The organism is Methylobacterium sp. CCH7-A2 (genome assembly GCF_001557075.1).
GTDB lineage: Bacteria > Pseudomonadota > Alphaproteobacteria > Rhizobiales > Beijerinckiaceae > Allobosea > Allobosea massiliensis.
Window position 1 is genome coordinate 1 of record NZ_LSKN01000088.1, and the last position, 55,021, is coordinate 55,021.

The 55,021-nt window shown below is 68.1% G+C and carries 56 protein-coding genes, 1 tRNA gene and 1 other annotated feature (1 of these 58 cut by a window edge); of the genes, 24 read left to right on the plus strand and 33 right to left on the minus strand.

What is annotated here, in order from left to right; translation table 11 throughout:
- The coding region (locus AX750_RS06650; protein WP_156446659.1) for a radical SAM protein at positions 1-709 on the minus strand (709 nt) is incomplete at its 3' end.
- Positions 710-843: 134 nt separating this feature from the next.
- Here AX750_RS06650 and AX750_RS06655 point away from each other — a divergent pair.
- On the plus strand, positions 844-1,212 hold the full coding sequence (locus AX750_RS06655; protein WP_066725062.1) for a DUF971 domain-containing protein: 369 nt from the start codon (positions 844-846) through the stop codon (positions 1,210-1,212).
- A 21-nt stretch (positions 1,213-1,233) separates the two neighbouring features.
- Here AX750_RS06655 and hpxZ read toward each other — a convergent pair whose 3' ends face one another.
- The 4 genes from hpxZ to AX750_RS06675 form a co-directional block, all read right to left on the minus strand.
- Positions 1,234-1,638, minus strand: coding sequence for an oxalurate catabolism protein HpxZ (gene hpxZ, locus AX750_RS06660; RefSeq protein WP_066725063.1), 405 nt, complete (start codon positions 1,636-1,638; stop codon positions 1,234-1,236).
- Positions 1,635-2,807 carry an amidase gene (locus tag AX750_RS06665; protein WP_066725066.1) on the minus strand — a complete coding sequence of 391 codons (1,173 nt, stop codon included), beginning with the start codon at positions 2,805-2,807 and terminating at the stop codon, positions 1,635-1,637. The genes hpxZ and AX750_RS06665 overlap by 4 nt, the downstream gene beginning before the upstream one ends.
- A 117-nt stretch (positions 2,808-2,924) precedes the next feature.
- Positions 2,925-3,503: a L,D-transpeptidase gene (locus AX750_RS06670; RefSeq protein ID WP_066725069.1), complete on the minus strand. Its 579-nt coding sequence runs from the start codon at positions 3,501-3,503 to the stop codon at positions 2,925-2,927.
- A gap of 182 nt (positions 3,504-3,685) precedes the next feature.
- The gene (locus AX750_RS06675) at positions 3,686-3,937 is read right to left on the minus strand and encodes a hypothetical protein (protein ID WP_066725071.1); all 252 of its coding nucleotides are present in this window, start codon (positions 3,935-3,937) and stop codon (positions 3,686-3,688) included.
- A gap of 188 nt (positions 3,938-4,125) precedes the next feature.
- Here AX750_RS06675 and AX750_RS06680 point away from each other — a divergent pair, with 188 nt between their 5' ends.
- On the plus strand, positions 4,126-5,136 hold the full coding sequence (locus AX750_RS06680; protein WP_066725073.1) for an ornithine cyclodeaminase family protein: 1,011 nt from the start codon (positions 4,126-4,128) through the stop codon (positions 5,134-5,136).
- The gene (locus AX750_RS06685; protein WP_066725074.1) at positions 5,133-5,936 is read left to right on the plus strand and encodes a PhnD/SsuA/transferrin family substrate-binding protein; all 804 of its coding nucleotides are present in this window, start codon (positions 5,133-5,135) and stop codon (positions 5,934-5,936) included. Before AX750_RS06680 ends, AX750_RS06685 begins: the two co-directional genes overlap by 4 nt.
- A 147-nt stretch (positions 5,937-6,083) precedes the next feature.
- Here AX750_RS06685 and AX750_RS06690 read toward each other — a convergent pair whose 3' ends face one another.
- The 14 genes from AX750_RS06690 to cyoA form a co-directional block, all read right to left on the minus strand.
- Positions 6,084-7,037: an ABC transporter ATP-binding protein gene (locus AX750_RS06690; protein ID WP_066725076.1), complete on the minus strand. Its 954-nt coding sequence runs from the start codon at positions 7,035-7,037 to the stop codon at positions 6,084-6,086.
- Positions 7,034-7,669, minus strand: a complete 636-nt coding sequence (locus AX750_RS06695; protein WP_066725078.1) for an ABC transporter permease — start codon at positions 7,667-7,669, stop codon at positions 7,034-7,036. The genes AX750_RS06690 and AX750_RS06695 overlap by 4 nt, the downstream gene beginning before the upstream one ends.
- Positions 7,669-8,298, minus strand: a complete 630-nt coding sequence (locus AX750_RS06700) for an ABC transporter permease (protein WP_066725081.1) — start codon at positions 8,296-8,298, stop codon at positions 7,669-7,671. Before AX750_RS06700 ends, AX750_RS06695 begins: the two co-directional genes overlap by 1 nt.
- A complete protein-coding gene (locus AX750_RS06705) occupies positions 8,295-9,773 on the minus strand; it encodes an aromatic amino acid lyase (RefSeq protein ID WP_197426709.1) in 1,479 nt (492 codons plus the stop codon). Before AX750_RS06705 ends, AX750_RS06700 begins: the two co-directional genes overlap by 4 nt.
- A gap of 80 nt (positions 9,774-9,853) precedes the next feature.
- The gene (locus AX750_RS06710; RefSeq protein ID WP_066725087.1) at positions 9,854-10,738 is read right to left on the minus strand and encodes a glycine betaine ABC transporter substrate-binding protein; all 885 of its coding nucleotides are present in this window, start codon (positions 10,736-10,738) and stop codon (positions 9,854-9,856) included.
- Positions 10,739-10,868: 130 nt separating this feature from the next.
- Positions 10,869-11,531, minus strand: a complete 663-nt coding sequence (locus AX750_RS06715) for a DUF1684 domain-containing protein (RefSeq protein ID WP_082735210.1) — start codon at positions 11,529-11,531, stop codon at positions 10,869-10,871.
- Positions 11,532-11,675: 144 nt separating this feature from the next.
- Complete coding sequence (locus AX750_RS06720) at positions 11,676-12,788, minus strand: endonuclease/exonuclease/phosphatase family protein (RefSeq protein WP_066725090.1); 1,113 nt, start codon at positions 12,786-12,788, stop codon at positions 11,676-11,678.
- 142 nt (positions 12,789-12,930) lie between these two features.
- Positions 12,931-13,464 carry a response regulator transcription factor gene (locus AX750_RS06725; RefSeq protein WP_066725093.1) on the minus strand — a complete coding sequence of 178 codons (534 nt, stop codon included), beginning with the start codon at positions 13,462-13,464 and terminating at the stop codon, positions 12,931-12,933.
- Entirely contained in the window at positions 13,461-14,708 is a 1,248-nt protein-coding gene (locus AX750_RS06730; protein WP_245282330.1) for an ATP-binding protein, read from the minus strand. The genes AX750_RS06725 and AX750_RS06730 overlap by 4 nt, the downstream gene beginning before the upstream one ends.
- 40 nt (positions 14,709-14,748) lie before the next feature.
- Positions 14,749-15,447 (minus strand): SURF1 family protein, encoded by a 699-nt coding sequence (locus AX750_RS06735; RefSeq protein ID WP_245282334.1) that lies wholly within the window; start codon positions 15,445-15,447, stop codon positions 14,749-14,751.
- 56 nt (positions 15,448-15,503) lie between these two features.
- Positions 15,504-15,887, minus strand: coding sequence for a cytochrome o ubiquinol oxidase subunit IV (gene cyoD / locus AX750_RS06740; RefSeq protein ID WP_066725100.1), 384 nt, complete (start codon positions 15,885-15,887; stop codon positions 15,504-15,506).
- Positions 15,884-16,516, minus strand: coding sequence for a cytochrome o ubiquinol oxidase subunit III (cyoC, locus tag AX750_RS06745; protein ID WP_066725316.1), 633 nt, complete (start codon positions 16,514-16,516; stop codon positions 15,884-15,886). Before cyoC ends, cyoD begins: the two co-directional genes overlap by 4 nt.
- 4 nt (positions 16,517-16,520) lie before the next feature.
- Positions 16,521-18,530, minus strand: a complete 2,010-nt coding sequence (gene cyoB / locus AX750_RS06750) for a cytochrome o ubiquinol oxidase subunit I (RefSeq protein WP_066725103.1) — start codon at positions 18,528-18,530, stop codon at positions 16,521-16,523.
- A 13-nt stretch (positions 18,531-18,543) separates the two neighbouring features.
- Entirely contained in the window at positions 18,544-19,740 is a 1,197-nt protein-coding gene (cyoA, locus tag AX750_RS06755; RefSeq protein WP_066725105.1) for a ubiquinol oxidase subunit II, read from the minus strand.
- A 183-nt stretch (positions 19,741-19,923) separates the two neighbouring features.
- Between cyoA and AX750_RS06760 the strand changes: the two genes are divergently transcribed.
- Entirely contained in the window at positions 19,924-21,246 is a 1,323-nt protein-coding gene (locus AX750_RS06760) for an MFS transporter (RefSeq protein ID WP_156446662.1), read from the plus strand.
- On the opposite strand, the gene AX750_RS06765 is transcribed toward AX750_RS06760, so the two are convergent.
- Entirely contained in the window at positions 21,200-21,682 is a 483-nt protein-coding gene (locus tag AX750_RS06765) for a DUF1810 domain-containing protein (protein ID WP_066725111.1), read from the minus strand. The genes AX750_RS06760 and AX750_RS06765 overlap by 47 nt on opposite strands.
- Before the next feature lie 80 nt (positions 21,683-21,762).
- On the opposite strand from AX750_RS06765, the gene AX750_RS06770 reads away from it, so the two are divergent.
- The gene (locus tag AX750_RS06770; protein ID WP_066725119.1) at positions 21,763-22,029 is read left to right on the plus strand and encodes a hypothetical protein; all 267 of its coding nucleotides are present in this window, start codon (positions 21,763-21,765) and stop codon (positions 22,027-22,029) included.
- Positions 22,030-22,085: 56 nt separating this feature from the next.
- Here AX750_RS06770 and AX750_RS06775 read toward each other — a convergent pair.
- Both AX750_RS06775 and gph read right to left on the minus strand, forming a co-directional pair.
- A tRNA-Val gene (locus tag AX750_RS06775) sits at positions 22,086-22,160 on the minus strand.
- A gap of 37 nt (positions 22,161-22,197) precedes the next feature.
- Entirely contained in the window at positions 22,198-22,911 is a 714-nt protein-coding gene (gph, locus tag AX750_RS06780; protein ID WP_066725122.1) for a phosphoglycolate phosphatase, read from the minus strand.
- A 190-nt stretch (positions 22,912-23,101) separates the two neighbouring features.
- Between gph and AX750_RS06785 the strand changes: the two genes are divergently transcribed.
- From AX750_RS06785 to AX750_RS06805, 5 genes are all read left to right on the plus strand, one after another.
- On the plus strand, positions 23,102-23,443 hold the full coding sequence (locus AX750_RS06785) for a hypothetical protein (RefSeq protein ID WP_245282335.1): 342 nt from the start codon (positions 23,102-23,104) through the stop codon (positions 23,441-23,443).
- A 142-nt stretch (positions 23,444-23,585) separates the two neighbouring features.
- On the plus strand, positions 23,586-25,037 hold the full coding sequence (locus AX750_RS06790) for an NAD-dependent succinate-semialdehyde dehydrogenase (protein ID WP_066725124.1): 1,452 nt from the start codon (positions 23,586-23,588) through the stop codon (positions 25,035-25,037).
- A 121-nt stretch (positions 25,038-25,158) separates the two neighbouring features.
- A complete protein-coding gene (rpiA, locus tag AX750_RS06795; protein ID WP_066725126.1) occupies positions 25,159-25,860 on the plus strand; it encodes a ribose-5-phosphate isomerase RpiA in 702 nt (233 codons plus the stop codon).
- A 234-nt stretch (positions 25,861-26,094) separates the two neighbouring features.
- Positions 26,095-26,613 (plus strand): DUF2059 domain-containing protein, encoded by a 519-nt coding sequence (locus tag AX750_RS06800; RefSeq protein WP_066725128.1) that lies wholly within the window; start codon positions 26,095-26,097, stop codon positions 26,611-26,613.
- A gap of 102 nt (positions 26,614-26,715) precedes the next feature.
- Complete coding sequence (locus AX750_RS06805; RefSeq protein WP_066725130.1) at positions 26,716-27,756, plus strand: aldehyde reductase; 1,041 nt, start codon at positions 26,716-26,718, stop codon at positions 27,754-27,756.
- Positions 27,757-27,763: 7 nt separating this feature from the next.
- Here the strand turns inward: AX750_RS06805 and AX750_RS06810 are convergent, their stop codons facing one another.
- The 3 genes from AX750_RS06810 to AX750_RS06820 all read right to left on the minus strand — a co-directional run bounded on the left by AX750_RS06810 (position 27,764) and on the right by AX750_RS06820 (position 30,826).
- Entirely contained in the window at positions 27,764-29,263 is a 1,500-nt protein-coding gene (locus AX750_RS06810) for a tripartite tricarboxylate transporter permease (protein ID WP_066725132.1), read from the minus strand.
- Positions 29,264-29,275: 12 nt separating this feature from the next.
- Positions 29,276-29,755, minus strand: a complete 480-nt coding sequence (locus tag AX750_RS06815; RefSeq protein WP_066725133.1) for a tripartite tricarboxylate transporter TctB family protein — start codon at positions 29,753-29,755, stop codon at positions 29,276-29,278.
- Between the two features lie 108 nt (positions 29,756-29,863).
- Positions 29,864-30,826, minus strand: a complete 963-nt coding sequence (locus AX750_RS06820) for a tripartite tricarboxylate transporter substrate binding protein (RefSeq protein WP_066725134.1) — start codon at positions 30,824-30,826, stop codon at positions 29,864-29,866.
- Positions 30,827-30,996: 170 nt separating this feature from the next.
- Here AX750_RS06820 and AX750_RS06825 point away from each other — a divergent pair, with 170 nt between their 5' ends.
- From AX750_RS06825 to AX750_RS06835, 3 genes are all read left to right on the plus strand, one after another.
- On the plus strand, positions 30,997-32,262 hold the full coding sequence (locus AX750_RS06825) for an O-antigen ligase family protein (protein ID WP_067253817.1): 1,266 nt from the start codon (positions 30,997-30,999) through the stop codon (positions 32,260-32,262).
- A 9-nt stretch (positions 32,263-32,271) separates the two neighbouring features.
- Positions 32,272-33,639: a glutathione-disulfide reductase gene (gene gor, locus AX750_RS06830; protein ID WP_066725143.1), complete on the plus strand. Its 1,368-nt coding sequence runs from the start codon at positions 32,272-32,274 to the stop codon at positions 33,637-33,639.
- Between the two features lie 383 nt (positions 33,640-34,022).
- Positions 34,023-35,408: a 3-deoxy-7-phosphoheptulonate synthase class II gene (locus AX750_RS06835; RefSeq protein WP_066725146.1), complete on the plus strand. Its 1,386-nt coding sequence runs from the start codon at positions 34,023-34,025 to the stop codon at positions 35,406-35,408.
- Between the two features lie 80 nt (positions 35,409-35,488).
- Here the strand turns inward: AX750_RS06835 and AX750_RS06840 are convergent, their stop codons facing one another.
- Positions 35,489-36,376 (minus strand): outer membrane beta-barrel protein, encoded by an 888-nt coding sequence (locus tag AX750_RS06840; protein WP_066725149.1) that lies wholly within the window; start codon positions 36,374-36,376, stop codon positions 35,489-35,491.
- A gap of 152 nt (positions 36,377-36,528) precedes the next feature.
- On the opposite strand from AX750_RS06840, the gene AX750_RS06845 reads away from it, so the two are divergent.
- On the plus strand, positions 36,529-38,154 hold the full coding sequence (locus AX750_RS06845; protein WP_066725152.1) for a nitrilase-related carbon-nitrogen hydrolase: 1,626 nt from the start codon (positions 36,529-36,531) through the stop codon (positions 38,152-38,154).
- Positions 38,155-38,172: 18 nt separating this feature from the next.
- Here the strand turns inward: AX750_RS06845 and AX750_RS06850 are convergent, their stop codons facing one another.
- Positions 38,173-39,654 carry a SulP family inorganic anion transporter gene (locus AX750_RS06850; RefSeq protein ID WP_066725155.1) on the minus strand — a complete coding sequence of 494 codons (1,482 nt, stop codon included), beginning with the start codon at positions 39,652-39,654 and terminating at the stop codon, positions 38,173-38,175.
- A 61-nt stretch (positions 39,655-39,715) separates the two neighbouring features.
- Positions 39,716-39,771: a sequence feature (sul1 is cis-regulatory element that is thought to sense ions involved in sulfur or methionine metabolism; They are found in Alphaproteobacteria), on the minus strand.
- A 126-nt stretch (positions 39,772-39,897) separates the two neighbouring features.
- On the opposite strand from AX750_RS06850, the gene gltX reads away from it, so the two are divergent.
- Entirely contained in the window at positions 39,898-41,256 is a 1,359-nt protein-coding gene (gltX, locus tag AX750_RS06855; RefSeq protein WP_066725328.1) for a glutamate--tRNA ligase, read from the plus strand.
- A 140-nt stretch (positions 41,257-41,396) separates the two neighbouring features.
- Here gltX and AX750_RS06860 read toward each other — a convergent pair whose 3' ends face one another.
- Both AX750_RS06860 and AX750_RS06865 read right to left on the minus strand, forming a co-directional pair.
- The gene (locus AX750_RS06860) at positions 41,397-42,725 is read right to left on the minus strand and encodes an MFS transporter (protein WP_066725158.1); all 1,329 of its coding nucleotides are present in this window, start codon (positions 42,723-42,725) and stop codon (positions 41,397-41,399) included.
- Between the two features lie 190 nt (positions 42,726-42,915).
- Positions 42,916-44,091: a DUF2865 domain-containing protein gene (locus AX750_RS06865; protein ID WP_066725161.1), complete on the minus strand. Its 1,176-nt coding sequence runs from the start codon at positions 44,089-44,091 to the stop codon at positions 42,916-42,918.
- 282 nt (positions 44,092-44,373) lie between these two features.
- Here AX750_RS06865 and AX750_RS06870 point away from each other — a divergent pair, with 282 nt between their 5' ends.
- On the plus strand, positions 44,374-45,324 hold the full coding sequence (locus AX750_RS06870; protein ID WP_066725164.1) for a phosphoribosylaminoimidazolesuccinocarboxamide synthase: 951 nt from the start codon (positions 44,374-44,376) through the stop codon (positions 45,322-45,324).
- A 3-nt stretch (positions 45,325-45,327) separates the two neighbouring features.
- Here AX750_RS06870 and AX750_RS06875 read toward each other — a convergent pair whose 3' ends face one another.
- Entirely contained in the window at positions 45,328-45,822 is a 495-nt protein-coding gene (locus AX750_RS06875; protein WP_066725168.1) for a MarR family winged helix-turn-helix transcriptional regulator, read from the minus strand.
- A gap of 31 nt (positions 45,823-45,853) precedes the next feature.
- A complete protein-coding gene (gene dctP, locus AX750_RS06880) occupies positions 45,854-46,939 on the minus strand; it encodes a TRAP transporter substrate-binding protein DctP (protein WP_066725171.1) in 1,086 nt (361 codons plus the stop codon).
- Between the two features lie 63 nt (positions 46,940-47,002).
- On the opposite strand from dctP, the gene AX750_RS06885 reads away from it, so the two are divergent.
- From AX750_RS06885 to AX750_RS06895, 3 genes are all read left to right on the plus strand, one after another.
- A complete protein-coding gene (locus tag AX750_RS06885; RefSeq protein ID WP_066725174.1) occupies positions 47,003-47,821 on the plus strand; it encodes a fumarylacetoacetate hydrolase family protein in 819 nt (272 codons plus the stop codon).
- A gap of 115 nt (positions 47,822-47,936) precedes the next feature.
- Complete coding sequence (locus AX750_RS06890; protein ID WP_066725177.1) at positions 47,937-48,470, plus strand: hypothetical protein; 534 nt, start codon at positions 47,937-47,939, stop codon at positions 48,468-48,470.
- Between the two features lie 82 nt (positions 48,471-48,552).
- Complete coding sequence (locus tag AX750_RS06895) at positions 48,553-49,065, plus strand: CreA family protein (protein ID WP_082735212.1); 513 nt, start codon at positions 48,553-48,555, stop codon at positions 49,063-49,065.
- A 9-nt stretch (positions 49,066-49,074) separates the two neighbouring features.
- On the opposite strand, the gene AX750_RS06900 is transcribed toward AX750_RS06895, so the two are convergent.
- Positions 49,075-49,407, minus strand: coding sequence for a hypothetical protein (locus AX750_RS06900; protein WP_066725184.1), 333 nt, complete (start codon positions 49,405-49,407; stop codon positions 49,075-49,077).
- 321 nt (positions 49,408-49,728) lie between these two features.
- Between AX750_RS06900 and cysS the strand changes: the two genes are divergently transcribed.
- The 4 genes from cysS (at position 49,729) to cimA (ending at position 53,756) form a co-directional block, all read left to right on the plus strand.
- Positions 49,729-51,288, plus strand: a complete 1,560-nt coding sequence (gene cysS / locus AX750_RS06905) for a cysteine--tRNA ligase (RefSeq protein ID WP_066725333.1) — start codon at positions 49,729-49,731, stop codon at positions 51,286-51,288.
- A complete protein-coding gene (locus AX750_RS06910) occupies positions 51,285-51,668 on the plus strand; it encodes a nucleotidyltransferase domain-containing protein (RefSeq protein ID WP_066725187.1) in 384 nt (127 codons plus the stop codon). Before cysS ends, AX750_RS06910 begins: the two co-directional genes overlap by 4 nt.
- Complete coding sequence (locus AX750_RS06915) at positions 51,665-52,054, plus strand: HEPN domain-containing protein (RefSeq protein WP_082735208.1); 390 nt, start codon at positions 51,665-51,667, stop codon at positions 52,052-52,054. Before AX750_RS06910 ends, AX750_RS06915 begins: the two co-directional genes overlap by 4 nt.
- A gap of 103 nt (positions 52,055-52,157) precedes the next feature.
- Entirely contained in the window at positions 52,158-53,756 is a 1,599-nt protein-coding gene (gene cimA, locus AX750_RS06920; protein ID WP_066725193.1) for a citramalate synthase, read from the plus strand.
- Between the two features lie 150 nt (positions 53,757-53,906).
- Here the strand turns inward: cimA and AX750_RS06925 are convergent, their stop codons facing one another.
- Positions 53,907-54,254, minus strand: a complete 348-nt coding sequence (locus tag AX750_RS06925; RefSeq protein ID WP_066725196.1) for a hypothetical protein — start codon at positions 54,252-54,254, stop codon at positions 53,907-53,909.
- A gap of 157 nt (positions 54,255-54,411) precedes the next feature.
- Between AX750_RS06925 and AX750_RS06930 the strand changes: the two genes are divergently transcribed.
- Positions 54,412-55,021, plus strand: partial view of an ABC transporter ATP-binding protein/permease gene (locus AX750_RS06930; protein ID WP_082735207.1) — the 5' end (the start) only. The gene runs 1,304 nt beyond the window's last position; 610 of the gene's 1,914 nt are visible here — the first part of the coding sequence; its start codon is at positions 54,412-54,414; the stop codon falls past the right edge of the window.

Here is a 55,021-nt window from a genome sequence, read left to right on the forward strand (position 1 = left end):
CCCGCACCACCGAGAGCGGCAGGAACTGGTCGATGCGGCCCGGCTCGATCTCGCCGAGCGGCATCACCTCGATCAGGGTCAGGTCCATGCCGAGACCATGAGCCCAAATCATCAGGCTCTCGATCTCGTCCTCGTTGACGCCCTTGAGTGCGACCGCGTTGATCTTGACCCGCATCCCGGCCTTGCGCGCCGCCTCGATGCCGCCCAGCACCTTGTCGAGATCGCCCCAGCGCGTGATCTGGCGGAACTTGTCGGGCTCGAGCGTGTCGAGCGAGACATTGATCCGCCGCACGCCGTAATCGGCCAGTTCCTGCGCATAACGGTCGAGCAGCGAGCCGTTCGTGGTCAGGGTCAGTTCCTCGAGCGCGCCCGAGGTCAGGTGGCGCGAGAGCGAGCGGAACAGGCTCATTACGTCGCGCCGCACCAGCGGTTCGCCGCCGGTCAGGCGGAGTTTCCGCGTGCCGCGCGCGATGAAGGCGGTGGCGAGGCGGTCGATCTCCTCCAGCGTCAGCAGGTCGCGCTTCGGCAGGAAGGTCATGTCCTCGGACATGCAATAGACGCAGCGGAAATCGCAGCGATCCGTCACCGAGATCCGCAGATAGGAGATGTCGCGTCCGAACGGATCGGTCAGCACCGGCCGCGCCAGCGGCGCGATCCCGGACTTGGTGGCGTTATCAGGCAGAGGGCTGTCGAGAAGCACGATCGGCATCTGTCCGTTCAGTGGCGGGGTCTGAGGCGGGGCGTCGCCCACCCTGCCATTGCGTTAAGCCGGAGACATTGGCATTGCAGCCGCCGAGGTCAAGCGGGTGCGATCGTCGCGGACCGTCAGCGGAGAGCCCCATCATGTCGTCCTGGCCGACCGAAATCCGTCTCTCGAAGGACCGCCGCACCCTGCACGTCACCTTCGACGACGGGGCGAGCCATGCGCTGGCCGCGGAACTGCTGCGGGTCGAGAGCCCCTCGGCCGAGGTGCAGGGCCATGGCCCGACCCAGAAGAAGACCATCCCCGGCAAGCGCGAGGTCGAGATCCTCAAGGTCGAGCCGGTCGGTCACTATGCCGTGAAGCTGACCTTCGACGACATGCACGACACCGGCATCTTCGGCTGGGACTATCTGCGCGAGCTCGGCGAGACGGGCGAGGCGAAGTTCCAGGCTTACCTCGACGCGCTGGAGGCGCAGGGCCTCTCGCGCGAGCCGCTGCGCCGCCGCTAAGGCCTCCCTCGGGCCTGCGGCTCAGTAGAGCTTCAGCCCGTCCATTGTCGAGACATGGGCCGAGATCACCTTCCAACCCAGCTCCGGAAAGCGCACCCAGCTCTGGCTCTGCCGGCCGATCAGGTCGCGCCCGCGCACCTTGAACTCGAGGTTCACGGTGGCGATGTCGCGGCCCAGCGTCAGGATCTCCAGACGGATTCGCTTTTCCTTGATGCCCGGTCCGGGCGGGCGCGCGACGCGGTGGGCATGGATCTCGTCGAAGCCGTAGCCGTTCTCGTGCAGCGCGTAGCGGATCGTGTGCGGGCTGTTCCAGAAGGTCGCGTCGAGGACATCGACGTTCTTGTCGATCAGCGCCTGCTCATAGGCCTCGAACAGCGCCGAGACCTCGGCGACGACTTCCGGCAGGTTGGGGGTGAGATCGGTCATGCGGCTTCTCCCATGGCGCGTGCGACGGCGATCAGCGTGGCATCCGTGCCGCGTCCGCCGATGATGGAGAGGCCAACGGGGGCCCCGTTCACGGTCGCGCCGGGCAGGCTGACCTGCGGCGAGCCGGTGAGTCCGCCTTGCGCGCACAGGCAGCTGATCCGGTCCTTGAGCGGCTGAAGCACGGGCTGAGAAAGCCCACGCAGCGGCGCCGGGAAGGCCGTCGTGGGCAGGCACAGGATGGTGCCCGGCGGCAGTAGATGGCGCAGCCGTGCGCGTGCCTCGAGCCGCATCATCTCCGCCCATTGCCGCTCGCCTTCGGGCATCCTCGCGCCGTTGAGGAGGCCGGCGACGACGCTGAAGGCCATGCGCGGATTGGCCGTCTCGACCCATTGACGGAAGGTATTCCAGGCCTCGACCGGTTGCAGCGTCCGCTGCGCCCGCGCCCAGACGGACAGGCCCTGCGGCGCCATGATATCCTCGCGCACCTCGCCGACGATCCGGCTCAGACGCGTGACCATGGGCTGCAGCGCCTCCGCCACCTCGGGGTCGGCGAAGGCGAAGGCATCCGTCGCGATCAGCAGCCGCGTCGGCAGCGCGCCCGGCGCCTCGCCGAGCAGGACGGTCGAGACGCGGGCGAAGGTCTCGCCATCGCGCGCGAACCAGCCCGTGGTGTCGGAACTCGGCGCCTGCGGCAGCATACCGGTCGTGTCCAGCCGGCCATGGGTCGGGCGGATGCCATAAAGCCCGCAGAAGCTCGCCGGCACGCGCACCGAGCCGCCCGTATCGGTGCCGAGCGCGGTGTCGCAGAGCCCCGCGGCGACGGCAGCCGCCGAGCCGGAGGAGGAGCCGCCCGGGACCCGCTCGGGCGCCGCGCTGTTGATCGGTGTGCCGTCGAAGGCGTTCTCGCCGAGGATGCCGAGCGAAACCTCGTCGGTGATCGTCTTGCCGACGAAGCTGGCACCGGCATCGAGCAGGGTCTGGACGGCCCAGGCGTGGCGCTGGGGGACCGGATGGGCCAGCGCCCAGTCATGGTTGCCGCCGCCGGTCGGCAGTCCGGCGACGTCGAACAGGTCCTTGACCGCGAAGCTCAAGCCGTCGAGCGGCCCGCCGGCTTGACCGGCGATCGGCACCATCGTGCCGGATACGAAAGCGTTGACGGTGTCGTCCATGATCAATCCTGCCGAGGTTCGGGCTTGCCTGCTCGCAAGCAGGATGCCAGCCGGGGGCGCCAAAACGAAAGGGCCGCCCCGGAGGACGGCCCTTGCATGGGATGCAGAGGTTTCGGTTCAGCGCGCGACGACGACGCGGGTGCCGACCTTCACGCGCTCGTAGAGGTCGATCACGTCCTCGTTCAGCATGCGGATGCAGCCGGAGGAGACCGCCTGGCCGATCGTCTCCGGCTCGTTCGAGCCGTGGATGCGGTAGAGGGTCGAGCCGAGATAGAGCGCGCGGGCGCCCATCGGGTTCTCCGGACCGCCGGGCATGAAGCGCGGCAGATCGGGGCGGCGCTTCAGCATCTGGGCCGGGGGCGTCCAGGTCGGCCATTCCTGCTTGCGGGTGATGGTCTGGGCGCCGGCCCAGTCGAAGCCAGGGCGGCCGACGCCGACGCCGTAGCGCATCGCCTTGCCATCGGGCATCACGAGATAGAGGCGACGCTCGCTGGTGTTGATCACGATGGTGCCCGGGCGATGCTTGCCGTCATAGGACACGATCTCACGCGGGATGGCGGTGGCCTGCGCCTTGGCCGGATCCTCGAACACGAACAGCGGCTGGCGCGTCAGCGGGTCGATCTCGGCACGGGCGGTGGTCGCGAGGGCGAGCAGGCCAAGACCACTCAGTGTGGCCATACGGAAGAAGCGGTTCATCGGGACCTCGGGCAGCGGCGGGCGGGGACGGCAAAAAGCTGACGCGAAAACGTCAACATCTCCTCAATTTCCTGTCAGAGTCCGGCCACAGGTGCAATCCGGCGGGCATCACATCGGTGCGATCCCGGCGGCCTTTGCGGGGCCTCGTTGCGCGTCTGCAACATGACGCCGGGAGCGCGCCGTCAGGTGTCGAGATCGGCGATGCCGAAGGTCTGCAGCAGCTGCTTCCGGTCCATGCAGCTGACGTCGTAGGTGACCTCGCGGCCCTTGAATTCCGGCCGCTGGCCGAGCTTGCGGGTCATCTCCGTGGCGATCGCGTCGATCCGCGCCTCGCAGGCCTCGATGCTGGTGAACTGCGTCTCCGCGACGCGGGCGGAGGTGCATTTCGGCTCGCCGGCGACGCAGGCGAGAATGATCATGGTGAAGGCGTCCACGCGCTATCCTCTCGGATCGTGATGTTCCCCCGTCGGGACGGCAGCAAGTTCCTTGCCAGCGGCGCCCGAGCCTGAAGGCGATGCGCCTGCTGCGCATGCGCCGTCCTCGCGAAAGGCCGGAGCAGGGGCGCGAAGCCGTGTATGCTCGGCCTTCACCCGCCCCCGACCCCCTTGCCGAGGTTCGCCGCGTGTCCCACCCGCCGCTTTACATCGACTTCCTCAACGCGCTCGACGTCGAGGCGCTGAAGCTCACCGATGCGGAAATCATTGCCGCCGTCGAGGCAGGTCTTGCCGCCCAGGGCCGCGGCCAGACCGAGATCGAGCCGCGCGTCCATCTGATGCCGAAGGCCGGCGCCAGCGGTCACTTCAACGTGCTGCGCGGCGCCTTCCGCGCCCCGATCGCCCGCGCCGGGGTCAAGGTGATCGGGGACTTCGTCGACAACTACAAGCAGGGCCTGCCCTCAGAGATGGGCCTGCTGCTGTTGATGGATCCGCTGACCGGTGTCCCCACCGCGATCGTCGACGGCAGCCATCTGACTGATATGCGCACCGGCGCCATCACCGCGATCGGCGCCAGATATCTCGCCCGCAAGGGCTCGAAGGTGCTGGGCCATGTCGGCGCGCGCGGCACGGCTTACTGGAACGTCCGGCTGCTCGACTCCCTGTTCGATTTCGACGAGATCCGCGTCCATTCCCGTCGCCCGGAAAGCCGCGACGCCTTCGGGGCCCGCCTCTCGGCCGATCTCGGCAAGCGCGTGGTCGTGACGCAGGACTGGCGGAGCTGCGTCGAGGGCGCCGACATCGTCGTCGAGGCCTCCCGGCTGACTGCGCCCGAGCCGATGCTGAAGACGGACTGGATCAAGCCCGGCGCCTTCGTCGTGCCCTACGGCACGATGAGCGCGGTCGAGTTGTCGCTGACCGACATCATGGACAAGCTCGTCGTCGACGATTGGGGCCAGTGCAAGGGCGGCCCCTTCGGCAGCCTGCGCGCCCATGTCGAGGCCGGCAAGCTCTCGGAGCAGACCCTCCATGCCGAGATGGGCCAGATCGTCGCCGGGTTGAAACCCGGCCGCGAGAGCGAGGACGAGACCATCCTGTTCTGGCATCGCGGCCTCTCGCTCTCGGACATCGCGCTCGGCCATTTCATGCTGCAGAAGGCGAAGACCATGGGGCTCGGCCAGAGGCTGCGCTACGCGTGAGCCTCATCGCCAACGCCCGCATGTATGCCGTCGATGCCGCGACGGCGGCCAACTGGACGGCGCTCTTCGCCCGGATCGCGGAGACGGCCGGCGTTCCGCTTACCGTCATCCCGCATGCCGCGCCGGCGCCGCTGGAGGACCTCTGGCGGCGCGACGATCTCGGCCTCGCCTTCATCTGTGGCTACCCCTTCGCGCGCGGTGGTTTCCCCGTAAGGCTTGTCGCCGCGCCCGTTCCCGCCTCGGGCGATGGGCGCCCGCTCTACGCGAGCCATCTCGTTGTGCGGGCCGACAGCGACATCGCCACGCTCGTGGACAGTTTCGGCCGCCGCCTCGGCTGGACGGTCGCGCATTCGCAATCGGGCTTCAACGCGCTGCGGACCCACCTCCTGCCGCACTGGCAGGCGAGGGGACGGCTCTATGCGAAGAGCATCGGGCCCTTGCTGACACCGCGGCGGGTGATCGACGCGCTGCTGGCCGAGGAGATCGATCTCGGCCCGCTCGATTCCTATTTCCACGACCTGCTGCTGGCGGCCGAGCCGGACACCGCCTCGCGCTTGCGCATCGTCGAAACGACCGCTCCCCGGCCGATGCCGCTGCTGGTGGCGTCGGACGGGCTCGGGGAGGCGCTCGTCGCGCGGTTGCAGGCGGCGCTGCTGGCCGCGCATCAGGACGAAGAGGGACGCGCGATCCTCGCCCGGCTCGGGCTATCGGGCTTTGCTGCCGTCGAGCCGCAAGGCTACCGCGTGCTGGTCGAAGAGGCGGATGCAGCGGATAGCGCGGGTTATCGCCAACCGGGCTAACGCCAATACGGTGGCTACTGAACCTCTCCGTCATCCCGGACAAGCGGCGAAGCCGCGCAGATCCGGGATCCATCGGAGAGCGCGGCGCCCTTCGATGGATCCCGGCGCTCCGCTTCGCTTCGGCCGGGATGACGGCGAGGGTGGAATTCAGGACAGTGTCGTCTCCGCGCTCCGCGCCCGGATGCCCGCCAGCGTGATCTGCCCCAGCGTCGCGCCGTCCTCGCTGCGGATCGTCGCGGCATCGCGGCCCTCGGCCAGCAGCGCCGACAGCACCTCGCGCACCGAGAGCGTGCCCGGCAGCGCAAAGCCGTCCGCCGCCTCGCCGGGCTCGACGGCTTCCGTCGCGCGCACCAGCGAGAGCCGGCGCAGGGCCCGGTCGGCGCCGACGAAATCGGCGACGAAGTCGTTGGCGGGCGCCGCCAGCAGCCGGTCGGGCGTGTCGTACTGGACGAGCCGCCCGTCCTTCAGGATGGCGACGACGTCGCCCATGCGGATCGCCTCGTCGATGTCATGGGTGACGAGGATCACCGTCTTGTTCAGCCGCTTCAGGATGGCGAGGAATTCCTCCTGCAGCCGCCCGCGCACGATCGGGTCGACGGCGCCGAAGGGCTCGTCCATCAGCATCACCGGCGGATCGGCGGCGAGCGCACGCGCCACGCCGACGCGCTGGCGCTGCCCGCCCGAGAGATGGCGCGGATAGCGGTCGAGGAACTGCCCGGGATCGAGCCCGACGAGGTCCAGCATCTCCGCGATGCGCGCCTTGATGCGCGCCGGCTCCCAGCCCAGCAGCTTGGGCACGGTCGCCACGTTCTGCGCGATCGTCATGTGCGGGAACAGGCCGATCTGCTGGATGACGTAGCCGATATGGCGGCGCAGCGCGACCGGATCGGCCTGGGTGACGTCGCGGTCGCCGACGAAGATGCGCCCCGAAGTCGGCTCGATCAGCCGATTGACCATCCGCATGGTCGTGGTCTTGCCGCAGCCGGACGGGCCGATCAGCACGCAGACCTGTCCGCTCTCGATCGTCAGGTCGAGCGCGTCCACCGCCGGCCTGGCGACGCCGGGGAACAGCTTGGTGACCTTTTCCAGCCGGATCGTCATGAGGCTCCCATCCGCAGCTGGCGTGTCATCAGGCGCTCGATCCCCGCAAAGCCGATCTCGACCGTGAGCGCGAGCAGGGCGACCGCGACGGCGCCGGCGATCAGCTGCGGAAAGTTGAAATTCGCCATGCCGGCCGTGATCAGCTCGCCGAGCCCCCCGCCGCCGATGAAGGCGGCGAGCGTCGCAGCCGAGACGATCTGCACCGCCGCGGTGCGGATGCCGGCGAAGATCACCGGCAGCGCCAGCGGAATCTCGATGCGCGTCATTACTTGGGCGTCAGAGAAGCCCTGTCCGCGCGCGGCGTCGACGATGTCGGCATCGACCTCGGTCAGGCCGGTATAGGTGTTGAGCAGCAGCGCCGGCAGCCCGTAGAGCGTCAGCGCCACCACCGAGGGCAGGAAGCCGGTGCCCAGCAGCGGCAGCATGATCACCAGCAGGGCGAGCGACGGCACCGTCCGCAGGATGTTGACGATCGCCATAGCGGCGTTGGCGAAGCGGCGCTGGCGCGTCAGCAGCAGGCCGAGCGGCAGCGCGATCAGCAGCACGGCGGACAGCGCCACGCCGGTCAGCCAGAGATGGTTCTGGAGCGCGACGATGAAGATTTTGGGGTTGGCGGCGATCCACTGGGCCATCAGGCGGCCTCCGCCTGGCTGGCGCGCAGCCGCAGCTCGACCCGGCGCAGGCTCTCGTCGCAGAACACCGCCAGCGCCGAGGTCACGACCGCGCCGACCACAACCTTCTCGCCGAAATCCTGGGTGATGCCCTGGAAGATGATGTCGCCGAGTCCGCCGGCATTGATGAAGGCGGCCACCGTCGCGACCGACACCTGCGTGACGACGGTGATGCGGATGCCGGCGATGATGACGGGGAGCGCCAGCGGCAGCTCGATCGCGAAGAGCCGGCGCCACTTGCCATAGCCCATGCCGTCGGCGGCATCGAGGATGTCGGGCGCGATCTCCTGCAGGCCGGTCGCGACATTGCGGATGATGATCAGGAGCGCATAGGCGACGAGCGCCACGATCGCCGGCCAGAAGCCCAAGCCCAGATAGGGGATCAGCAGCGCGAAGATCGCCAGAGCCGGCACGGTGTAGAGCGCGCCCGAAACCAGCAGCACGACAAGCGCGAAGCCCGGCCGCCGCGCCGAAAGCACGCCGAGCGGCAGGCCGATGGCGAGCGCGATCGCCAGCCCGACGCCGACGAGCTGGATATGGTCCCACAGCGCGATCAGCAGCCGGTCCCAGTTCTCGATCGTCCAGCTCATAGCTCGATCCCGGTCGGCGCGGCGCTGTCGGCCAGCATCAGCCCGCCGGCCTCTATGGCGAGCGCCAGCGCCTCGTAGTCCCGCCCCATCGGCCGGTCGTCGTCGAGGCGGGCGACATGAGCGCGCACGAAAGCATGCGCAACGGCGGTTCCACGCCCGAGCCTGATGTCGCCGCGCAGATCGACGGCCTCCGCGGCCACCACGAGTTCGACCGCCGCGAGCCGGGTCAGGCGCCGGGCAATGGCCTGCGTCTTCTCGACGATGGCCGGCGTCATCGGCGCATAATCCTCGACGCCGTCGGCCACGGGCAAGGTCATGGCGCCGAGCGGCGAGGCGAGATGGCGGATCTCGGCCTCCAGCGCGGCTGCGGTCTTCTGCGTCGTCGCGAAGCCGGAATGCGAGCCGCCATGCCGCGTCAGGAAGCGCGGCAGATCGCTCATGCCGGCGTTCATCAGCTTGACGATCCTTGCGGCCGAGGTCGCCGCCAGATGGGAGAGCGCAAGACCGGCCGCCTCGAAGGTCAGGGCGAGTTCGGTGGTGTCGAAATTGACGCTGGAGAGCAGGATATCGCGCTCCACCAGCACGGCCGGGCTGTCGGGCGCGCTGGCGAGTTCGTTATCGACGGCGAGGCTCGCGGAGGCGACGGCGTTAATCGCGTGTCCTGCCACGGGAGCAAGGCAGCGGAACGAGATCGGATCCTGTAGCCGCCGTGCGCGGCCCGGCTCGAACAGATCGCTTCCGACCAGAAGATTGCGAAGGAACCTGACGCCGACCTTGTGGCCCGCCATGCCACGCAACGCGTCGAGATCGCGATCGAGCGGCGAGAGATTGGCGCGAAAGCCTTCCAGCGACAGCGCACCCGCGACGAGGGCGGCATCGAGCGCGCTGGCCATCGTCTCGACGGCCAATGCGGCCAGGCCGACGCTCTGGGCATTGGCGTTGAGCAGAGCGAGCCCGTCCTTGGGGCCGAGCACAGGCAACGCGATCCCGGCCGCTGCCATCGCCTCGCCGCCGGGCAGGAGCACGCCCCGGAATTCGCACTCGCCCTCGCCGATCAGCGGCAGGAAGGCCTGCGCCAGCGGGCTGAGATCGGCCTCGCCGAGCGAGCCGATCCGACGCACGATCGGGTGGACGCCGGCATTCAGCATGGCGGCGATCGTCTCGGCCAGTTCAGGCGAGAGGCCCGACGCGCCATGACAGATGGCGACGAGCCGCGCCGCCAGCAGGGCGCGCACCTCGACCGTCGAGAGCGGCTCACCCACGCCGACGGCGCGCGCCCGGATGGCGCGGGCCTGGAAAGCGGGAATGGCGTCCGCGTCGAGCCGGGTATCGACAGCCGCACCGAGCCCTGTCGTCAGGCCGTAGACGCTGTCCCCCCGTGCGAGTGCCCGCAGCACGACCGCGCGTGCGGCTTCGAGCCGTGGCGCGACGCTGTCGTGCAGACGCACCGGCGCGCCGTCGCGCGCAACGGCCACGACCGCCCCGCTCCCGACAGGCGCGCCTCCGAGGATGACGGCGGCGGGCGATGCCTCGGCGCCGGCCGCAGGCACCGCGCTCAGTTCACCAGCCCCTTGGCCTTGAGGAAGGCCGCCGCCACCGTGCGCGGCTCCTTCTTGTCGACCTCGACCTGCCGGTTGAGTTCCTGCATCGTCGGGTTGTCGAGCGCGGCGCCGACCTTTTCGAGGATGCCGACGATCTTTTCGTTGGCGGCGATCTCGGGGCGCACCACGGGGGCGAGGAAATAGGGCGGGAACAGCGCCTTGTCGTCATCGAGCGCGACGAACTTGTCGGCCGCGATCTGCCAGTCGGTCGAGAAGCCGTTGGCGACCTCGATCTGCTTCTGGTTCAGCGCCTCGTAGCGCAGGCGCAGCGCCGCAAACTGCTTGAACTCGGCGAATTCGGCACCATAGACCTCCTTCAGCCCCTTGATGCCGTCGCGACGGTCGACGAATTCCGTGCCCGCGCCGAGCCGGAGCTTGGACGAGGCCTTGCCGAGATCGCTCAGCGTCTTGAGGTTGAACTCCTTGGCGGTCTCCGGCCGGACCACGATCGCATAGCCGTTGTTGATGTTTGACGGCTTCAGCCAGGTCAGGTTGAACTCCTTCTCGTAGAAGGCCTTGACCATGCCGCGGACCTTCTCGGGGTCGGTCTCGGTCACCCCTTGCGCCTTCATCACGGCGTTGAGGCCGGTGCCGGTGTATTCAGGATAGAGGTCGATCGCGCCGCTCTTCAGCGCCTCATGCGCCACCAGCGTGCCGCCGAGATTGATCTTGCGCTCGACCTTGAAGCCGGCGGCTTCCAGTGCGGCGCCGTAGAGCTCGGCGACGATGAACTGCTCGGTGAAGTTCTTCGATCCGATCTTGATCGTCTGCGCGGAGGCTGCGGTCAGGCCGGTCGCGAGGAGGGCTGCAGCCCCGAGAAGCGTTCTGAGAAAGCGCATGGCTGGTTCCTTCGAAGGGCTCATGAGGTCAAGGCTAGCAAGCAGGGGGCGTGATGCAAGGATCGGGCGGGACAAAGACGCGTGATGCTGTCGCACGCTTCCGGAAGAGAAAGATCGCCGTCGGCTGGCGTCAGCCGGCGGCGTTTCGTTCTCCGCCATGGATCGCGACCGTCAGGCGATTCTCGGGCGGCGAGAGCGGGCAGACCCAGGCTTCCGAATAGGCACAGGAGGGGTAATAGGCGAAATTGAAATCGAGGATCAGCCGGCCCGCGCCGTCGCTGCCGAGATCGGCGCTCTTGATCGTGTCGAGCAGGTAGCGCCCGCCGGCGAAACTGTCCCGGCCATTGGTCGCGTCGCCGAAGGGCAGGAAGACTCCGCCGCCATAGCTCTCGATCCAGTACAGCGTGAGTTCCTTGCCGAGCGGCTCCAAAAGCCCATCCGTCAGGGCGAAGGGCAGCAGCGTCATCGTGCCGTCCTTGCCGGCCTCGACGCGGATCACCTCGCGGCCCTGCGCCGGCACGGTCGTCACGGTGAAGCGCAGAGCGGGATCGTAGGCGAAGCAGTCGATGCCGCGGAACTGGGCCCGGCGGGCGGCGGACAGCGGCGATTGCGGATGCTCGCGGAAGAGGCGGTCGCGCACGCTGCGCCAGTGCCGCCAGCCTTCCTCACCATTCATGGCTCGTACCGCCGCGTAAAGGTCGGCAACCTGGCGGCGCCAGTCATGCAACGTGTCGTAGCGCTCGTGCAGCGCCTTGGCCGCATCACTTTCCCGCGGTCCGGCCAGTTCCACCATGCGTCTATTCCCCCCTGCCGTGCCCGCGCGTGACGCATCGTCTCGGGGCGCAACGCATGAAACTGTATCTTGTTGCGGGCAGGATGGGAGGCTTACGAGTCAGCCCCTGTCAGGGGCGGCAGGATCGCATGGCCTGGCGCCGGTTCACAGATCGATGTCGACCCACAAGGCCGCATGGTCGGAGGCCGCATCTTCGGGGCGCTTCAGCTCGGCATAGGCCTCCCATTTCTTCGGCCGCACGCCCGGCCACATCCCCTTCCGGAAGATGCCGCCGCTCCGCACCTTCGCGAACAGCGCCGGCGAGAGGAGGATGTAGTCGATCTTGTTGCCGGCTGAGCTTGCGCCATAGGTGCCCGGAAACCCGCCATCGTCGAAGCTGGGGTGGGCGGAGATATCCTTCAGCGATGTCCCCGCGACCAGCGGCTGCAGCGGCGCGCTGCCGGGCGTGTCGTTGAGATCACCCATCACCGCCACATGCTCGGCCCCGCTTGCGACCAGCCCCTCATAGATCGCCGCGACCCGCTCGGCCTGGGCGCGGCGTCGCGCATTGGAACTCGCCTGGCTGCCGAAGCCCTTGCTCTTGAAGTGGTTGACCATCACCACGAGGCGCGCCCCGCCCGGCGTCGTCAGTTCGAATTCCGGGCAATCCCGCGAGAACACCGGCACGCCCGCCGGCGTCAGATCGTCGACATGGCTGCGCATCGGGCCGATCGGGTAGCCGGCCCGGCTCATCAGCCCGACATCGATGCCGCGCTCGTCATTGCCGTCGATCAGCATGACATGCCGGAAGGGCTGTCCGCCGACCGCCGGCAGAATCTCCTGGTTGAAGGCAGACAGGACCGGGCGGCTTTCGGCCTCGACCACGCCCAGCACATCCGCCTTGAGATCGACCATGACGCGGGCGGTGTTGCGCATCGCGTGCTCGTTGATCGGCTCGTCGCGCAATTCGAGCGAGCCCACCCAGTCCGCGCGGCCATCGGCGACGATCTCGACACCGCCCGCCTGCGGGCGCTTCAGCAGCCCGCCGCGGTTGCGGCGAAGCAGCACGAAGGGGCCGGTGTCTGACTTTTCCATGCCCAGTTCGACGATGAGCGCGGCCATGCGCGTCTTGTCGGTGGCGCTGTAGGAGATCTGGCCGAGCAGCGCGTTAAGCGCTGCGAACCGCTCGAGCACGGGGCGGCCCTCGTCCCAGCTTTCCAGGTTCATCGCCTTGGCGCGGTCGAACAGGTTTTCGACATTGTAGACGGCAAGCCGCATCGCATCCTCCCCCCGGGGTCGAGACGTCGTTCTGGGCAGTGTCCGTGAGCGATGTGACAATCGAGGGAAGAAGGCAGCCAAACAAGGCCGTAACGGCCTGATTCAGCCGCTTCGCCGTCATATATTTGCGGACGACCCCGTCTCAGGTCAGCCGCCGCTTCTCCAGCTTCCGCGCCAGCGTGCGGCGGTGCATCCCCAGCCGCCGGGCGGTCTCGGAGATATTGAAGTCGCTCTCCACCAGCGTCTCGTGGATGCGCTCCCATTCGAGGTTTTTCAGCGACGTCTGGCGCTGGGTCAGCGGCACCTCGGCATCACCCTCGACGCGCTCGAAGGCCGCCTCGATGTCGTCGGTGTTGGCTGGCTTGGCGAGATAGTGGCAGGCCCCGAGCTTGATCGCCTCCACCGCGGTGGCGATGCTGGCGAAGCCGGTCAGCACCACGATTTTCGTCTCGGGGTCGCGCTCGTGCAGCAGCCTGACGCATTCCAGCCCCGAGCCGCCGACCACCTTGAGATCGACCACGGCATAGCCGGGCCTCGCCGTCTCCAGCAGTGCCTGCAGGCTCTCGATGCCGTCGCAATGCTGCACCACATAGCCCCGGCGCTCGAAGGAGCGGCGCAGCACCGGCGCGAAGGCCGGATCGTCCTCCACGATCAGCAGCGTCTTGTCGTCGCTCATCGGGCGTCCTCCTCGGAGACCTGTACGGGCGAGAGGGCGGCGAGGGGCAGGGTCACGGTGACGCAGGCACCCCCTTGGCTGCGGTTGCGCGCGTCGAGCGTGCCGCCGAACTTGCGCATGACATTGCTGACGAGGAACAGGCCCAGCCCGCCGCCGGGCCGGCCCTTGGTCGAGCGGTAGGGCTTGCCGATGCCGGCCAGGATCTCGGGCGGGAAGCCGGGGCCCTCGTCGGCGACAATGATGACGAGGTCCTGACCGCGCCGCTCGACCCGCACCGCCATCGCCTCGGGCGAGGCCTCCTGCGCGTTGTCGAGCAGGTTGCCCAGCACCTGTTTAAGGGCAGGGTCCGAAACGATCTCTGCATCGGGCGCGAAGGCGTTCTCGTAATCGAGCCGGATTGGCGGCCGGTGCGTGCGCCATTGCTCGATCAGCTCGTCGACGAAGTCTCGTACCGTCGTCCAGCCGGGGTTTTCGGCGCGGGTCTCGCCCGAGGACATCAGGATGCCGGAGACGATGGTCTTGCAGCGGTCGAGCTGGGCCTGCATCTCGCCGATCTCGGCGATCAGCTCGGGCTCGGCCTTGAACACCGGCATCCGGCGCCAGTCGTTGAGAATGACGGAGAGTGTCGAGAGCGGTGTGCCAAGCTCATGGGCCGCGCCCGAGGCGAGCAGGCCCATGCGGACGATATGGTCCTCCTCCACGGCGCGCTGGCGCAGATCGGCGAGCTTCTCGTCGCGGATGCGCAGGTTCCGGCTGATCCGCTGCAGGAACAGCACCAGCAGCCCGGCCGCGATCAGAAAGCAGACAAAGACGCCCTGCAGGTAAAGCCGCGGCACGCCGTCATCGAGCTGGACGGGCAGAGCGAGAGGCTGATGCGCGCCCATCAGCAGGACGAAGCCAAGCCCCGCCAGCGCGACCAGCACCCAGGTCGACCACCACTCCAGCAGCACGGCGGCAAGGCCGATCTGGAGCAGATAGAGGAAGATGAACGGGTTGCTCGCGCCGCCGCTGAGATAGAGCTGTGTCGTGAGCGCGCCGAGATCGAACAGCAGAGCGCCGAACAGTTCGCCATTGCGCACATCGGCCGCGACGCGGTGATGGCGGACCAGGCTCGCCAGATTGAGCACGACCAGCAGCAGCAGAACCAGCATCATCTCGCCGAGCGGCAGGGCGATGCCGAGGATGCGGTCGACGAACAGGATCGTCACCACCTGCCCGCCGACGGCGAGCCAGCGCAGCTGCACCAGCAGCAGCAGGTTCTTCTGGTTGGTGGTGTCCTGGAACCTAATCGGCCTGCTCCCGCGCCCGCCGCAGCCTCGCCTCGTGGCGTAGCACGAAGGCGAGAGCGCCCGCGAGCATGGCGGCGAGGGCGAACCAGGTCACGGCATAGACGAGGTGATTGTCCGAAAAGCGGACGACGGTCAGCCCGCCGACGGGAAAGCCGCCCGGATTGGGCGTGGCGTCGGCATCGACGAAATAGGGAGCGACCGGTAACAGACTGCGCGCGGCGGCGATCGCCGCGACGTCGCGGGAGTGCCAGCGATCCTCGGCCGGCGCATTCGCGCGCAGGAAGCCGCCGCCCGGCTCGCTGAGCCGCAGCAGCCCGGTGACGGTGACGGTTCCCTCCGGCAGCGCCTGAGCGCGGCTGGCGCGCTCGCGCCGTTCCGGCGGTACGAAACCGCGATTGACCAGAACGGTGAAGCCGGAGTCGGTGACGAGCGGCGTCAGCAGCCAGGAGCCCGCACCGCGCTCCGTCACGGCCTGCACAAGCGCCTCTCGCTCATGCAGGAAGTGCCCGGTGAGCGAGACGCGGGTGTATTCGGCCTCGGCAATGTTGGCCCAGCCCGCCGGCCCGGGTGCAGCGATGGGGGGAGCGTGGATGCGAGCCTCGACGCGTTCGATCAGCGCCTTCTTCCAGAACAGCCGCTCGACCTGCCAGACCCCGAGACGCGCGAAGCCGACGATCCCCGCGAGCGCGACCAGCGCGACGAGGACGAGCGTCGCGCGCGACCGCGGCGCGCGGGCCGCGGCGGCGGAGGTCACGGCATCTGCCTCATGTCGTGCACCGGCATCATGTTGGTGTTGAGGTGGTACATCACCCACAGCGACCCGGCGAGCGTGATCACCACGACGATCACGGTGAAGACGAGCGCCAGCAGCGTCCAGCCGCCTTCGACGCGGCCGTTCATGTGCAGGAAGTAGATCATGTGCACGACGATCTGGACGACCGCGAAGCCCATCACCACGAAGCCGGTGAGCTGGTTGTTGCCGAGCGCGCCGGACATCACCAGCCAGAACGGGATCGCGGTGAGGATGACCGAGAGCACGAAGCCGGTCATGTAGCCGCGGAAGGAACCGTGGGCCTCGTCCTCGGGATGGGGCTCGTAGCCCGGCTGGTGCTGGGCGTTCGTCTCGGAGCTCATCGCAGCATCCCCATGAGATAGACGAAGGTGAAGACGCCGATCCAGATGACGTCGAGGAAGTGCCAGAACATGCTCAGGCACAACAGCCGCCGGCGGTTGGCGGTGATCAGCCCGTGCCGCGCGACCTGCACCATCAGCACCGTCAGCCAGACCAGGCCGAAGGCGACGTGCAGCCCGTGCGTGCCCACCAGCACGAAGAAGGAGGAGAGGAAGGCGCTGCGCTGCGGCGTCGCGCCGAGCGAGATCAGGTGGTGGAACTCGTAGAGCTCGATGGCGAGGAAGGCGAGGCCGAACAGCCCCGTCACCGCCAGCCAGGCTTGAGTCGCCGCGACCTTGCCCTTCGCCATCTCCAGCATCGCGAAGCCGAAGGTGATCGAGGACAGCAGCAGCATCGCGGTGTTGATCGCGACGAGGTTGAGGTCGAACAAATCCTTCGGCGCGGGACCGGCCGCATAGTTCGCCCCGAGCACGCCGTAGATCGCGAAGAGGATCGCGAAGATCAGGCAGTCGCTCATCAGATAGAGCCAGAAGCCCAGCGGCGTGCTGTGGCCTTCCGGATGCGGGTGCTCGTCCTTGAGATAGAAGACGGGCGCGTCGCCGCCCTGCGGAACGGTCATCGTCGATGCCATGATGTCAGGCTCCCGATCCCGCGAGCAGGCGGGTGCGCGCATTCTCCGCGGCGACGACCTCCTCGACCGGAATGTGGAAATCGCGGTGGTAGTTGAAGCTGTGGGCGATCGCGACAACCAGGATCGCCGCGAAGGACACCGCCGCCAGCCACCAGATGTGCCAGATCAGCGCGAAGCCGAGCGCCACCGAAATCCCCGCCAGCACGAGGCCGGTCGGCGTGTTCTTCGGCATGTGGATCGGCTTGAAGCCATCGACCGGGCGGACATAGCCGCGGCGCTTCATGTCGGTCCAGGCGTCGTTGTCGTGCACCACCGGGGTGAAGGCGAAGTTGTAGGCCGGCGGCGGCGAGGACGTCGCCCATTCCAGCGTGCGCCCGTCCCAGGGGTCGCCGGTCAGGTCGCGTAGCTCGTCGCGCTTCCAGATGCTGTAGGCGATCTGGGCGATGAAGCTGACGATGCCGAGCAGGATGAGGAAGGCGCCGAAGCCCGCGATGACGAACCAGATCTGCAGCGAGGGATCGTCGAAGACGCGCATCCGCCGCGTCACGCCCATCAGCCCGAGCACATAGAGCGGCATGAAGGCGAACAGGAAGCCGAGCGTCCAGAACCAGAAGGAGAACTTGCCCAGCAGCGGGTGCAGGCGGAAGCCGAACGCCTTCGGCCACCAGTAGATCATGCCGGCGAACAGGCCGTAGAGCACGCCGCCGATGATGACGTTGTGGAAATGCGCCACCAGGAACAGGCTGTTGTGCAGCACGAAGTCGGCCGGAGGCACGGCGAGCAGCACTCCGGTCATGCCGCCGATGACGAAGGTCAGCATGAAGGCGATGGTCCACATCATCGGCAGCTCGAAGCGGATGCGGCCGCGATACATCGTGAACAGCCAGTTGAAGATCTTCGCGCCCGTCGGGATCGAGATGATCATGGTCGTGATTCCGAAGAAGGAATTCACGCTCGCGCCCGAGCCCATCGTGAAGAAGTGGTGCAGCCAGACCAGGTAGGACAGGATGGTGATGACCACCGTCGCGTAGACCATCGAGGTGTAGCCGAAGAGGCGCTTGCCCGAGAAGGTCGAGACGACTTCCGAGAAGATGCCGAAGGCCGGCAGGATCAGGATGTAGACCTCAGGATGGCCCCAGATCCAGATCAGGTTCACGTACATCATCGGGTTGCCGCCGAAGTCGTTCGTGAAGAAATTCGTGCCGACATAGCGGTCGAGCGTCAGCAGGGCGAGCACCGCGGTGAGCACCGGGAAGGTCGCCACGATCAGCACGTTGGTGCACAGCGAGGTCCAGGTGAAGACCGGCATCTTCATCAGCGACATGCCGGGGCAGCGCATCTTCACGATCGTGCAGATCAGGTTGATGCCCGATAAGGTCGTGCCCACGCCTGCGATCTGCAGCGCCCAGATGTAGTAGTCGACGCCGACCTCCGGACTGTAGGAGATCCCGGAGAGCGGCGGATAGGCGAGCCAGCCCGTGCGCGCGAACTCGCCGACGAAGAGCGAGATCATCACCAGCACCGCGCCGGCTGTCGTCATCCAGAAGCTGAAATTGTTCAGGAAGGGGAAGGAGACGTCGCGCGCGCCGATCTGCAGCGGCACGACGTAGTTCATCAGCCCCGTCACCAGCGGCATGGCGACGAAGAAGATCATGATCACGCCATGGACGGTGAAGAGCTGGTCGTAGTGATGGGCGTTGAGATAGCCCTCGGACCCGTTGAAGGCGATGGCCTGCTGGATGCGCATCATCACCGCGTCGGCGAAGCCGCGCAGCAGCATCACCAGCCCGAGGATCATGTACATGATGCCGATCTTCTTGTGGTCGACGCTGGTCAGCCAGTCGCGCCACAGCCAGCCCCAGAGCCGGTAATAGGTCAGCGCACCGACGATCGCCGCGCCACCCAGCGCCACGACGGCGAAGGTGGCGACCAGGATCGGCTCGTGGATCGGGAAGGCGGCCAGCGAAAGCTTGCCGAAGATCGGAGAGGTGGCGGCAACGGAAGCGTCGGTCACGGGGATTCTCGCTTCAGGACTGGGACGAACGGGCGAGGCCGAGCAGCTCGGTGAAGGTCTGCGGCCGGCGCGGCGTCATGAGGGAAAACGTCGTCGGGGGAAGCGTCAGGCCCATGCCCCGGATCGGGGTCAGGTCGCGCGGGGTGGTGTCGGGCGGCGCCATCGCCATCATGGCGTTCGCCTCCTCGACCGTGCAGATCGACGCGATGTAGCGCGGCTCCTCGCCGAAGGGCGCCTGGTTGCCACCGCGGCGTGAATACTTGTCATAGGCCAGCGGCAGCGTCGTATGCAGGCCGGCGAGTCCGAGGCCCCCCTTGGCGTCGAGCGCCATCATCTCGCTCATGCACATCTTGCCGGGCTGGACGCAGAGATTGCGGATGGCGTCGAACAGCCGCGGCTCGGTCGCGCCGAAGCGCTGCACCGCGACGTTCTCGCTCGGCCGCTCAAGCTGGAGATAGGCCGCGCGGTCGAGCCGGGCCTCGCTCTCCTTGGTCTTGGCGACCCAGCCCTCGAAATCGCTCTCGCTCATGCCGAGGAAGGAAAAGCGCATGCCGGAGAAGCCGGCGCCGCTGTAATTGGCCGAGAAGCCCTGGTAGCGGCCGGGCCGGTTGATCACGGCATGGAGCCGCGTCTGCATCGCCGGCATCGCGTAGATCTGGCCCGCCAGCGCCGGGATGTAGAAGGAGTTCATCACTGAGGACGAGGTGAGCTTGAAATGGATCGGCCGGTCGACCGGCGCTGCGAGCTCGTTGACGGTGGCGATGCCCTGCTCGGGGTAGATGAACAACCATTTCCAGTCGAGCGCGACGACCTCGACCTCGAGCGGCTTGGTCGTCGCCGGCACCGGCTGGCCGGCCGCGATCCGGTCCAGCTTGCGGTAGGGGTCGAGCAGATGCGTGCCCATCCAGGTCAGCGCGCCCAGCGCGATGATGATCAGGAGCGGCGCGGCCCAGATGACCAGCTCGAGGCCGGTCGAATGGTTCCAGTCCGGCTTGTAGGTCGCCTCCTTGTTGGAGGCGCGGTAGCGCCAGGCGAAGAACACCGTCAGCGCCATCACCGGCACGATGATCAGCAGCATCAGCACCGTCGAGATCACGATCAGGTCGCGCTGCTGCGCGGCGATGTCGCCCGACGGCGCCATGACCACGAGGTTGCAGCCGCCGAGCGCGGCGAGCACGGGAAGCAAAGCGAGGACACGCAGGGGGCTCAAGGCAGACACCTTTCGCTGATCGTCATGCCCGGAGAGCTAGCTGCGGTGCAGCAACGGTAACATTGGACAATTTGCCCAATGCCACCCGCAGGCCCGATGGGGCACTAGGACCGGTGCCGCGGCAGGGTGCGATGCACCATGCCCTCATGAGACCGATGCGCGACGGGACAGATCATGGCTCAGATGCCGACCACGGCGGAACGCGACGCCAGCCATCTCAGCGAGAGTCATGGCGAGGTGAACCCGGGCGAGATGGCGATCGGCGTCATCATCGGCCGCACCTCCGAGTTCTTCGACTTCTTCGTCTATGCCATCGCCTCGGTCATCGTTTTCCCGAAGCTGGTCTTCTCTTTCGCCGATCCGCTGACGGGAACGCTGTATTCCTTCGCGATCTTCGCGTTGGCCTTCATCGCGCGCCCCATCGGCACGGTCATCTTCACCGCGATCGACCGCAAGGCCGGCAAGAGCGCCAAGCTGACGCTGGCGCTGTTCCTGCTGGGCACATCGACCTGCGCCATCGGCTTCCTGCCGAGCTATGAGAGCATCGGCGCGGCCTCGATCTGGCTGCTCGCGCTCGCTCGCATCGGCCAGGGCATCGCGCTCGGCGGCACCTGGGACGGTCTCGCCTCGCTGCTCGCGCTGAACGCCCCCCAGCGCCATCGCGGCTGGTATGCGATGATCCCGCAGCTCGGCGCGCCCTTCGGCCTGATCGTCGCCAGCGGGCTCTTCGCCTTCTTCGTCGGCAATCTCTCGGCCGAGGATTTCTACAGCTGGGGCTGGCGCTACCCCTTCTTCGTCGCCTTCGCGATCAACGTCGTCGCGCTCTTCGCCCGGCTGCGCATGGTGGTGACGCCGGACTACCAGAACCTCTTCGAGACGCGCGAGCTCCAGCCGACCAAGATCGCCGACACGCTGCGGGCCGAGGGGCGCCATGTCGTGATCGGCGCCTTCGCGCCCCTCGCGAGCTTCGCCATGTTCCACATGGTCACGGTCTTCCCGCTCTCCTGGGTCTTCCTGTTCACGCAGGAGGGGCCGGCACGCTTTCTCGTCATCGAGGCCGTGGGCGCGGTTTTCGGCGCGCTCGCTATCGTCGCTTCGGGCCTGATCGCCGACCGGATCGGCCGGCGCGCGCTGCTCGGCGGCTGCGCCATCGCGATCGCGGTGTTCAGCGGCTTTGCGCCGCAGCTCCTCGACGGCGGCTTTGCCGGCGAGCTCGTCTTCATGATCGGCGGCTTCATCCTGCTCGGCCTGTCCTTCGGCCAGTCCTCCGGCTCGGTCGCCTCGGCCTTCTCGCCGACCTATCGCTACACCGGCTCGGCCCTGACCTCCGACCTCGCCTGGCTCTTCGGCGCGGGCTTCGCGCCGCTCGCCGCGCTGGTGCTCTCGACCCAGTTCGGCCTGATCTCGGCCGGCGCCTATCTGCTCTCGGGCGCCGTTGTCACGCTGCTGGCCCTGCGCCTCAACCGCCAGTGGGAGATGCGCCGGGCCGATGAGGGGCGGGGGTGAGGTCGCCCCGCTCGCGCAGCAGAGCAAGCGTCCGCTGATCGGCGGTGCCACCGCAGAGCCGCTCGATCGCTTCCGCAAACAGGTTCGGCCTGCGCTCGGCCGCGAGCGAAAACAGCGTCATGCTGGAGACGAATTTCAGATCGTCCGGCGAGCCGAAAATCGCCCGAAGGTCCCGTCCCTCCAGCGCCAGGACGGCCTCCGTGCAGTCCAGCAAGCGCGCGCCGAGCACGGGATGGGCCAGATAGGCGCGCGCCTCGGCGAGCCCTAATACGCCATAGTGTTGCGCCATCTCGGACGATCCGAGCCCGCGCAGTTGCGGGAACACGAACCACATCCAGTGGCTGCGCTTGCGGCCCTGCCGCAGTTCCGCCAGCGCCTGCGCGTGGACGGCAGCCTGCGCCGCGAGGAAACGCTGCAGATCGAAAGGGTCGCTCATCTCTTCGAGGTGGTGCAGGATCGGACGGATGCAACCCGCCGGGGCTCTGGCAACGCCCCTGGCGGCCCGGGGAGGGCGATATGGCCGAAGACCCGCTCGCCCGGCGCCGCCGCCAGTTCCCGAAGCTGAAGGGCTGGCACCGCAACCGCAGCGGAAACTGGCAGATCGAGATCCGTCAATTCCGGGTGACGATGTTCGAGAACGCGCTCGGCTGGGGCGCCGTGATCAGCCATCCGCGCCGTCCGGAAGGCCGCTTCACGGCCGGCCGATATGGCAGTTTCGTGGAGGCGCAGGACGCCGCGTTCGATCTGCTGGTGCTGCTGGAGAGGCAGCTCGCCGATTGCTGAAGCACAACCACACACAGAATGTGCGGCACATCAGGACCGGATCATCGGGGAAAAAATGGTGGGCGACACAGGGATCGAACCTGTGACCACTCCCGTGTGAAGGGAGTGCTCTACCGCTGAGCTAGTCGCCCGCACCGGCGCCTCTCCTAGTCGGCGCGCGCCGCGTCGTCAAGAATGGGCGGCGACCTTCGAAGGCTCGGCCGCATGGCCGCCGCCCAGCACCTGTCGCACGGCCGCGGGCAGGGCGTCGAAATGCTGGATCACGACATCGGGTTCCAGCGTCTCGATCGGCACGTCGGTATAGCCGAAGGGCACGCAGATCGTCGGGATGCCCGCCGCCTTGGCGGTGGCGATGTCCGTGCGCGAATCGCCGATCATCACGGCGCGCGCGGGATCGCCCCCGGCGGCCTCGATCGTCAGCGTCAGGTGCCGCGGGTCGGGCTTGTGGAAGGGGAAGCTGTCGCGCCCGGCGACCGAGGCGAAGCGCTGGGCGATGCCGAAATGATCGAGGATCAGACGCGTGTGCAGGATCGGCTTGTTGGTGCAGACGGCGAGCAGATAGCCCTCCGCCGCGAGGGCGTCGAGCGCGCCGAGCACGCCGTCGAAGAGATGGCTGTGGGAGGCGACATCCTCCGCATAGATCAGTAGGAAATCCTCGAACAGCCGCTCGAGCGTCTCGGCATCGAGCGGCCGGCCGGAGACGCGAAAGCCGCGCTCGATCAGCGCCCGCGCGCCCGCGCCGACCAGTTCGCGCGCCCGCTCCAGCGGCAGGGCCGGCAGCCCCTCGCGGACCAGGATGACGTTGAGCACGCGCATGATGTCGGGCGCGGTCTCGGCGAGCGTGCCGTCGAGATCGAAGACGACGATCGGGGGCAGGGTCATGGGAAAGGCCGCTCCTGGCGCATGGGTCGCAGCGCTTAAACGGGTTCGCCCGGCTTTTGGCAAGGCGCGCCGGTCCGCCATCCCGGACCGCCGGCACGATGCCATCATCGCCTCCGGCATTGGTGCTATCGTGCCGGCGATTCGTGGAAGGAACAGTATCGTGTCTCGATCCCCCGGACGTTTCGTCACCCTGGTGCTGGGTCTCTGGCTGGCGCTGGCCGGTGTCGCTGTCGCCGCCCCCTTCGATTTCGCGCCCGCGCCCCAGACCGACCTGAACCGCGTCTACCGCGTCGACAAGGCGACCGGCGAGGTCGCCGCCTGCCAGTTCCAGCTCAAGGAGGGCGGCGTCGGCGTCACTGTCTGCTTCCCGCCGGGCGAAGGCGCCGGGGCCCAGGCGCCGAGCGACTACACGCTGATGCCCTCGCGGCACGAGCGCGAAGGCGGCATCTTCCGGGTCAATATCCGCACCGGCGAGATGAGCATCTGCTACGTCTTCGACGACAAGACCGTCTGCACGCCCCAGGCGAAATAGGGCGTCCGCAACATTCGGCCACCGCGGGCCGGCAAAACCGCAGGACCTATGGCGGGCATGCGTCCGCTTGCGGTCGTCAGCCGCGCGGGCTGCATGCTAGACCACGTGAACGCCCTTTCCTTTCGCGTCACGGAAGCCCGCCATGCTGAAGCTGAACGATCCGTCCCTTCTCAAGTCGCAGTGCTATGTCGATGGCGCCTGGATCGGCGAGGGCGTCGATGTGGTCGATAATCCGGCTACGGGCGAGCTGCTCGCGAAGGTGCCGCGCTTCGGGGCGGACGAGACCACGGCCGCTGTCGAGGCCGCCTCGCGTGCCTTCAAGCCCTGGGCGAAGAAGTCAGCCAAGGAGCGCTCGATCATCCTGCGCAAATGGTTCGACCTGATCATGGCGAACCAGGAAGACCTGGCGCAGATCATGACCGCCGAGCAGGGCAAGCCGCTGACGGAATCGCGCGGCGAGGTCGCCTATGCCGCCTCCTTCGTCGAGTTCTACGCGGAAGAGGCCAAGCGCATCTATGGCGAGACGATTCCCTCGCCCTTTCCGAATTCGCGCATCATCATCCAGAAGCAGCCTGTCGGCGTCTGCGCCGCGATCACGCCCTGGAATTTTCCGGCGGCGATGATCACCCGTAAATGCTCGCCGGGGCTGGCCGCCGGCTGCACCTTCGTGGTCAAGCCCGCCCCCGACACCCCGCTGACGGCCTTTGCTCTGATTGAACTCGCCATCCGTGCCGGCTTCCCCAAGGGCGTGCTCAACATCGTCACGGGCGATGCGGTGGCGATCGGCAAGGTCATGACGACACATCCCGCCGTGCGCTTCATCGGCTTCACCGGCTCGACGCCGGTCGGCAAGCTGCTGATGCAGCAGGCGGCATCCACCGTGAAGAAGGTCGGGCTCGAACTGGGCGGTAACGCGCCCTTCATCGTCTTCGACGATGCCGATGTCGATGCTGCCGTGCAGGGCGCCATCGCCGCCAAGTTCCGCAACATGGGTCAGACCTGTGTCTGCACCAACCGCCTCTTCGTGCAGGACGGCATCCATGACGAGTTCGTCGCCAAGTTCGCCGGCGAGGTCGCGAAGATGAAGGTCGGCAACGGCACCGAGGTTGGGGTCGTCCAGGGCCCGCTGATCAACGAGCGCGCCATCGAGAAGGTCGAGCGCCATGTCGCGGATGCCGTCGCCAACGGCGCCAAGGTCGTGGTCGGCGGCAAGCGCCACGCGCTCGGCCGCACCTTCTACGAGCCGACCGTGATCGCCGGTGCCACCACCACCATGCTGATGACGCGCGAGGAGACCTTCGGCCCCGTCGCCCCGGTCTACCGCTTCAGCACGGAGGAGGAGGTCGTCGCGCTCGCCAACGACACGCCCTTCGGGCTGGCCGCCTATTTCTACTCGAAGGATCTCGGCCGTGCCTTCCGCGTCGCCGAGGAGCTCGAATACGGCATGGTCGGCATCAATTCCGCCATGCTCGGTACGGAGGTCGCCCCCTTCGGCGGCGTCAAGGAATCCGGTCTCGGCCGCGAGGGCTCGCTCCACGGCATCGAGGAGTTCGTCGAGATCAAATACATGCTGATGGGTGGCCTCGGGGCTTGAACCCGGCCGCATCCGCCGTCATTGCGGGGACGTCGCGACGCGGCGATCCGGGAGCGGCCAACGCGCCTCCCGTCGGATCGCTGCGCTGCGCTCGCCATGACGTCGCGTTGAGGACAACCCCATGAGCTCCGACGATCTCAAGAAGCAGGCTGCCGCCCGCGCGCTCGAACTCGTGACGCCCGGCATGCAGCTCGGCCTCGGCACTGGCTCGACCGCCAAGCACTTCGTCGATCTGCTCGGCGCACGGGTCGCGGAGGGGCTCGACGTCCTCTGCGTCTCGACCTCGGAGGTCACCGAGGCGCAGGCTCGTGCATTGTCGATCCCGATGTCGACGCTGGACGCGACGCCGGAACTCGACCTCACCATCGACGGCGCCGACGAGGTCGATCGCGAACTGCGCCTGATCAAGGGCGGCGGGGCGGCGCTTCTGCGCGAGAAGATCGTCGCCGCGGCCTCCGCCCGCATGGTGGTGATCGCCGACGACACCAAGCTGGTCGAGCGGCTGGGGCGTTTCCCGCTGCCGATCGAGATCGTTCCTTTCGGCATGGAGGCGACGCGTCGTGCTGTGCTCGCGGCCATGGCGGGGGCAGGGGCGGCGGGCGATCTCGTCCTGCGTCGTAAGGCCGATGGCAGCGTGCTGGTGACCGATGGCGGCCATTGGATCCTCGACGCCCATCTCGGCGAGATTGCTGAGCCCGAGTCACTGTCGACCGCACTCGCCGCGATCCCCGGTGTCGTCGAGCACGGTCTTTTCATTGGCCTCGCCGATGCCGCGATCCTGGCGGGAGCGGCCGGGCTGACCGTCCTGGGCCGGCTGGACTGAGCCGGATCGGGCGCCTGCGCCGTCGCAGCGCGACATCACTGCGCCGTAAAATGCCTTTTCACTCGACGGTCTCATGCTCTAAGGAGACCCGCGATGCGGGCTCCGGTACCGGGGCTTCCTGAGTCGGTGGAAACCGGGCAGGGCTGATTCAACGAATGGCCGGGTCGCCCGCTGGGCGCCGACCGCCACTCCAGCAACGATGGCGCGATCCGGCGCAGGACGAAGGGGCTCATAATGATCCGTCACCATTTCGCCGGCGTGGCCGTCAGCCTGGCGCTCGTGCTCGCCGGGCCGGTTCAGGCGCAGACGGCGGCGCCGCAGGCCCAGACCGAGATTCCTCAGAGCTGGCTCGAGGCCGGTCGCGATGTCGTCGTGCTCTCGGGTCTGGGCGATTCCTTTGACGCGATCTATCGCGAGTTCCGTGAGCGCGTGAGCCAGACCGTCGGCACGACACGCCCCGAGGTCCGCAAGGACATGGAGCAGGTCATCGAGTCGCTGCGGCCCGAGGCCGAGAAGAAGAAGCAGGAGATCGTCGCCTCGGCCGCCTATATCTTCGCCAAGCGGATGAGCGAGGCGGATCTCAAGGAGGTCGCCGCCTTTTTCCGTTCACCGGTCGGGCAGCGGTACAACGCGATGCGCCCGGGCGCGATCGACGAGATTTTCGCCCTGCTGCAGCCCTGGAGCGTGCAAACCAGCAACTTCCTGTTCGACCGCTTCAGCGAAGAGATGCGCAAGCGCGGCCACAAGCTCTGAGCGTTATCGATCTTCAGGGTTGAACGAGGCCGCCGGTCGCCCCGGCGGCTTTCGTCGTTTCGGGATCCGTCGCTGGGGGCGGTGAGCCGCTTGGAGACCCGCATGGGCCAACCGATTGTTCTCGTCACCGGCGGATCCGGCTTTCTGGCGGGCCACTGTATCCTGGCGCTGCTGCAGGCGGGCTACAGCGTCCGGACGACGATGCGCTCGCCGGGCCGGGAGGCCGCCCTGCGTGCCGCGCTCGCAGCGGCAGGCTGCGTGGCCGGAGCGCGCCTCTTGGTGCGGCAGGCCGATCTGATGGCCGACGATGGCTGGCGGGAGGCGGCGCTGGGCTGTGAGCGGGTGCTGCACGTCGCTTCGCCGCTGTCGGCAGCGGCACCGAAGCATGAGGACGAACTGATCCGCCCCGCCCGCGAGGGCACGCTGCGGGTGCTGCGCGCGGCCCGCGAAGCGGGCGTCGGCCGCGTCGTCCTGACCTCCTCCTTCGCGGCGATCGGCTATGGCCGCACGCTGCAGCGGCCCTTCACCGAAAGCGACTGGACGGACACGGGCGACGCTGCGCTCGCCGCCTATCCCAAATCCAAGACGCTGGCCGAGCGCGCCGCCTGGGACTTCGTCGACCGCGAGGGCGGGGGGCTCGAACTGGCGGTGGTCAATCCGGTCGGCATCTTTGGCCCGCTGCTCGGTCCCGATCTTTCCGCCTCGATCCTGCTGGTGAAGAGCATGCTGGAGGGGCGGCTCCCGGCTGTGCCGCGGCTGATGTTCGGCGTCGTCGATGTCCGCGATGTCGCCGACCTGCACCTGCGCGCCATGACCCACCCCGCTGCCGCGAACGAGCGCTTCATCGCCACGGCGGGCGATTTCCTGACCATGCAGGAGATCGCGCTCATTCTGCGCGACAGGCTGGGCCCTGCGGCGAGCCGGGTCTCGGCGCGCGTCCTGCCGGACTGGCTGGTGCGCTTCGTCGCCCTGTTCAGCGCCGCCGCGCGCCAGGCGGCGACGCCCGAACTCGGCCGCCCCAAGACCGCCTCCAGCGCCAAGGCACAGGCCATGCTGGGTTGGGAGCCGCGCCCGGCTGCCGATGCGCTGGCGGCGACGGGCGAGAGCCTGATCAGGCTGGGGCTGGTCGGCGCGGGCCGCTGATCGACCGTCAGTCCTCGCTCGCCTTGAAGCGGTTGAGCCCCTTCATCACGAACGGGGCCACCAGCGCCACGAAGGCCACGCCGAGCAACGTCGCCGAGATCGGGTTCTCGAGCAGGATCATCGGGTCGCCGAGGCTGATCTGCAGCGCCCGGCGCAGTTGCGCCTCCGCCATTGGCCCGAGGATCAGGCCGACGACCATCGGCGCGACGGGGTAGTCGTAGCGCCGCATCAGATAGCCGAGATAGCCGAACAGGAAGAGCATTCCGAGCTCCACCGGCGAGGCGTTGACCGCGAGCGTGCCCATCGTCGCGAAGACGAGGATGCCGGCATAGAGCCAGGGCTGCGGCACGGCGAGCAGCTTCACCCAGAGCCCGATCAGCGGCAGGTTGAGGATCACCAGCATCACGTTGGCGATGAAGAGCGACGCGATCAGGCCCCAGACGAGGTCCGGCTTCTCCGCAAACAGGAGCGGGCCGGGGTTCAGCCCGTATTGCTGGAAGCCGGCCAGCATGATCGCCGCCGTCGCCGAGGTCGGCAGGCCGAGCGTCAGCAGCGGCACCAGCGTGCCGGCGGCAGAAGCGTTGTTGGCCGCTTCCGGACCCGCGACACCCTCGATCGCGCCCTTGCCGAACTCGTCGGGATATTTGCAGAGCTTCTTTTCGGTCGAATAGCTCAGGAAGGTCGGAACCTCCGCGCCGCCCGCCGGCAGCGCGCCGATCGGGAAGCCATAGGCCGTCCCGCGCAGCCAGGGCGCCCAGGAGCGCTTCCAGTCCTGCTTGCTCATCCAGAGCGAGCCCTTGATCGGGATGATCTCCTCGGGATCCCGGAAGCGCTTGGAGGCGACATAGAGCGCTTCGCCCACCGCGAAGAGCCCGACCGCCAGCGTCGTCACCTCGATGCCGTTGAGCAGTTCCGGCACGCCAAAAGTCAGCCGCGCCTGGCCGGTCAGCTTGTCGATGCCGACGAGGCCCAGCGTGATGCCCAGGAACAGGCTGGTCAGCCCGCGCAGCGGCGAGTCGCCGAAGGTCGCCGAGACGGTGACGAAGGCGACGATCATCAGCGCGAAATAGTCCCAGGGGCCGAACTTGATCGCGACCTCGACCAGCCAGGGTGCGAGGAAGGTCAGCCCGATCGTGGCGATCAGCCCCGCCACGAAGGAGCCGATCGCGGCAGTGGCGAGCGCCGGGCCGCCGCGGCCGGCCTTGGCCATCTTCGAGCCTTCGAGCGCGGTCGCGAGCGAGGCGCTCTCGCCGGGCGCGTTCAGCAGGATGGCGGTCGTCGAGCCGCCATACATGCCGCCGTAGTAGATGCCGGCGAACATGATCAGCGATCCTGCCGGATCGAGCTTGAAGGTCACCGGCAGCAGCAGCGCCACCGTCAGCGCCGGGCCGATGCCCGGCAGCACGCCGACGGCCGTGCCGAGGAAGACGCCGATCAGGCAGAACAGCAGCTTCGAGGGCTCCAGCGCGACGCCGAAGCCGTTGATGAGCGAGACGAAGGTATCCATCTCAGGCGCTCCTCACAGGAACAGGCGTTCGAGCGGCCCGGCCGGAAGCAGCAGGGTCAGGAGCTTGGCGAAGACGAGGAAGATGACGAGGCCGAGCACGAAACCGATCGCCGCGTCGACCGCCAGCGCCCGCCGACCGAAGCCGCGCGCCGTGCAGGCGAACAGGATGGTGATGGCGATCACGAAGCCGGCGCCGGTCGCGATGCACAGGATCAGTCCCGCGAGCCCACCGACGATCCACAGGAGCGCCCCGCGGTCCGCCGCCTCCGGCTTCGGCAATCCGCCGCGGAAGGCCATCACGAGGTGCGACAGGCCGAGGATCACCAGCCCGGCGCAGGCCACCATCGGCATCGCGGTCGGCCCGAGCCCGTAATTCGAGGTGATCGTCTGCTGGGAGGCGTCGTAATAGACCACGCCGGCGAGGGCGAGCAGCAACAGGCCGACGAGGAGGGCGGGCCTGTCAGCGCCGCGTGACGGGGCATCGTTCGTCATGGCGTATCCATCATCGGCTGTTCGGTGTGCGGGCGGTGAAGTCGGCGTGAAGGGAAAAAAAGGGGGCCGGTCGCCGGCCCCCTGGTCTTGCTTGGCGGTGCGCCGGGCTTACTTCACCAGGCCGACATCCGTCATCACCTTGCTGACGCGCGTCTGCTCGGCCTTCAGGAAGGCGTCGAAGGCGGCGCCACCGAGATAGGCGTCGTCCCAACCGCGGGCCTTCAGGATTTCGGCCCATTCCTTCGACTTGACCATCTTCTCGACCGCGTCGGACAGGGTCTTGGTCTGGTCGGCCGAGAGACCGGGAGGAGCGACGACCGAGCGCCAATTCATCAGCTCGAGATTGACGCCACCTTCCTTCAGGGTCGGAGCGTCGGGAGCATTGGCGAGGCGCGCCGGAGCCGAAACGCCGATCACCCGCAGCTTGCCGGCCTTGATCTGGCCCTCGAACTCGCCATAGCCGGAAATGCCGGCCGTCACGCGCCCGCCCAGCATGGCGGCCAAAGCCTCGCCACCACCCGAGAACGGGATGTAGTTGATCTTCTTGGGATCGCCGCCGGCGGCCTCGGCGAAGAGCGCGGCCAGGATGTGGTCGGCGCCGCCGGCCGAGCCGCCCGCCCAGGTCACCTTGGCAGGATCGGCCTTGACGCGATCGGCCAGATCCTTGGCGTTCTTGATCGGTGACTCCGTCGGCACGACGATGACGAGCGCCTCGGCCGTCAGCCGCGCGATCGGCGTCACCTGCGTCAGGTTCACGGGCGACTTGTTCAGCAGGATCGCGCCGACCATGACGAAGCCGTTGACCATCAGCTGGCTGCCGTCGCCCTTGGCGTTGATCAGCTGCGCAAGGCCGATCGTGCCGCCGGCGCCGGTGACGTTCGTCACCTGCACGCTCTTGGCGATGCCCGAGGCGGTGAGCGCCTGCTGCATCGAGCGCGCCGTGCCGTCCCATCCGCCGCCGGGAGCCGCGGGGGCCATGATCTTGAGCTCGAGCTGGGCGAAGGCGGCCGTCGACAGGCCGGCCACCGCGACGGCGGTGACGGCGCAGCGCTTGAGAAGGGATGTCAGCATGTATTTCCTCCGCTCGCGGATGGGACCGCGCGATTTTTGGGCGACGCCCGCCAGTGGCACTTCGCCGCGTATGCCGTCAATTGCGCCCGATTGATCAATCCGGAGTCAAGACAATTCGCCGGCCCACGCGGCTCTAGTGCTGGGCCCCGCGATGGCTTAAGCGCTCGCCGATGAACCAGACCTCTTCCGTCGCCACCCGTCCGGCCGCCGGGTCCGTCCCGGCACGGCTTGCGGCGATTGGTGCGGCGCTCCTCCTGGCATTGCCACTCGCCATGTGGATCGCCAACCGCTCCGCCCCGCTCATGCTGGCGCTGGCGGCTGCAGCCTTCTGCGCGGCCGCGCTCGCCGAGGAAGGCTGGCGACCCTCCCTGCACCGGGCGGCAGCTCTGCTGCGCGGCCCGATCGGGCTCGCCCTGTCCGGATTCCTGCTCTGGTCCCTCGTCACGATCGCTTGGAGCCACCGGCCGCTTGCGAGCCTCGCGGCCTGGGGCGAGTTTGCGCTGCCGCTGACCTGCGGCGTCGCCATCGCGGCATCCGGCCGCTTTCGGCCGGGCCCTGCGCTCGGCCGCGCGCTGGCGATCGTTGTGGCTGTGGCCGCCGTCATGATGATGGCGGAACTGGCCACCGGGCTCGCCATCAGGCGCGCGCTCGATATCGGCCGCCAAGTGACCTACATGTTCAATCGCCCGGTGCTGACCTGCCTCATCTTGGCTCCCGTCGCCCTGGCGGCGCTGCCATGGCAGGGACCCTCGCGGCGGTGGAGCATCGCCCTGGCCGTGCCGGTCGTCCTCGCCGTCGCCTGGGCCTGCCTCGGCTCGGAGAGCGGTGCGGCCGGTTTCGGTCTGCTCGTCATGGCTGCGGCCGCGGGGCTGGCGCTCCTGGCCCCCCGGCTTGCCTGGGCAGCCGTCACGCTCGGCTTCGTCGCGACGATGATGTTGGCCCCGGTCGTCGGACGCCTGGGCGATGCGGCCCTGCCGGCGGCACTCCATGAGCGCCTCGCCAACTCCCATTCGCGCGACCGTGTCGACATCTGGCTGTCCTTCGGCGAGGCGACGCTGGCGCGGCCCATCCGTGGTGCGGGATTCGGCACGTCGCCGACGCTCGACCGCCACCCTGTGGCCGCTGAGGTCTCGCCGCCGCGTCGCGCGCTGCTGGCGGTCGGTCACCCGCACAACGCTCCACTCCAGGCCTGGACCGAGACCGGTGCGATCGGCGTCGCGCTGCTCACCGTCGCCGGGCTCGCCCTGCTGATGCGGCTGAGGAGTCTCCCCGGCCGCGATCTGGCACCGCGCCTCGGCCTCTTCGCCGCGGCCTTCGCCGTCGCGGCTGTGGCGCATGGCGCCTGGCAGGGCTGGTGGATTGCAGGCCTGACCATGGCGGCGCTATGGCTGTTCCGGCTGCCCGTCGGTTCGGATACCGGGGATCGCGCGGCGTGAGAGGACATCATGGCTGAATTCGACGTCGATCTCTTCGTCATCGGGGCCGGCTCCGGCGGAACCCGCGCCGCCCGCATCGCCGCCGGCCATGGCGCCCGCGTGATGATCGCGGAGGAGGACCGCATCGGCGGGACCTGCGTCATCCGTGGCTGCGTGCCGAAGAAGCTCTTCGTCTATGCCAGCCGCTTCGCCGAGGAGGTCGAGGACGCCGCCGGTTTCGGCTGGACGGTCCAGAAGCCCGACTTCGACTGGCCGACGCTGCGCGATGCCGTCGCCAACGAGGTCACCCGCCTCTCCGGCCTCTATCGCAAGGGGTTGAACGGCGCCGGCGTGACCATCCGCGAGGAGCGCGCCACCGTCGTCGATGCCCATACCGTGCGCCTCGCCAAAAGCGGCGAGACGATCCGCGCCCGCCACATCCTCGTCGCCACCGGCGGCTGGCCCTCCTTCGATCCGCCGATTCCCGGCGGCGAACTCGGCATTTCCTCGAACGAGATTTTCCATCTGCCCAGCTTGCCGAAGCGCATGCTCGTCGTCGGCGGCGGCTATATCGCGCTCGAATTCGCCAGCCTCTTCGTCCGTCTCGGCGTCGAGGTCACCGTGCTCCACCGCGGCGACAACGTGTTGCGCGGCTTCGACGAGGACATCCGCAACCGCCTCCGCGATGCGCTGGAGCATGCCGGCATCCGCTTCCGCCTCGGCTGCACGGTTCAGAGCATCGAACTGCTGCCCGATGGCTGCCGCCGCGCCCATTGCGCCAGCGGCGACCCCATCGATGCCGATGTCATCCTCGTCGCGACCGGCCGCCGCCCCAACACCGCCGGCCTCGGCCTCGCCGAGGCGGGCGTCGCACTGGGATCTCTGGGCGAGGTGCTGGTCGATGACGACTCGGCCAGCAGCGTGCCCTCGATCCACGCGGTCGGCGACGTCACCAACCGCGTCAACCTGACCCCGGTCGCGATCCGCGAGGGCCACGCCTTCGCCGACACGACCTTCGGCAACAAGCCCTGGCGGACGGACCATGGCCTGATCGCCTCGGCCGTCTTCACGACCCCGGAGATCGGCACGGTCGGCCTTTCCGAGGTCCAGGCCGCCGCGGCTGGCCACGAGTTGCGCATCTTCGAATCCGCCTTCCGGCCGATGAAGGCGACGATCTCGGGCCGCAACGAACGCGTCTATATGAAGCTCGTCGTCGACGCGAAGACCGACAAGGTGCTCGGCGTCCATATCCTCGGCCATGACGCCGGCGAGATCATCCAGGCCGTTGCCATCGCGGTGACGATGGGCGCGACCAAGGCCGATTTCGACCGCACCGTCGCGCTGCATCCGAGCGCGGCGGAGGAACTGGTGACGATGCGGACGCCCCGGGCGGGCTGACCCGAGCCGGCGGGGGCGACGGCTTGTCCCGCGTCACCGCGAGACCTCTCGCTAACCGGGCTGCTCTTCAAGGGCGAGGATTGTATCGTGCCGGCCTGATCGGAGCAGGCGCGCAAGCCCGCCATCGGGGTTGAATCGGCGTCCGAACCGGCTCATGCGCCATCTCATCGCCTTCAAGCGCGCTGCGATCGATCTGAATCGATTTGTCAGCTGTAGCCGGCAAGTGGCTGGGCCGATTCAGCTTTCGCTAACCATGATCGGCTCGCGGCCCTGCGCTGCGGGCGCGTTCGCCGTGGTGGCCTTTGCGTCGCCTTGGGTGTATAGGCGCGCCTTCGCGCTTTCGAAGAGGTTAACCCGCGCGAGCGAAGTCAGGAGCAGCACCCATGTCGGAGCGGTGGACGCCCGAGAGCTGGAGGGCCAAGCCCGTCCAGCAGATCCCGGATTATCCGGACCAGGCAGCCCTGAGGGCGGTCGAGCAGCAGCTCGCCGGCTTTCCGCCGCTCGTTTTTGCGGGTGAGGCGCGCAAGCTGAAGAAGGCCCTCGCGAAAGTCGCAAACGGTGAGGCCTTCCTGCTCCAGGGCGGAGACTGTGCCGAGAGCTTCGGCGAACACTCGGCCGACAACATCCGTGATTTCTTCCGGCTCTTCCTGCAGATGGCGGTGGTGCTGACCTTCGCGGGCGGCTCGCCCGTGGTGAAGGTCGGGCGCATCGCCGGCCAGTTCGCCAAACCGCGGTCGGCTCCGACGGAGACCGTCGGCGGCGTCGAGCTGCCGAGCTACAAGGGCGACATCGTCAACGACAACGCCTTCACGCCCGAGGCGCGCACGCCCGATCCGCGCCGCCAGCTCGAGGCCTATCGCCAGTCGGCGGCGACGCTCAATCTGCTGCGCGCCTTCGCCACCGGCGGCTATGCCAATCTCGACAACGCGCATCGCTGGATGCTCGGCTTCGTCAAGGATGCGCCGGCCTCCTCGCGCTACAACGAGGTCGCCGAGCGCATCACCGAGGCGCTCGACTTCATGCGCGCCATCGGCATCGATCCCGAGACGCATCCCGAGATGCGGACGACCGATTTCTACACCAGCCACGAGGCGCTGCTGCTCGGCTACGAGCAGGCGATGACCCGCGTCGATTCGACGACGGGCGACTGGTACGACACCTCCGGCCACATGGTCTGGATCGGCGACCGCACGCGCCAGCTCGACCATGCCCATGTCGAGTTCTTCCGCGGGATCCGCAACCCGATCGGCCTGAAATGCGGCCCCTCGACCACGGTCGACGGCCTGCTGAAGCTCATCGACGTGCTCGACCCGCAGAACCAGGCCGGCCGGCTGACCCTCATCGGCCGCTTCGGTGCCGACAAGGTCTTCGACAACCTTCCGGCGCTGGTGCGGGCCACCAAGCGGGAAGGGCGCAATGTCGTCTGGTCTTGCGACCCGATGCACGGCAACACGGTCAAGGCCGCCAGCGGCTACAAGACCCGTCCCTTCGACCTGATCACGACCGAGGTGAAGAACTTCTTCGCCGTCCACCAGGCCGAGGGCACCCATGCCGGCGGCCTGCATCTCGAGATGACCGGCAAGAACGTCACCGAATGCACCGGTGGTGCGCGCGGCATGACCGATGCCGACCTGAACGACCGCTACCACACGGTCTGCGATCCCCGCCTCAATGCGGAGCAGGCGCTGGAGCTGGCCTTCCTCGTCGCCGAACTGGTCAAGCGCGAGCGCGCCGGCCGGGCGCGCCCGGAGGTCGAGGCTGCCGAGTGAGGCGCGAGCCTATCGGGGTCCAAACGTAAAGGCCGGGGCGCGTCGCCCCGGCCTTTTTATGTCGGCGATCGGTTGCTGGGTCAGAACTTCAGCGCGGCGGCGACGCGGCCGGTATTGATCGTCGTGGTCGTGCCCTCGACATCGGCGAACCGAACGATCTGGTACTCGGCACGCAGGAACAGGTTGTCCGTCAGCGCCATGTCGATACCGCCGCCGGCGGTCAGGCCGAAGCCGTAAACATTGCTCTTGGTGGAGCCGACGCGGAGCGGATAGCCCGCCGCGACCACGTTGTTCTCGATCGCGCCCGTCACCGGGTTGGTGCGGGTGAAGCGCCAGGTCGCGTCGATCGTCGAGGTCGTGTCGAAGCGGCCTACCGCGCCGCCGATGGTCGCGAAGGGCATGATCCGGCCATAGGCCCAGCCCATGCGGATGCGCGCGGTGGCATAGTCCTTCAATTCCGCACCATGGCGGGTCGTCAGCGTGTAGTCGTTGACCGTGCCGTCGGAAGTCGTGCTGCGTCGTCCGATGAAGTCGCTGATCAGATAATTGTGGTTCGACCGGGTATAGTCCGCCTCCAGGCCGAGGATCACGTCGCCGAAAGTGAAATTGTAGCCGGTAAAGCCGAAGAAGGTCGCGCCGCTGTCGGTCTTCGAGGGCAGGTTGCCCACCAGATTGCCCATGTTCACCTCGCTGCCGAGCAGCGTGTTGCGATAGGCGTAGTTGGCGAGGTTCTGAAGCCCGTTGCCGGGCTCGAACTTGGTGGACGAGAGGCCGGAGCCGCCGCCGAAATAGAAGCCCGACCACTTCGCGTAGCTGTCGAACTCGGGCGCGGGCGGCGCGTCGTCGATCTGAGAGCCGCGCAGCACCGGATAGTCGGCGGCAAAGGCGCCGCCCGCGGTGATTACAGAGCCAGCCAGAAGGACTGCGGCGAGGGCTGCGGCTGGTCGATGGATGAAGCGGGTACGCATGGTCGTTTCTCCGAACGACGGCCGGCAGTCTTGCAGGAGCGGCACGTACCCGATTCATGCGCGCTTAACCCTAACGCGAGGTTAAGCGCAGCCCCGTCAGGCCCTGTGGCACGCGATTGCCGGGCCGAAGCGGTCGCGCTACAGCCCCCGCCATGACCGAACGCTCCTTCCGCCTCGCCCTCGCGCAGACGAGTCCGCTCCCCGGAGATGTGGCAGGCAATGTCGCGATGATCCGTGCCGCACGGGCGAGGGCGGCGACAGCTGGAGCGGATCTGGTCCTGTTTCCGGCCGCCGCCTTGGCCGGGACGTCCTCGGCGGCTCTGCTGCGGCGGCCGGCCTTTCTCGATGCCTGCCGGCGGGCCTGCGAGGATCTGGCGCGCGAGACCGCTGATGGCGGGCCGGCGCTGTTGCTCGGCTTGCCCTGGCGCGAGGACGCTTCCCTCTACGCGGCTCAGGCGCTGCTCGATGGCGGCCTTATTCAGGCCGTGCGCTTTCAAGTGGCGGTCGGCGGCTCTGTATCCGCACCCTTCGAGCCGGGGCCTCTGCCCGGACCGGTGCCATTCCGGGGCCTGCTGCGCCTGGGCCTCGTTTCCGGCGACGATCTTGCGGATGAGGAGGTCCCGGAATGCCTCGCCGAGACGGGGGCCGAGCTGCTGCTGTCTTCCGCCGCCGCGGTCTACCGGCGGGGCGGCACCGACCACCGTCTCAACCGCTCCGTCGCGCGGGTCGTCGAGACAGGCCTTCCGCTAGTCTGGCTGAATGCCGTCGGCGGCGGTGAAGAGGGCATCTGCGACGGCGCCTCCTTCGTGCTCGCCGCCGACCGCAGCCTGACGCATCAACTGCCCGCCTTCCGCGACGCGCTCACCGTCACCCGATGGACCCGTCGCGGCGGCGTCTGGGTCTGCGAACCCGGCGAGGCGATCCCGCTGGAGGCCGGCGACGAGGCGGATTATGCCGCCTGCATGCTCGGCCTGCGCGAGCATCTCCGGCTTGCGCCTGAGACGGGCGTTCTCGTCGAATTCAACGACGAGGCAAGCCTTCTCGGTTCGGCGCTGGCTGTGGATGCGCTGGGGCCGGAGCGGGTCGCGGCGGTCCGACTGGCTGGCGGGAACCCTGGGGGATTGGCCGCGACCGAGGCTGAGGCCGCCGCCGCTGCGCTGGGTGTTTCCCTGAGGGCGATCCCCGTCTCCGAAGTGGCAGGGGCGGTCGCCGAGGCGCTGACGGCCGCCGGCCTGCCCGGACCACGAGACGCGACGACAGCGGCCCGCACGGCCTTGCTCTCCGCCCTGGCGCGGGGCATGGGCCGCTGCCTGCTCGCGCCGGCGGCTCGCCATGCCACCTGTGGGCTGGAGGCGATCGGCGACCTCAATCCCGTCGGCGATCTGTCGCATACCGAGATCACGCGCCTGCTGGATCTGCGCCGCCGCTGGAAACCCGCGGAGGCGCTCGGGCCCGACAGCCTGTCGATGGGCGCTGTGCCCCAGAGCCCCCAGGCGCTGCGCCGGGAGGCCGTCCTGGGCGCGCTCGCGGCGGGAGAGCGTGTGTCCGATATCGTCGCGGCCGGCCATGAGGCCTCCGCCGTGATGGCGCTCCAGCAGGAGGCCCGGGCCGCAGCCGCCGTCGCCCGGCGGGCGCCACCGTCGATCAGGCTGATCGATCAGCAAGAGGCATGGCCGGTGCGCCACGGCTTCGTCGATGACGGAGAGCCAGCCCATCGTCCCGATGAGGCGCTGGTGAAGGGCGTCGGCCGCAGCGGCGGCGACAGCATCGATTTCTGAGGCCGGCGCGCCCGGGCTTCAGTGGACGGCAGCCGGGCCGGCGTCGCCCTTGTCGTGCCTCCCGAAGCGGTCGACCATCGTCGCGCTGGCCTCGTTGAGGCCGAGCACCTCGACCTCCGCGCCGTTCTTGCGCAGGCGCAGCACCACCTTGTCGAGCGCGCCGATCGCCGAAATGTCCCAGAAATGGGCATGGGTCAGGTCGATCGTCACCTGCGCCGGGCGCTCCTCGAAGGAGAAACCGCGCAGGAAGCTCTCGACCGACGCAAAAAAGATCTGGCCGCGCACCACATAGGTCACAGCCGTGCCGTCTGCGCTGTCGCGCTTCTCGACGGCGACGAGGCGCGCGACCTTGCCGGCGAAGAACACGCCCGAGAGCAGCACGCCGACGAGGACGCCCTTGGCGAGGTCATGTGTCGCCACCACGGTCGTCACCGTCGCCAGCATGACGATCGAGGAAGGAAGGGGATTGGTCCGCAGATCGAGGATCGAGCGCCAGGAGAACGTGCCGATCGAGACCATGATCATCACCGCGACCAGGGCGGCCATGGGGATGATCCGGACGAGATCGTCGAGCACGAGGATCAGGAAGAGCAGGAAGGCCCCGGCCACGAACGTCGAGAGCCGGCCGCGCCCGCCCGAGGTCACGTTGATCACCGACTGGCCGATCATGGCGCAGCCGCCCATGCCGCCGATCAGCGCCGAGGCGATGTTGCTGGCGCCCTGGCCGTAGCATTCCTGGCTCTTGTTGCTGGTCGTCGCGGTCATGTCGTCGACGATCTGCGCCGTCAGCAGGGACTCCAGGAGCCCCACCGCCGCCAGCGCGACCGAATAGGGAAAGATGATCCGCAGCGTCTCGAAAGTCAGCGGCACCTGCGGCAGCGCGAAGACCGGCAGCGTCGAGGGCAGTTCCCCGAGATCGCCGACGGTGCGCAGATCGAGCCCCAGCCCCCAGGCGAGAGCGGTCAGGACGACGATGGCGACGAGCGGGGAGGGGATGGCTTTCGTCAGATAGGGGAAGAGGTAGATGATCGCGAGGCCGCCTGCGATCATCGCATAGGTCAGCGACGGCACGCCGATCAGCTCCGGCAGCTGCGCCATGAAGATCAGGATGGCGAGCGCGTTGACGAAGCCGGTGATGACCGATCGCGAGACGAAGCTCATCAGGCGCCCGAGCCGGAGCGCGCCGGCCCCAAGCTGGATCAGACCCATCAGGATCGTCGCGGCGAAGAGATAGGGCAGGCCGTGTTCCTTCACCAGCGTGACCATCAGCACCGCGGTGGCGGCGGTTGCCGCCGAAATCATGCCCGGCCGCCCGCCGGCGAAGGCCGACACGCAGGCGATGGCGAAGGAGGCGAAGAGCCCGACCTTGGGGTCGACGCCGGCGATCACCGAGAAGCCGATCGCCTCGGGGATCAGCGCGAGCGCCACGACGACGCCCGAGAGAATGTCCCCCCGGATGTTGGAGAACCATTCGCGGCGATAGGCGGAGAGTCTGGTCATAGGGAACCCATGAGCGATCGGAGCCCGCGACGCGCGCAGGCTTCAGCTGGATCGGCAGTTGGGTTGTCCGGCGGATCGGCGGCCGGAAGAGCCACCCGGATTTTCACCGGGTCCGTTCGAATGCCATCATTCAGCCACGGATCATGTTGCATCGCAATAGGCCGGGCTGCGTCGCAGCATGCTTTCTGCACATGACGCCGGGGACGATTGTCGCTGCCGGCCAAAAGCGCCATAAGCGCCGCCATGACCAGCTCCGCGCCGTCCCGCCCGCCGCTCCTGCGCTTCGCGCCCTCGCCGACGGGCTATCTCCATATCGGCAATGCGCGCTCCGCCCTGTTCAACGGGCTTTATGCCCGCCGCCACGGCGGGCGCTTCATGCTGCGTTACGACGACACCGATCTCGCGCGCTCGAAGCCGGAATATGCCGCCGCCATCGCGGAGGACCTCGCCTGGCTCGGCATCACGCCCGATCTCGTCATCAGCCAGTCGCAGCGGCTGTCGCTCTACGACGCTGCCGCCGAGGATCTGCGCGCCGCGGGCCGGCTCTACCCCTGCTATGAGACCGCCGACGAGCTCGACCGGCGCCGCAAGCGCCAGCTCGCCCGCGGCCTGCCGCCGATCTACGACCGCGCCGCGCTGAAGCTCACCGCCGAGGACCGGGCGAAGCTCGAGGCGGAAGGCCGCCGGCCGCACTGGCGCTTCCTGCTCGAGCCGCGCGTCGTCGCCTGGACCGACCTGATCCGCGGCGACGCCCATGTCGACTGCGCCTCGCTCTCCGACCAGGTGCTGATCCGCGAGGACGGCAGCTATCTCTACCATCTGCCCTCTGTGGTGGACGACGCCGCGACCGGCGTGACCCACATCATCCGCGGCGAGGATCACGTCACCAATACGGCGGTCCACATCCAGATCTTCCAGGCGCTGGGCGCGGCGCTGCCGTCCTTCGGCCACCACAACCTCCTCACCACGGCGAGCGGCGAGGGATTGTCCAAGCGCCTCGGCCATCTCTCGCTGCGCGGCCTGCGCGAGGCCGGCGTCGAGCCGCTGGCGGTGGCAGCGCTGGCCACCCTGACCGGCTCCTCGGATGCCGTGCGTCCGGTGGCGAGTCTCGACGAACTGGCGGGGCTGGTCGATCTCGCCCATGTCTCGCGCGCCCCGGCCAAGTTCGACGAGCACGACCTCGACACGCTCAGCGCCCGCACCCTGCATCAGCTGCCCTATGACGCCGTGGCGTTCCGTCTGGCCGAGATGGGCGTCGATACCAGCGAACGCTTCTGGCTCGCGATCCGCGGCAATCTCGGCAAGCTCGACGAAGCCCGCCTCTGGGACGATGTCGTGCGCGGGCCGATCAGGCCGGTGATCGCCGATGCGGACTTCGCCGCGACCGCAGCCGCCTTGCTGCCGCCCGAGCCCTTCGACGCGACGACGTGGAAGAGCTGGACCGGCGCGGTCGCGGCCGCGACCGGCGCCAAGGGCAAGGCGCTGTTCATGCCCCTGCGCCAGGCCCTGACCGCGCAGGACCATGGCCCGGAGCTGGCGGCGCTGCTGCCGCTGATCGGGCGGGACAAGGCGCTGCGGCGGCTCAGGGGCGAGAGCGCCTGAAGGACTGTCATTCCGGGGCGAGCGCGCAGCGCTCGAACCCGGAACCCATGACGTTGTGAGCCCTATGCCGGTCGTCGGACGCGTGTCACCCGGTCGTGGGTTCCGGGTTCGGGCCTGACGGCCCGCCCCGGAATGACAGCTCAATCGTGCCGGTGCATCGCCGACTGATGCTTGGTGTCGCGCATCGTCGAATAGACCAGCAGCGAGACGAAAATCACGCCCGCCAGATAGTAGTAGAACCACTGCTCGTGGCCCTGCTGCTTGAAGAACAGCGCGATCGCCGGCGCGGTGCCCCCGAAGATCGAGACCGTCAGGGCATAGGGCACGGCGACGCCGGTCGCCCGGATCGCGGTCGGGAACAGCTCGGCCTTCACCACCGCATTGATCGAGGTGTAGCCGGCCACGAAGACCCAGGCGCCGGAGATCAGCAGGAAGGCGACCCAGGGCGATTTGGTGCCCGCCAGCGTCGTCAGCAGCGGCACGGTCAGGAGCGTTCCCGCGACGCCGAAGAAGATCAGCAGCGGCTTGCGGCCGATCCGGTCGGAGATCGCGCCATAGATCGGCTGCAGGATCGCGGCGAAGATCAGCGAACCGGCGATGACATAGGTCGTGGTGATGTCGGAGAAGCCGGCCGTCTGGCGCACGAAGGTCTGCATATAGGTGGTGAAGGTGTAGAAGGCCGCGGTGCCGCCGGCGGTCAGCCCGACGACGATCGCGATCTCTCGCGGGTAGCGCAGCAGGCCGCGGATCGAGCTCTCGCGCTTCACCGGGCTTTTGTTGGCTTCCGTGAAGGACTCCGTTTCGTGCATGTGGCGGCGCATCAACATCGCCGTGACGGCGAGCAGCGCCCCGATCACGAAGGGGATGCGCCAGCCCCAGGCGACGAGCTGCTCATGCGTCAGGAAGACGTTCTGGAGCAGCAGCAGTACCAGGATCGCGGTGAGCTGCCCGCCGATCAGCGTGACGTACTGGAAGCTCGAATAGAAGCCGCGATGCTCGGGATCGGCGATCTCGGAGAGATAGGTCGCGCTGGCCCCGTATTCGCCGCCGAGGCTCAGGCCTTCGATGATGCGCGCGAGCGCCAGCAGGGAAGGCGCGGCAAAGCCGATCGTCGCATAGGTCGGCGTCAGCGCGATGATCAGCGAGCCGAAGCACATCATCAGCACGGAGACCGTCAGCGAAAGGCGCCGCCCGTAGCGATCCGCCAGATGGCCGAACAGCCAGCCGCCCAGCGGGCGCACGATGAAGCCAGCGGCGAACAGCGTCGCCGCATTGAGCTGCTGCACCACCGGGTCGCTGGAGGGGAAGAAGGCCGGCGCGAAATAGAGCGAGAAGGCCGTATAGGCGTAGAAATCGTACCATTCGACGAGATTGCCGACGGATCCGACGAAGATGGCCTTGAGGCGTCGTCTGGCGTCGGCGAACTCGATGGGGCGCGGGTGCGGCTGGGATGTCGCGAGGTTGGACATGGCGATCTCCGGCGGGAGCCGCCAAGGCTGCCTTCGACGACGACAGGATGCAGTCGGCAGGCGGTTCCGGACGGCTCGCCCGATGAGGGGGGCGTCAGCCCTCTATTGCGCCGTCACCGTCATGCGTCCACGGGATATTCAAGTGATTGATGCGCCCCCGAACTGCGCAAGACGCATGATCGCCCCGTCGTCAGGGACGGATTGTCGCATTCCCGAGATTGGGTGCGAGGTTCGGCGCGACGATCCGCACGGTGCGGCGCTCGCCGGTCACGCTCTGCGTCTCGCGCTTGAGCCCGTCGCCCTTGTCCAGCACCCGCTCTCCCACGGATTGCGGGCCGACACCGGCCGATTCCGTGCCGGCGGTCGGCGAGTTCTCCGACGGCATCGGCTTCTCGTCGGGGATCTCGACGGCGGCCGGCTGCGGTGCGGGCTGTGCATTGCGGCGCCTGGGATCGGGCTTGGCCTCCCTAGGGCGCGACAGCTCGGCGGCGCGCTGCTCGGTGACGATGACGTCGCCCTTGCGCTTGTCGAGAAGGTATTCGGCGTTGCGCAGCGCCTGTGCCCAGCTCTGGCCCGGCGCCCGGCAGGTGCAGGCGGCATCGAAGCTGCGCTGGTATTTGCCCGCATTCGGCAGCGACGCATAGGGCTGGCCGGTGGAGCGGGCGACCGCGTTCTGAATCTCGCCGCCATTGGTCATGCCATAGGCGAGGGTCTCGGTGCCGGGGCAGAGCGCCTGGCACATCTCGTCGCCGCTGTCGCGGCCGCCCGGATTGTTCGCGAGCGGGAAGAAATAGCCGTCGCAGGTCCGCACGCAGACGGTCTGCGGGCCGCCGAGGCGTGGCTTTTCCGGCTCCAGCGGCTGCTCGGGATCGAGCTCTGGCAGGGTCGAATCGATTTCGCCCCGGCGCGGCTCGAGCCCGAAGATCGTCTCGAAGAAGCCGCGCTGCTGCGGCGCCCGGCAATTGGCGTTGATCGCCGCGACGAGCTGCGCGCGGCGCTGCTCGAGGGCGCCACCCTGCGCCATCTGCTGCAGATTGGCATACTGTGCCTGCAACTGGCCGATCTGCGCGCGCAAGCCCCCGCATTCGCGCGGCGGGCCTTCGCCGAAGAAAGTGAATCCGCCGCGCTCGCAACCCATGGCGCGATACTGGTTCGTCGCCTGGGCGAGCTGGGCGCCGACGCGCTGCGCCATCTGCGCGGCTCGGGGATCCCCGCCGCCGCGCTGGCCCTGCAGGCTGGCGAGTTCCGAGCGCCATGCATTGCAGGCCGGCGACTGCGCCGCCGCCGCGCCGCCGGTCAGCGCGAGCGCGAGCAGAGCCGCACCGAAGCGGCCGGGGGAACGCAGTCGAAGGCGTCTGAAGAGCATCGCGGGTCGGATCACGTCACCTGCTTGTCGGTCTCGAATGCCAGACGGCCCTTGTCCAGGGCTGGCGGGCTCGCCGGAGCACAACAGCCGCCAAACGCGACGGAACTATGGAGCGCCGCCGCCGGAGATGCGGCCGACGCTCGCCCGAATGCCATATCCGCCGCCGCCGAGCAATCGCGCCCCGACGATGGCGGAAGCGGTTGGCGCCCGCCCGCGGACTGTCTAGAAGGCTGGCGAGCCGTCCGCGCCTGTCGCGCGGCGCCACGACCGGGCGATGACGACATGACCGAACCTCTGGCGCTGGAAGCTGCCTTCATCCCCGAACTGCCGAACTATTATCGCGGCAAGGTCCGCGAGAACTACGATCTCCCCGACGGGCGCCGCATCCTGATCTCGACCGACCGGCTGAGCGCCTTCGACCGCGCCATTGCCGCCATCCCGCACAAGGGTCAGGTCCTCACGCAGACGGCGCGTCACTGGTTCGAGCAGACCGTCGACATCTGCCCCAACCATGTCCTCGAATATCCCGATCCGAACGTCGTGGTCGGCAAGCGGCTCGACATCCTCCCCGTCGAGATCGTGGTGCGCGGCTATCTCGCCGGCACCACCGGCACCTCGATCCTGACCCTGTACAAGCAGGGCCAGCGCGCGATGTACGGAGTCACGCTGCCGGACGGGTTGCGCGACAATGAGCGCCTGCCCGAGGCGATCATCACCCCGACCAGCAAGGCCTTCGACGGCGGCCATGACGAGCCGCTCTCGGCCGCGCAGATCCTGGAGGAAGGGCTGCTGACCCGCGAGCAATGGGACACCGTCAGCCGCTATGCGCTGGCGCTCTTCGCTCGCGGCCAGGCGCTCGCCGCCGAGCGCGGCCTGATCCTCGCCGATACCAAATACGAGTTCGGCACCGACGCCGACGGCACCATCCTGCTCGCCGACGAGATCCACACCCCCGACTCCAGCCGCTACTGGATGGCGGGCAGCTACGCCGCACGGTTCGCCGCCGGCGAGAAGCCGGACTCCTTCGACAAGGACTTCGTTCGCAACTGGGTCGTCGCCCGCTGCGATCCCTATAAGGAAGAGTTGCCGCCGATCCCGGCCGAACTGATCGCGCAGACCACGGCCGTCTATGTGCGCGCCTATGAGACGATCACGGGACAGACCTTCGATCCGCCGCCGGCCGGCGAACCGCCGCTGGAGCGCATCCGCCGCAATCTCGCGCGGTTTTTCTGAGCGTCAGCCCTCGTCGTCGCGATAGCTGCCGGCGAGGTGGCGGCTGCGCTCGGTCAGGGTCGAGAGCACGCGCTCGAAGACCTGCAGTTCCGCCGGCGCGATGCCCTCGGTCCAGCGCGCCTGGAAGGCGAGCGCCAGCGGCACGATCTGGGCGTAGATGCGCTCGCCCGCCGCGGTCAGCGCGACGAAGGATTCGCGCCGGTCCTGACGGTTTTCCGCCCGCGAGACGAGCCCGCGCTTCTCCAGCTCCGAGACGGCGCGCGAGACCTTCGTCTTGTGCATCTGAGCCAGCTCGCCGATGTCGCGCGAGGTCAGTCGCCCGAACTCGCCGAGCTGCGCCACCACCCGCCATTCGGGAATGCCGATGCCGAACTGCGCGTCGTAGATCCGCCCCAGCGCCCGGGCCGAATGGAAGGCCACGACATTGAGGCGATAGGGCAGGAACTGTTCCAGCCGGAGCGGCGCTTCCGGCTGGGGAGAGGGGGGCTTGGTCGTCATGGTTCGGCGCAAGCCTCCCTCAGCCGGACGCTCAGCGCGCCTTCAGCCGGTTCATGAAGCTGTCGAAGGACAGTTCCGCCACCTGCCACCAGAGCAGGTTCTCGCCGCGGAAGGCGACCATGGAATCGTAGCCGGCCTTGAAGTCGGCGCTCTTGGCCGAGGTCTCGGCGTAGTATTCCTCCGCCGCCTTCAGCGCCGCTTCCATCACCGGCAGCGGGAAGGGGCGCAGCTGCGCGCCCTGCGCCACGAGCCGGCGCAGGCCGCCTGGATTCACGAAGTCATATTTGCCGAGCATCCAGTTGTTGGCCGCTTCGCAAGCTTGCTGGACGATCGCCTGATAGTGCTTGGGCAGCTTGGCCCAGGCCTCCTTGCCGATGATCAGGTGCAGCATCGCGCCGCCCTCCCACCAGCCGGGATAGTAGTAGTATTTCGCGACGCGGATGAAGCCGAGCTTCTCGTCGTCATAGGGGCCGACGAATTCGGCCGCGTCGATCGTGCCGCGCTCCAGCGCCGGATAGACGTCGCCCGGCGCGATCTGCGTCGGCACCACGCCGAGCTTGGCGAGCACCGCGCCGCCCATGCCGCCGATGCGGAACTTCAGCCCCTTGAGATCGTCGACGCCCTTCAGCTCGTTGCGGAAGAAGCCGCCCATCTGGCAGCCGGAATTGCCGCAGGGGATCGAATAGGCGTTGAAGCGGTCGAGCACGCCGTTGACGATCTGCTCGCCCCCGCCGAAATACCACCAGCTGTGCTGCTGGCGGGCGTTCAGGCCGAAGGGGATGCCGGTGCCGAGCCCGAGCGTCGGATCCTTGCCGATGTAGAAATAGGTCGGCGAATGGGCGCATTCGACCGTGCCGGAGGAGACGGCGTCGAGCGCCTGCAGGCCGGGAACGATCTCGCCGGGCGCGAAGACCTGGATCTGGAACTTGCCGTCGGTCGCCTCGCTGACCAGCTTCGCGAATTGCTGCGCCGTGCCGAAGATCGTGTCGAGCGACTTCGGGAAGCTCGAGGTCAGCCGCCACCGCACCTCGGGCTGCGACTGCGCCACCGCGGGCATCGCGACCGGGGTCGCGGCGGCGGCGAGAGCGCCGGTTTTCAAAAAGTCGCGGCGTTTCATAAGGTGATCCTCCCACGGGCTTGTTGAACTCTTATTGGCGTGTCGCGCGCGGATTGGAAAGACATGAAACTCGCTTCGCTCATGCATGGTCGGGATGGCCGCCTCGTCGTCGTCTCGCGCGATCTCACCCGCGCCACCGACGCCTTTCCCGTCGTGCCGACTTTGCAGGCCGCGCTCGACGATTGGGACCGCCACGCCCCCCGCCTGGGGGATCTGGCGGAGGCCCTCGAGCATGGCTCGGTGCCCTCCTTCCGCTTCCACGAGCATGACTGCGCCGCGCCGCTGCCGCGCGCCTTCGGTCGCTTCGTCGCAAGCGGTGCTGCCGGCGGCGTCGCACCGGCTCGCTCGGCCGGCGCGCTGGGGCCGCGCCATCCGGTGAGGGCCCGCGACGAAGCCGCCGGACTCGTCGCCGAGCCGGGGCTGGCCGTCATCGCGGGTGAGGGAAGCGGCCGGGCCGCGCCAGACGCTGCGCCGATCCGGCTGGTGATGCTGACCTGCCGCGTGCTGGAGACGAGGGACCCCTCTGCCGGAGCCGCAGGCCCGGCCGGCGAGGTGAGCTTCAGCTTCTCGCCCGTCGCCGTCACGCCCGACGAGATCGGTCCCGCCTGGCACGAGGGCCGCATCGACCGGCCGCTGCTCTGCCGGATCAATCAGCAGCCGCTGCAGCATGGCGCGGTGGCCGGCCCCGCCGATGCGCAGGCCTCGATCGCACAAGCGGCCGGGCCGTATCCGCTCGAGGCGGGAACGATCATCGCCTGGTCTGCGCCGCTGCCGCAGGTCCAGTCGCTGCGTTTCGGCGACACCGTCCGCGTCGAGATGAAGGACGCTGCGGGCCATTCCATCTTCGGAGCGATCGAGCAGGAGATCCTGCCGCTCGGGTGAGGGGAACCGCGGCGCCCCACAGGCGTCTAGGCTTGGCGTCATACCGCTTGGCGCCTGCAGGGCCGCCCGCTACCGTGCGGCACGACCGCCCATCCTCCGCGAGAGCCGACGTCTGATGATCGACAGCATTGCCTTCTATCCCGAGACCGTCCCGCTCGCCTTCTTCGTCTGGGGGCCGGTCCTGGTGATGGTGCTGTTCTGGGCCGCGGGCATCTGGTCCAGCCGCCAGGGCGTGCCGCGCATGCTGGAGAACGACTGGAACGGCTACAATGCCGAAGACGTCGAGAAGCTCTTTGCCCTCTATGGCGAGACGCACCGCGCCCGGTATCGCAACCGGGTGCTGCCGGCCGATGTCGCCTTCGCCTTCACCTATGCCATCGTCGGCGCGATGCTGATCGCGGGGCTCGTCGTGCGGGGGCAGCCCTCGTGGGTGGCGGCGCTCTGCGGCGGCGGCTGGCTGCTCGGTGGGCTCTGCGACGTGGCCGAAAACCTGGCCGTCGCCCGCCTGCTCGACAAATATCCCAAGGTCGAGGCCGGCGACGTCGCTTTTGCGAGCCGGATGACGCAGCTCAAGCTCGTGCTGTTTCTCGCCGGGATCGCCGGAGCGATCGCCGCGGCCTATCTCGCCTTCAAACCGCTGGCGGCCTGAACGCCGCGCCGGCTCTGGCGGGAGCCGACCAGCGCAACCATATCCGGCGCGAGGCCGTCGCGCCGCTGGAGAGATGCACCTGATGAAAGCCCTCGCTTCCGCCCTTCTGGCCGGCGCTCTCGCCCTTGCCGGTCTGGCTGCGCCAGCCGCGGCGCAGGAAGATCTGATCTTCCGCAAGTCGACCGTCTGGAAGATGCTGACGCCCGACGACAAGCTCGCCGTCTACGGTGTCGATGATCCGGTCGTCGAAGGCGTGGCCTGCCATTATACTGTGCCCGAGAAGGGCGGCGTGTCGGGCATGTTCGGCGTGGCCGAAGAGGTCTCGGACGTCTCGCTCGCCTGCCGTCAGATCGGCCCGATCCGGTTCAAGGAGAAGGCCGAGCAGGGCGATGTCGTCTTCCGTGAGCGGCGCTCGCTGATCTGGAAGAAGATGCAGATCGTGCGCGGCTGCGACGCCAAGCGCAACGTCCTGATCTACATGGTCTATTCCGATAAGCTGATCGACGGATCGCCCAAGAATTCGACGTCGAGCGTGCCGATCATGCCCTGGGGCGGCACCGGCGAGCCGGCGAAGTGCGGCGAATGGATCCGGTGAACGCCGGACTCAGCCGCCGCAGGTGATGACCAGCGGCTGCTCGGGCGCTGTAGCGGCAGGCCGCGCCTTCGAGAGCGAGCCCGTGAAGTCTTCGCGAGAGGCCAAGCCGAAAGCGCTGGCGCGGGCATAGCCCTGCGCCTCGCACCAGGCGTCGGCGACGATCTTGCCGCATTCGGAGTTGCTGGAGATGCAGTCGGCGACGCCGTAGCCATCGCTGGCGGGGATCAGGAAGGTGCGCTGGCCCTTGGGGGCCGCTTCGGTCTTCGTCGTCGGCAGGACCGACAGCGAAAGCCCGGCTCCGACGATCCCGAACAGGCCGACCAGGGCAACGGCGCGACGCATGGGGTGACTTCCTCGCAAACGATGGGCGCTCAACCCTCGAATCGCGAGGATGGTTCCCAACCGTTAAGATTTGAATAAAATGGCCCGCATCCGGCGCGGCGGCGGCAAAAGCGGGGCGCCCTCTTGACGGAAAGCTCGCGCGAAGGCAAGCGTGTCGGGATGACGCGGGCCCTCAACATTATCTGCATTATTTGCCGCTAGCTCTCGCTGGCCGGCTGCTCACGTCCTCATCCTGAAACGGTAAAGACGCAAAAGCGCCCCGGCCAGCGGCCAGGATCGCCCGCCGTGACGCTTTCGCCGTTCGCCAGGATCAACACCCCGATGCCGACCCTCAGGCTCTACAACACGCTGACCCGGACGAAGGAGGACTTCGTCCCCGTCGATGCCGCCAATGTCCGCATGTATGTCTGCGGGCCGACGGTCTACGACTATGCCCATATCGGCAATGCGCGTCCGGTCATCGTCTTCGACGTGCTCTACCGGCTGCTGCGGCATCTCTATGGCGCCGATCACGTCACCTATGCCCGCAACCTCACCGACGTCGACGACAAGATCAACGCGCGTGCCGCCCGCGATTTCCCCGGCCTGCCGCTGAACGAGGCGATCGCGAAGGTCACCGAGAGCACCACCGCGCAGTTCCATGCCGACATCGCGGCGCTGGGCTGCCTGCCACCGGACGAGGAGCCCCGCGCCACCGACCATATCGGTGAGATGCAGGCGATCATCCACCGCCTGATCGCGCGCGGCGTGGCCTATGTCGCCGAGGAGCATGTGCTGTTCCATGTCCCGGCCGTGGCGGATCTGCGCGCCGCGCCGAAATACGGCGCACTCGCCCGCCGCCCGCTCGACGAGATGATCGCCGGAGCACGGGTCGATGTCGCGCCCTATAAGCGCGACCCGATGGATTTCGTGCTCTGGAAGCCGAGCCGCGATGGCGTCGATCCGGGCTGGCTCTGGCCAAACGGCGCGCCCGAGGGCATCACCCGGCCCGGCCGGCCGGGCTGGCACATCGAATGCTCGGCCATGTCGATGGCGAAGCTGCTCGAGCCCTTCGGCGGCGGGCTGGCCTGCGACGATCCGCAGAAGAACGTCTTCGACATCCATGGTGGCGGCATCGACCTCGTCTTCCCGCACCACGAGAACGAGATCGCCCAGAGCTGCTGCGCGTTTGGCGGCGCGGACGGCAGCGGCCGCATGGCGAATTACTGGATGCACAACGGCTTCTTGCAGGTCGAGGGCGAGAAGATGTCGAAGTCGCTCGGCAACTTCGTCACGATCAACGAACTGCTGGAGACGGATGAATTCGGCGGGCGCAAATGGCCCGGCGAGGTGCTGCGGCTCGCGATGCTCAAGACGCATTACCGTCAGCCAATCGATTGGACGGTGAAGGCGCTGGAGGAGGCGGAGGCGACGCTGGATCGGTGGTATGGGTGGCTCGTCGCGACTCCGATCGATGATGCCGCTTCTCCCATCGCTGCGGTCATTGAGCCATTGCTGGACGATCTAAACACCGTTGCCGCCGTTTCGCAGCTTTATCCACTGTTCGCATCGAGTACGGCCGGTGCAATGGTGGCCGGTGATGTACTCGGTTGGGATATACATGATCCTAGAACAGCCTCCGCTGTGGTGGCTTCTGCCCGTATTCTTGGCCTACTGCAGTACGATCCGGTCGTTTGGCGTGACCGAAAGAAGGCTGAGCTTAAGATCGATGATTTGCAGGTCGAAGCGCGCATCGCTGCCCGCCTAGCTGCCCGCCGCACCAAGAATTTCGCCGAATCCGACCGCATCCGCGACGAGCTCGCCGCGATGGGCATCGCCCTCAAGGACGGCAAGGATCCCGCGACCGGCGAGCCGACCACGACCTGGGAGGTGAAGCGGTGAGGGATCTCGCCGAACTGCTGGCCGCGCCGGACGAGCATGCGGTCGAACGCGCCCTGACCGATTATGCTGGGCTGGTCTCGGCAGCCTATGGTGATCGGCTGGCGGGTGTGTACCTTTTCGGAAGTCGGGCGCGCGGCTCGGCTCGCCCCGAAAGCGATGCCGACATTGCCGTCGTCTTGAGTGCGTTCTCGGGCTCGGCTCTGGACGAGAAGATGCGGCTCGTTGATCTCGCCTTCGATGCGCTCACGGACCATGGCCTGATGATTCAGCCCTGGCCCTTCACGCGCGCAGAATGGCTGGCCCATCAGGACGGGGCGCGCTTCGCCGGGCTGTTGCAGGCTGCGCGGCGGGACGCGGTGCCGCTGGTGCCTGCAGCATGAGACCGCATCTCGATAAGGCGAGACAGTCCTTGCGTTCGGCGGAGTTGCTCCTCGATGCCGGGGACTTCGACGGTGCGGTGAATCGCGCCTATTACGCCTGCTATGATGCGGCGCGAGGCAGCATCGAGACGGTGGCCGGCGTCGATACGGCCGAAGTCAAGACACATGCCGGGCTCATCCGGCTGTTCAATCTCGCCATCGTTAAGGCAGGCCATCTGCCCCTAGAAATCGGCCGGCTGATCGGGCGGGAGGAACAGTTGCGGCTGTTCGCTGACTACGGCGATGGCGTCCAGCATCGGGCCGAAGCCGATCTCGCCGTCCAGCAGGCCAGGGACTTCGTTTCGGCCTGCATCACCCTCATCGAAGATAAGAAGAAGAATCCATGACCCCGAAGATCCGCCCCGCCGGCTCGCTCTCCGTTGCCATCAAGCTCGTCATGCTGGCGATGGTGGTGCCGCGCGTGCTGCGCTTCAAGCTGCGACGCGACGCATGAGCGCGGCCCGCATCCACCTCTTCGACACGACGCTGCGCGACGGCGCGCAGACGACCGGCGTCGATTTCTCGCTCGACGACAAGCGGGCGGTCGCCGGCCTGCTCGACCGGCTGGGCATCGACTATGTCGAGGGCGGCTATCCCGGCGCCAATCCGCTCGACACCGCCTTCTTTGCCGAAAAGCCGACGAAACACGCGAAATTCGCCGCCTTCGGCATGACCAAGCGGGCCGGGCGCTCGGCCGCCAACGACCCCGGCATCGCCGCGCTGCTGGAGGCGAAGGCGGATGCGATCGTCTTCGTCGCCAAGAGCTGGGACTACCATGTCCATGTCGCGCTCGAGATTTCGCTCGAGGACAATCTCGCCGGCATCCGCGAGAGCGTCGAGGCGGCGAAGGCCGCCGGCCGCGAGGTGATGCTCGATTGCGAGCACTTCTTCGATGGCTACAAGGCCAATCCGGACTACGCGCTGGCCTGCGCCCGCACGGCCTATGAGGCCGGCGCCCGCTGGGTCGTGCTCTGCGACACCAATGGCGGCACGCTGCCCGACGAGATCGGCACCATCGTCGCCGCGGTGGAGAAGGTCGTGCCGGGCGATCATCTCGGCATCCACGCCCATGACGATTGCGGCTGCGCCGTCGCCAATTCGCTGGCCGCCATCGAGGCCGGCGCGCGCCAGATCCAGGGCACGCTGAACGGGCTGGGCGAGCGCTGCGGCAACGCCAATCTGGTGACGCTGATCGGCGCGCTGAAGCTCAAGGAGCGCTATCGCGAGCGCTTTGCGCTGGGCATCGACGAGAAGCAGCTCGGCGAGCTCAGCCAGGTCTCGCGCGCCCTCGACGAGATGCTCAACCGCGCGCCCAACCGCCACGCCCCCTTCGTCGGCGCCTCGGCCTTCGCCACCAAGGCCGGCATCCACGCCTCGGCGGTGCTGAAGGACCCGCGCACCTATGAGCATGTGTCGCCGGAAGCTGTCGGCAACCGCCGCAAGGTGCTGATCTCAGATCAAGGCGGCAAATCGAACCTCGTCGCCGAGCTGGAGCGCATCGGCGTCACGCTCGGTCGCGACGATCCGAGGCTCGGGCGCGTGCTGGAGGAGGTCAAGGAGAAGGAGGCGCAGGGCTACGCCTTCGAAGGCGCCGATGCCTCGTTCTACCTCCTCGCCAAGCGGATCATGGGGGAGGTGCCGGCCTATTTCGAGGTCGAGCGCTTCAAGGTGAATGTCGAGCGCCGCTACAATGCGCTCGGCGACCTCGTCACCTTCTCGGAGGCGATCGTGAAGGTGAAGGTCGGCGACGAGGTGCTGATCTCGGCCGCCGAGGGCGCGGCCGGCCCGGTCAACGCGCTCGACGTCGCGCTGCGCAAGGATCTCGGCCGCTACCAGTCGCTGATCGCGGGGCTTCGCCTCGTCGACTACAAGGTCCGCATCTTCCAGGGTGGCACGGATGCCGTCACCCGCGTCCTGATCGAGTCGGCCGACGAGACCGGCGAGCGCTGGACCACGGTGGGCGTCAGCGCCAACATCATCGACGCCTCCTTCCAGGCGCTGGTCGACTCGATCACCTACAAGCTGATGCGGTCCGGCGCGACGGGGTAGAAAAGGCATCCTATCCACGCTGTCATCCTGGGCGGCCGGAGGCCGACCGGGATCCATCATAGAATGCCGTCCAGCCCGATGATGGATCCCGGCCTGCGCCGCTCCGCGGCTGGTCCAGGATGACGGGGAGGGCGTGCCCGCTGCTCCCCCTCACTCCGTCAGGCGGATGACCTTGTCCTTGCAGAGATTCATGTCCTCGGCGTCGCTCTCGACGGCGTCGTCGAAGCGCGCCAGCACGAAATAGCTGCAGCCGGCCGGCTTGTTCAGCTTCACCGCGATGCTCTTGCCCGGCGCCAGCGGCTTGGCGATCTTGCCGACGAGGCGGGGCTGGTCGCCGCCGGTGGCGATCTCGAACAGCGTCAGCGGCACGGAGCGCATGTTGGTGACGGTGATCTGGGCCGGCGGCTTGGCGCTCTGGGCAAGAGCCGGCAACGAAGCAGGCAGGAGGCCGGTGGGAAGCGCGAGCAGGCCCGCAAGGACAAGTCGGTGGATCGTCATGGTGTCGTTTCCCCGATGACGCGCTGGCAGCGCTGCCCGATCTGACACCTGGCTTTCGACCGAAGCAAGGCGGTGGGGGGAAGGTTGTTCTCCTGACCCCCATGCATTCGGAGGCGTTTGCCCCTATACCGGCGGACCAACCTGGAATCGTTTCAAGATGTCACCGCCTGCCGCGCCGCCCCCGGCGCCGACCTTTGCGCGTTCGGCCGTGCTCCAGCCCGGCTCGGGCTTCGCCGCCACCTTCCGCGCGCTCTGGCCCTATCTCTGGCCGGCCGATCGCGCCGATCTGCGCCGCCGCGTCGTGCTGGCCTTCCTGCTGCTGGTGCTCGGCCGCGTCGTGCTGATGGGCGTGCCCTTCACCTTCAAATGGGCGACGGACGCGCTGGCCGCGACGCCGACGACCCTGGGTGACTGGCTACCCTGGCTCGTCGGCGCGCCGCTGGCGCTGACGGTGATCTACGGTCTCGCCCGGATCGGCTCGGCCGCTTTCATCCAGGCGCGGGACGCGCTGTTTGCCCCGGTCTTCATGCATGCGGTGCGCACGCTCGCCCTGCAGACCTTCGGCCATCTGCACCAGCTGTCGCTGCGCTTTCATCTCGAGCGCAAGACGGGCGGGCTGACGCGCGTCCTGGAGCGCGGCCGCAACGGCATCGAGGAGATGGTGCGGCTCGGCCTCAACCAGCTCGTGCCGGTGACGATCGAGCTCGTCCTGATCATCGCCGTGCTGCTGACGATCTTCAACTGGCTCTATGTCGTCGTGCTGGTGG

Excerpts from the sequence above, each read along its gene's own strand:
- AX750_RS06655 (WP_066725062.1), top strand. The coding sequence starts at position 844 with ATGTCGTCCTGGCCGACCGAAATCCGTCTCTCGAAGGACCGCCGCACC.
- hpxZ (WP_066725063.1), bottom strand. The coding sequence starts at position 1,638 with ATGACCGATCTCACCCCCAACCTGCCGGAAGTCGTCGCCGAGGTCTCG.
- AX750_RS06665 (WP_066725066.1), bottom strand. The coding sequence starts at position 2,807 with ATGGACGACACCGTCAACGCTTTCGTATCCGGCACGATGGTGCCGATC.
- AX750_RS06670 (WP_066725069.1), bottom strand. The coding sequence starts at position 3,503 with ATGAACCGCTTCTTCCGTATGGCCACACTGAGTGGTCTTGGCCTGCTC.
- AX750_RS06690 (WP_066725076.1), bottom strand. The coding sequence starts at position 7,037 with ATGACGATCCGGCTGGAAAAGGTCACCAAGCTGTTCCCCGGCGTCGCC.
- AX750_RS06695 (WP_066725078.1), bottom strand. The coding sequence starts at position 7,669 with ATGGCCCAGTGGATCGCCGCCAACCCCAAAATCTTCATCGTCGCGCTC.
- AX750_RS06700 (WP_066725081.1), bottom strand. The coding sequence starts at position 8,298 with ATGAGCTGGACGATCGAGAACTGGGACCGGCTGCTGATCGCGCTGTGG.
- AX750_RS06710 (WP_066725087.1), bottom strand. The coding sequence starts at position 10,738 with ATGCGCTTTCTCAGAACGCTTCTCGGGGCTGCAGCCCTCCTCGCGACC.
- AX750_RS06715 (WP_082735210.1), bottom strand. The coding sequence starts at position 11,531 with ATGGTGGAACTGGCCGGACCGCGGGAAAGTGATGCGGCCAAGGCGCTG.
- AX750_RS06720 (WP_066725090.1), bottom strand. The coding sequence starts at position 12,788 with ATGCGGCTTGCCGTCTACAATGTCGAAAACCTGTTCGACCGCGCCAAG.
- AX750_RS06725 (WP_066725093.1), bottom strand. The coding sequence starts at position 13,464 with ATGAGCGACGACAAGACGCTGCTGATCGTGGAGGACGATCCGGCCTTC.
- cyoD (WP_066725100.1), bottom strand. The coding sequence starts at position 15,887 with ATGAGCTCCGAGACGAACGCCCAGCACCAGCCGGGCTACGAGCCCCAT.
- cyoC (WP_066725316.1), bottom strand. The coding sequence starts at position 16,516 with ATGGCATCGACGATGACCGTTCCGCAGGGCGGCGACGCGCCCGTCTTC.
- AX750_RS06760 (WP_156446662.1), top strand. The coding sequence starts at position 19,924 with ATGCCGACCACGGCGGAACGCGACGCCAGCCATCTCAGCGAGAGTCAT.
- AX750_RS06765 (WP_066725111.1), bottom strand. The coding sequence starts at position 21,682 with ATGAGCGACCCTTTCGATCTGCAGCGTTTCCTCGCGGCGCAGGCTGCC.
- AX750_RS06770 (WP_066725119.1), top strand. The coding sequence starts at position 21,763 with ATGGCCGAAGACCCGCTCGCCCGGCGCCGCCGCCAGTTCCCGAAGCTG.
- gph (WP_066725122.1), bottom strand. The coding sequence starts at position 22,911 with ATGACCCTGCCCCCGATCGTCGTCTTCGATCTCGACGGCACGCTCGCC.
- AX750_RS06790 (WP_066725124.1), top strand. The coding sequence starts at position 23,586 with ATGCTGAAGCTGAACGATCCGTCCCTTCTCAAGTCGCAGTGCTATGTC.
- rpiA (WP_066725126.1), top strand. The coding sequence starts at position 25,159 with ATGAGCTCCGACGATCTCAAGAAGCAGGCTGCCGCCCGCGCGCTCGAA.
- AX750_RS06800 (WP_066725128.1), top strand. The coding sequence starts at position 26,095 with ATGATCCGTCACCATTTCGCCGGCGTGGCCGTCAGCCTGGCGCTCGTG.
- AX750_RS06805 (WP_066725130.1), top strand. The coding sequence starts at position 26,716 with ATGGGCCAACCGATTGTTCTCGTCACCGGCGGATCCGGCTTTCTGGCG.
- AX750_RS06810 (WP_066725132.1), bottom strand. The coding sequence starts at position 29,263 with ATGGATACCTTCGTCTCGCTCATCAACGGCTTCGGCGTCGCGCTGGAG.
- AX750_RS06815 (WP_066725133.1), bottom strand. The coding sequence starts at position 29,755 with ATGACGAACGATGCCCCGTCACGCGGCGCTGACAGGCCCGCCCTCCTC.
- AX750_RS06820 (WP_066725134.1), bottom strand. The coding sequence starts at position 30,826 with ATGCTGACATCCCTTCTCAAGCGCTGCGCCGTCACCGCCGTCGCGGTG.
- AX750_RS06825 (WP_067253817.1), top strand. The coding sequence starts at position 30,997 with ATGAACCAGACCTCTTCCGTCGCCACCCGTCCGGCCGCCGGGTCCGTC.
- gor (WP_066725143.1), top strand. The coding sequence starts at position 32,272 with ATGGCTGAATTCGACGTCGATCTCTTCGTCATCGGGGCCGGCTCCGGC.
- AX750_RS06835 (WP_066725146.1), top strand. The coding sequence starts at position 34,023 with ATGTCGGAGCGGTGGACGCCCGAGAGCTGGAGGGCCAAGCCCGTCCAG.
- AX750_RS06840 (WP_066725149.1), bottom strand. The coding sequence starts at position 36,376 with ATGCGTACCCGCTTCATCCATCGACCAGCCGCAGCCCTCGCCGCAGTC.
- AX750_RS06845 (WP_066725152.1), top strand. The coding sequence starts at position 36,529 with ATGACCGAACGCTCCTTCCGCCTCGCCCTCGCGCAGACGAGTCCGCTC.
- AX750_RS06850 (WP_066725155.1), bottom strand. The coding sequence starts at position 39,654 with ATGACCAGACTCTCCGCCTATCGCCGCGAATGGTTCTCCAACATCCGG.
- gltX (WP_066725328.1), top strand. The coding sequence starts at position 39,898 with ATGACCAGCTCCGCGCCGTCCCGCCCGCCGCTCCTGCGCTTCGCGCCC.
- AX750_RS06860 (WP_066725158.1), bottom strand. The coding sequence starts at position 42,725 with ATGTCCAACCTCGCGACATCCCAGCCGCACCCGCGCCCCATCGAGTTC.
- AX750_RS06865 (WP_066725161.1), bottom strand. The coding sequence starts at position 44,091 with ATGCTCTTCAGACGCCTTCGACTGCGTTCCCCCGGCCGCTTCGGTGCG.
- AX750_RS06870 (WP_066725164.1), top strand. The coding sequence starts at position 44,374 with ATGACCGAACCTCTGGCGCTGGAAGCTGCCTTCATCCCCGAACTGCCG.
- AX750_RS06875 (WP_066725168.1), bottom strand. The coding sequence starts at position 45,822 with ATGACGACCAAGCCCCCCTCTCCCCAGCCGGAAGCGCCGCTCCGGCTG.
- dctP (WP_066725171.1), bottom strand. The coding sequence starts at position 46,939 with ATGAAACGCCGCGACTTTTTGAAAACCGGCGCTCTCGCCGCCGCCGCG.
- AX750_RS06885 (WP_066725174.1), top strand. The coding sequence starts at position 47,003 with ATGAAACTCGCTTCGCTCATGCATGGTCGGGATGGCCGCCTCGTCGTC.
- AX750_RS06890 (WP_066725177.1), top strand. The coding sequence starts at position 47,937 with ATGATCGACAGCATTGCCTTCTATCCCGAGACCGTCCCGCTCGCCTTC.
- AX750_RS06895 (WP_082735212.1), top strand. The coding sequence starts at position 48,553 with ATGAAAGCCCTCGCTTCCGCCCTTCTGGCCGGCGCTCTCGCCCTTGCC.
- AX750_RS06900 (WP_066725184.1), bottom strand. The coding sequence starts at position 49,407 with ATGCGTCGCGCCGTTGCCCTGGTCGGCCTGTTCGGGATCGTCGGAGCC.
- cysS (WP_066725333.1), top strand. The coding sequence starts at position 49,729 with ATGCCGACCCTCAGGCTCTACAACACGCTGACCCGGACGAAGGAGGAC.
- AX750_RS06915 (WP_082735208.1), top strand. The coding sequence starts at position 51,665 with ATGAGACCGCATCTCGATAAGGCGAGACAGTCCTTGCGTTCGGCGGAG.
- cimA (WP_066725193.1), top strand. The coding sequence starts at position 52,158 with ATGAGCGCGGCCCGCATCCACCTCTTCGACACGACGCTGCGCGACGGC.
- AX750_RS06925 (WP_066725196.1), bottom strand. The coding sequence starts at position 54,254 with ATGACGATCCACCGACTTGTCCTTGCGGGCCTGCTCGCGCTTCCCACC.